Consider the following 57654-nt stretch of genomic DNA (forward strand, 5'->3'; position numbering starts at 1 on the left):
CCAATCCAGCTAATACCGCCTGAATAACCGCTACACCAATTACGCCCTGAACCACACTACGAACTGTTGCAATTGAAAGACCAACATACTCTTCACCCTTGTCACCCAACAGACGCGAAACAACTTTGTTCGCCATCGCCTTACAGCGTCCGGCATTGCTCATCACTACACCTGAAATCAAAATTGAAATGATGAACTGAACAACACTGCCACCTAGGCTACCTACCGCAGATAAACCACTAGATACAAAAGCTTTTACTTGTGGCGCATACGTTTCCAATGCACTTTCAAGGTTGGTCGCCGATAGGCTCCAGGCTTTATGCAGCGGCTCACCGACAACCGGAATTTCCGCTACTGATGCCTCAGGATGAGGGATCACCAAGGTGCCTTCTGTTACCGACGTTGCGACTTCTTGAGTCGTGCTGAACACTGCGCCAGAGAACCAGACTGTCGGTATTAGCAGGGCTGCAAGTGCCACGAGAGTCACCAACATACTCCCCTTGCCCTGAGAGAGCGAAAAGCGTTTCATCAACCCTTTGACCAAAGGCATCAGAGCGATGGCAATAATGGCCCCCCAGACTATGGGTAATAAAAAAGGCTGCAAAATTTGGTAGCAGAAGTACACCACCAGCAGCAACAACATCGCTTTGATGAATGTATCCATTGAGCTTTTGCCCGGGAGTGTTACTAGGAATTGTTGAGCATTCACAATCTACCTCACAAATGGCTTTTATTAACTGATGGGCTCTCGCCCTGACTTGGCTAAATAGTAACCACTTCGATGTCGGTAGACTTACCATTTCACGACAGGCGCAGTATTTTGCTCGCAAAGATAATTGTTCACTTATTCATCATTTAGATTTTTTACTCTAAATAGATCGCATACTCTTTCTCTTGCATTCCTTCGGGATGTTAGTACCCATTACGTGAAATTAGCGTCCGCCATTGGTACAAAGGTCTCTTTCCCTCCTACCATCACTAACCAACGAATTGAAGAGACCTTTTCTTTCCCACTTCCACTACTTTTCGCTACAAACTGTGGCAAGTTTAGCGATCGCCCGTTATCATCCCCTCTTTTGCGACACTTATGAATAAACATGCACATTAAAATGCTTTTAGTGGCAGCTTTATGCAGCGCACCCGTATTGGCTGATGATAATAGCTGGAAAGAGCTAACAACAAATGGCTGGTTAACCACCACAACACAATGGGAACAGGATGATCCTCAGAGTGCGCATATATCAAGAATGCGGGGCTTGGACTTTGCAACCCAATACACCATATCGGCAACCATTGCCCATTCGGAGTCCGGAAAGCAAAAGCTCTATTTCAATTTCTTTAGCCTCAACAGTGAATACATGTGTAAGCCAAGTACAGAGGCCAGCACAATTGTCGCCCAAGTCAACGGTTCCACAGTACGCTTCAAGCACTGGTGCATTCATGATGCGACTTACAAGGATTTTTACTTTTCATCTATGACTGCGAAATCAGCCAAAGAGGCAAAGTTTGTCCTTAATGCCCTTCGCCACGCACCTGCAACGGTCAACTTTAAAAACGACCGTTTCGAGCTAGATTTTCCTGCCATCGGCTTTGCCCAGGCATGGCAAGCTTCAAAGGGAAACACAAACGCTTGGAACCCTTCGGTGCAGGATGTGCTCTAGCCACTAAGCAGCCAACCCTATTTACGTTAGCTTGGTTAATCACTGATAGGCCAAGCTCTCTTGCCCTTCAAAGCTGCCACTCCACACAATCGGTGAATATAATTCGACACGCATGTCACAATTTCATTGCAAACCAAGATCTTGTGTCCAAACGCAGCAATTCATCCCCCAGAGACAAAAATCCACCTCATTCAATCCAGCGCTCAACTATGCAGGTAACTCACCGTTTGCAAAGGAAAATTCATTTCTAGCAGAATAAAACCACCCCCTCTAATCAAATGTTTAGGTTATGCAAATTACGCATATAAACGCAGGTGGTGCAGCCGTGATCCTGCTCGCAACGCCGTAATATTCAAAACCTATACCCTCTTAGCATCCCACGGGATAACAACAAAACAAGATACGATCAAATTCTATGAGGGAATATAATGAACACGAACAAATTACGCCCTGTAGCCCTTGTCATCATGACGTTAACAGCCCTTGCCGGCTGTAACGATGAAACCACCTACATTGAGCAACCTAAACAGATCGAAGATCCTGCTCGACAGTTGCGATCCGTGTTTGACGGCTATCAAGAGGCCATCGACACCCTCGACAGCACCAAGTTCGGCCAGATCACCGACCAGATGGCTAGCTCACGCCAAGCGGTAGACCGCATGTACTTGGACAAACTAGAAAATATTGACCGCAGTGCTTTATCTGATGAAGATAAAATCTACTACGACACCTTCCAATTCGACCGCAATATTGCTATCCGAGGCGCATCACTGCCCAACCCAAGGTTCGGTACCTTCGATATCCCAATCACCCACTTCAAGAATGACATCACTCGGAATGCCAAGAAAGCAGGCGCAGAACAAAAAACGTCTGAAGACTACCATAAGCACCTCCAAGTGATCCGGGAGTTCACCGCCTGGACCAACAATCTGCACTCGCAATACAATTTGGGTATGGTCGATAAAACCCAGCTACCAAAAGTGCTGATTACCCGACTTGTGAGTAGTACCAAAGAAGTCCTGGAGGTTGGCAATGACCCATATGGCTTGCTCAAGTTCGGGCTCAATGACATTGAGAAACACCAGAATCAATATGATGAAGATTTTGTCCGTGAATACACAAAAGCGGTTAATGATGCTCAAGGGGCAGTCACCGGATTGATAACGTTCCTTGAAACCGATTATTACGTTAATAATGCCAGAGAAGAAAGCGGGGACAAAACAGATACTAATATCGGCTGGGGCGACCTGCCTAACGGTCAAGCTTGGTACCAATGGCAATTAGACCGCAACAGTACCACTGGCAAGCCTGCGATGGAACTAAACCAACTTGGCGAAGATCTGGTGGCCGATGCCAAGGCCGAAATGATCCGCGTGGCCGAACTTGTGGTCAAAAAACGGAGTGCAACCCCAACCGCTGACTGGCGTGATAGCAATAGTGGTATAGTCAGTGAAAGGCAATTCAACCTGCTGGATCAAAACGGCAATATCAACCTCAATGAATTCTTCGACTACCTCAACACTGAACAATTTTTCTTTGGCCGTGATGGTAAAAATGTCTCCGGTACTGAATACGCCGAACTTTGCCAGGCAGCCTCCGACCAAAGCGCCTGCGAATCGGCCCTGGTCGATTACAACACCTTCAAGCATGACGCCAATGACGTTGTCGCCAAATACTTCAAGCCAATCAAGACCGATTACACCATTGTCCCTATCCCCGCGAATCGCGAAGGGTATGACGGGGTTGGCTCATACGGCAGCAACAAGTTCAACCTCAACACCCACCCAGATTACAGCTTGCAGAAATGGAATGTCTCAACGCTATTGCTCCATGAAGCTGCACCGGGGCACCACTTCCAGAATGCCTACTCAATTGAATACCCACCAGCAGACAAACCTGATTATATCAAGAACGTCTGGTACACCGCCTATGCCGAAGGCTGGGCCCTCTACACTGAGTGGCTAGGGCTAGAAATGGGGATTTATGGCGAACTCAACGACGAAGGTAAACCAACATTCCTCAATGCCACCGGCATGTGTAAACTCGATCTCGACTACACCACTTTCCAGGGGGGCATTTATACCGATGCTGAGGAGTGTAATGCCCTGCAGTATTTCGGCAGCCTCAACGAAGCCCAGCTTCGCAACATGCGCCTTGCAGTTGATACCGGAATCCATGCCAAAGGCTGGAGCATAGAAGAAGCTCAAAAATACATGCAGGCCAACTCCGCTCTGGGTGATGGTGATATTGAGTCAGAGAGCTACCGCTACGCGGCCTATGTCGGCCAAGCGGTATCGTACAAGTCCGGGTTCTTGGTGATCAGGGAAATGCTGGATAAAGCGCAGAGCGAGTTAGGCAGTCAATTCGACTGGGCTGCCTTCCATGACCAGTTATTGAAATACGGCGATCAACCAATGGAAGTGGTTGAAACCAGTATTGAAAACTGGATCAAAGCTCAGAAATAAAGATAAGGAGACGGTTGCCTGTCCGCTTGCGGGCGGGCAGCAGGTCAACAGGAGGAGCAAAAGAGAAAAGGAAAAAAATGGGTAAGTACCAAGTTAAAGCAAAAGGTTGGTTGGCCAAGTGGCTTACTCAAGGAACGGTGAACAATAACTATTTACCAGTAACTTACCCGAACGATTATTTGTAGTGATGTTAAACCTTACAGGTACGAAGCATGCAACCTGAATTTAACGGGGGCTACTATACCCCGCAGGACACACAAAAATGTGACATACATCAATCTAGCGTGCGTAAATTACGTACAGGGAAGGGAGTGTGTAACAAGATGCAAACAGCGGTAAATAAATACCATAAACCATCAGTTTGTTTATATTTTAACTCATTCACCTGCTGACCCACTCCGTTGTCAAACTGATGCTGCCCCATCTCTAAATTTTCGTCACTACTGCCTTAATTTCGCTTCATCCCATGCCATACTGGGCAGCAATGCCTCTTCGAACGGTTCAGGAAAGCACATGTTAAGGATCAACAGCAAAGAACGCCCCCATTGGCGAGAGCTTGCCAAAGAATATGGCTTCGGTTTTCACACTATGTACGGCGAACCTTACTGGGATGAAACCGGCTATTACCAGTTCACCCTGCAACAGATTGAGCGTGATTTGGAAGATCCCACCGAGGAAATCCACCAGATGTGCCTCGAGGTTGTTGACGAGGTCGTCGCTGATGAATACTGGTTGCAGCGCTTTCAAATTCCTGAAGCAATGTGGCAACCCATCCTAGATTCATGGCGCAGTAAAGAGCCCTCACTCTATTCGCGGCTCGACTTTGCCTACGACGGCACCGGCTTTGCCAAACTGTATGAAAACAATGCCGACACCCCTACCTCGCTCTACGAGACGGGATTTTGGCAATGGTTATGGCTTGAAGATATGGTCAACAGCGGGGCAATCCGCCGCGATGCCGATCAGTTCAACCTATTGCAGGAACTGCTGATCGAGCGCTTCAAGACGCTTTCTCGTCAGCAACCGGGCCAGACCCTTCACTTCTCTTGCTGCAAAGATACCGTTGAAGACCGGGGCACAGTGCAATACATGGAAGACTGCGCCAAGGAAGCCGGGCTGTCGACATCGTTTGTGTTTGTTGAAGATATCGGCATTAACGGCAAGAAAGAATTTACGGATATGAGTGATAAGCCCATCCGCTGGATGTTCAAGCTCTATCCATGGGAATTCATGCTGCGAGAAGAGTACGCCAAATACCTGCCGGCTAATGCCATCAACTGGCTGGAGCCAATGTGGAAATCAGTACTGAGCAACAAAGCCCTACTGCCGATGCTATGGCACAAATTCAAAGGGCACCCGAACCTACTCCCCGCCTATTTTGCCGATGATCCAGGCCTTAGTGAGCTTAAGGATTACGTCATCAAGCCAATATTTGCCCGTGAAGGGGCCAATATCACCATTGTGGAGAACGGCAGGCAAACCTTACGCGTCGATGGACCTTATGGTGATGAAGGCGTGATCTACCAGGCTTACCACCCTCTGCCTAAATTCAACAATGCCTATACCCTGATCGGCAGTTGGCTGGTCGACGATCAAGCCGGTGGGATATCCATTCGCGAAGACCGCTCGCGGATCACCCAAGATATGTCGCGCTATTTACCTCACATCATTTTGTAAGCTCTCACTCTTTCAAAATAAAATAGCCAAGGAAGAAGGCTTCCTTGGCTATGACTTCAGTGACACATCAGTGATGAATTAGCACCCTGTTGCGGATGTTGTATCGCATCGGGAAAACAAGCGCTGCTTGTAAACCCTGAGGTTATCGATCACTATCCTCTCTTCACCGATAAGCTTACTTCTCTGGCGGGCCTTAAACTGGATATTGAACTGTTCGTTACCAGGGCGCTTGCGCATCACAAAAGCAATTTCATCGTTTGAATTGCTTTCTATCGTCGCAACATAAGGCCGGGCTGATTTCTTTTCGGTTGATGGTTTAGGGTAAACATCGACATCGATATCAAACTCGGTGGCCGTTTCGCCATCGAGTTGGTCTTCGCTAAGTAGCGTGTTTTCCAATACATCAAACTTGAAAATATAGCGGGTGCCGTCTGGATCAGCACTGACATCGATATTACTGCCCGTTTCAACCGTCTGCCAGGAGGTTGTCCCATTGAGCACGAATTCCAGTGCATGGTTGGTATAGCTGCGCCCCTCTTCGTCTTCAGCATTCATGGCGATCACACGCGCCTTGTTCGTATTCATGCCTCCAGCCCAAATACCGTCGCTACTGCTTTCGAAGTCACCGTTATCCAGTTCTTCAAGAGTCCCTATCAGTTGCAGCGAGGTATTATCGAACATAAAGGACTCAACGGTCTCCGGGCTACCACTTACCACATATTCAATATGCAAGTAAGCAGCCCCTTGTGGCTTATAAGAGTACAATGAAACAAGCTGACCAATATCTCCTGCACCGATAGCGTTGCTGGCCGTTACCTCTCCTAGCGGAGCATTTCGGTCCCCCTCTGCTGACCAATATGTGCGAATAAAGGCGGTTGCTTCAATCGCTTTGATTGGCTTGATGTAAGCCGAGATCTTGTACTGGCTATTTGCAAGCGAAACAGGTTGCGACACCGCTTGGGTTAATACGGACTCTCCTGCCGATGAAGTGCGGAGCCGCACCCCCTGCCCTGAAACGCCTTTTACCGTTCTGGTCTTACCGTCACCAAAGTACTGCCAACCCGCCACATCATTTTCAAAATCAGGGTTGGTAAATCGTGGCGATAGATTTTCTCCGTATTGATCCAGTTGCTTAGGACTGACAACATCATCCAATTCAATCCAGTCACCCTGTGGGTCTACAATCTTGAAAGTCGCAAAATGCTCCCTGCCAGGCACAGTAAACGGCGAGCGCTGGAAGCCAAAAGATTGTTCTGATTTGTCTGCCCTTACACCTATCACATGACGAGGCGTCAAGGCCGAGAACAACACAACTTGATTGCCTTCTGCGTCATCATCTAGCTCGTAATGCGCTCTAAAGAAGGTATTACGTAGCTTATCTGCAGTACCTGGACGAAGCGTTTCAGCCAGTCCCACCGCCCCGAACCAAAAGTCGGCAATACCAATGGACGGCATCTCGTAATCAGGCTTCACCATCGACCAACGCGTTAGCATCTTGATCGGACTCTCGGGATCTGAGCTGTTTAACATGTCTTGGCGCAAACCATCGCGATAAGCAAAATAGCCACCGACCACGGCGCCTTGCTTGCCATGCTGGCCAAAACCTAAAACGGCGGGAAAGTGGATGATATCGCCGGGGTGATCCGAGGGGCCATCATTCCAGTAATTGCCATTTTTATTCTCCCTATCAAAGGGGTTATTACCTGCAGAGAATGCAGCAAAGTACGGTGAGCCAAGATCATCGGTTACCGCCTGGGAGAGGGCATAATAGTTATTATTCTGAGCTTTCCAACCCGCATCATCAGCATGGTGTTTCAGTACTAGCGTCCCTCCCATAACCACGAAGGCGGCATGGGATGACTTGATCACCGGCTCACCCGCCAAATAATGGTCGTAATTGAAGTTATCCCGCTCATAAACATACTGACCGTAGTTATAGCTTGCCATAGGGTCTTGGGCCGCACCCAAGTCCCCATATATCCAGCTTTCGTTTGCCATACCATTGGCATTCCTAACCGGGCCGAAGTCATCAACTTCCCAAGTCACGCCCTGACGGGCACGGATAGTATCGGCTGATCGAACAAAGATTTGCTCCAAATACTTTTTCGCATCCGCAATTTTCGTACTTTGTGGATACAGCTCAGCCGCTTTTATCACCGCCGGCAGGAACTTCATGCTGGTATAAACTTGCGGCTGGGGACCCGGGCTTTGATCTTTGGCAAACGGGGTACCATCACTGTTGTAATTACGGACAAAATGACCATCTACAGTTTTTATGCCTCCCATCCCATCTTGGATAAGTCCCGCATGACGCTCAATCAGTAATTCCAATAACGGTTGAATTTGCTGATCAGCCAGCGTCTCATCCACCACACCTTCCGGTGATAGCATATTGGCCTCATTCGCGGCCATCAGTAAGTAGATTGCCCAGCCAACGGTATCGGCGATTGGCGTCTCGTTCGCTTCTAGGTCAGCCTGTTGTAATTTTCGGTGCAAGAACCCTTCAGGAGAAAGTGTCGAACGGTTTGTACCATCAATTTCACTGCCGTTATAGGCGGTCAGACTCTTAATCGCCGCCACGTATTGGGCAAGTTCATCACGCAACCACTGCTGGTAGCTCAACCGATCCACATCGCCGCTATCCGTAAGGGTATAAGCATTTCCATAATAGGCACCGGACTCACCGCCTGAATACATTAGCTTGCCATCAGGCGTAGCGGTCAGGTCGACGAGTCTGCCATCATAAGACCACAACTCAGTCGCGGCATTGGTCAGGTCTCCACCTTGTTGAACAAGGTGTTGCGGAACAAAGAAAACTTGGGAACTTTGCTGGGAATCTTTGGTGATATACAGGCCAGCTAGTTCTTTTCGGCCAAACACGCGGCTATAACCAATTCTGGACAGGTTCCTCCGGTTATACACTTTCGTTAGTTGTTCCCCATCAGCAGGCAACTTAAACACCCCATTTTGGGTCAGAACGTATAAGTCTCCGCCAACCATATCCAACGCAATATCTTTAACAGTGTTTGGAGTTGAAATTAAATCGATTTCCGGCTCGCCCCCACCGTGATAAACCGTATTTCGACTGGCGTCATAGCGATATACTCCCATATCACTGCCGACATAAAGCTTGGACTTGAAATAGGCCATACCAAAATGGTGAGGGGAATTACTGGCTCCTGAGCGCAACTGCACCCGGTCAAATACAGACAATATGCCGGTGTTGGTATTAAAAGCTAATATTGCATCTTCTCCGCTGCCTTGACTGCAAAGCGCCAGATAGAGAAAGCGGCCTGAAGGAGTGAATGTCATTCCACATAATTGGCCTGCAGATGAAAGGCCTGCTTGCTCAATGTCACTGGCTGTGATCGTGTGAAGAGGATTGGCAGAAATGTCTCGGATCTCTATGGTTGCCGAACGACTGTCAGCAGCGGCATAGTAGCCGGCCACTTTCGCCGCTGCGACCATATCCGTTTGGCCCAGTTTAGAAAACCAGGCTTCTGAAATCAGTTCTTGTTGCGAAAAAGATTCCAGGCTTGATTTGGCTTGCGCCTGTGGCGGACCCAGCTGTTCATTATTATTAAGGCTATTGCTAATCGATTCATCCTGACACCCCCCAAGTACAGCAAGCATGACTAGATGGCTAAGCAGCTTCATTCTTTTATTTATTTTCATACATCCTCTACAGCGTAAATAGGTCATCATTCATCAAATGATGATTACACTTAAAATAGTTTGATTTATTCCATGTATGGCAAACACCAGATTGAATACCTGGTGTTTGCTTACTTATATAATCAGTGGGTTAGTTATTATTTAGGACAAGCTTCTGGGTTGTTATAAATACTTGGATCCGGTGCTTTTACCCCCCAGGTTGGGACTGGGTTTTTACACTGGAAAGCGGCCAAGGCATTTTTCAACTCTTGTAGTTTTTCAGGGTTCGCATCCGATACATCATAAAACGCTTTTTGTGTCTCGCCGGTGCTATCAATGTATTCATCAAATTCGGCAAAATTTACCGCCGAATCAGACTCACAACTGACTTCCCCGCAATCTCTTAGTCGGAACAACTGGAATTGTTTTTTTCTCGTTTTCAGAAGCTTGAACTCACCATCAAAAACAGCGGCCTTGTTGACCCGATCCCAAAATAGATAACGGTCTTCAAGCTTTTCAACTTGATGGGTTAGTCGTGGAAGCAAGTTGACGCCATGTAGGTCATACGCCGCTTTATCGCTGGTATCAACCCCTGCTGCATTGAGGATAGTTGGCAAGATATCAATGGTAATGATCGGCTCATCAACAATTTGCGGCGAAATCTTTCCAGGCCATGAGATAGCAAATGGCACCCGGGTTCCCCCTTCATATAGCTCGCCTTTATGGCCAGAGAGCGGCTTATTAGACGAAAAGTTACTCTTCGGCTTACCACCATTATCTGACACAAAGACAATAATTGTATTTTCTAAGATACCTTTTCGTTTTAGCTTCTTGTAAATTTTAGCGACGCTATTATCTAAGCTTTTAGCCATTGCCAGTGCCGTTTTCCGGCTGGCTTTTTCTTCTTCAGTAACATACTCAGGGCCAACGAAATTAATTTCAGCCTCATCAACGTTGGTTGCTTTCAGCGGTGTATGAACAGCATTAAAAGCAAGGTAGAGTAAAAATGGTTGCTGTTCATTAGCATGCTCACTAATAAAATCTACCGCCTTTTCGCCGAACTTATCCGTCAGGTATACATTTTCAAAATCCGGTTCAATTTGCAGTCCGGCGACTGTCTCTAGCGCAGCATAATACTCAGTCCTATACGTTTCAGGATCGTAACTACTGTCCAGATCTGCTTTATGATTATCAAAAGCAGTAATTAATTGCTTCTCTGTTCTTTCTTTATCACAGACGTTTGGATCATTGGCATTTGGCGTCTCGCAGGCCAGTTCTTCAAGTAACTGAAAATGCTCTGTCACGAGTATCTCAGCAGATACCTTTTCTTCATCTGAGGGCACGGGGTGATTTTCATCAAAAGATTGCCACATTGTAGAGTGAGGTGTGGTAAAGGTATTGAACTGATTTTTGTCTCCGATTTCATAGGCAACAGCACCATTATTGAAACCGAAGAAGTAATCAAACCCTCGGTTGTGAGGCCAAAACTTCCAATCTTCGCCATCATGATCTTTACCGATAAAGGCAGTGGTATAGCCGGCGTTTTGGAAATAATTACCAATCGTCGGTATCTCTGTTGGTATACCCGGCTCTACGCCCTCCTCGTGATCAACGGGTTCATTGTCATCGGCATCATCTGGAGCAGGGTTACTATAAAAACCAAAGGTTTGCTGGTAGCGACCAGTTAGCATTCCTGCTCGGGATGGGCCACAGACAGGTGCAGTTACGTAACCATGGTTAAAGACAGCACCACTGCTCGCAATTTTAGTAATGAATTTGGTGGTCTGGTTACTGACGGTATCTTCACTGTTCCACTCCCCTTGGTAGAATCCAGCGTCGGCATGACCTAAATCATCAGCAACGATGATCACTACATTAGGCTGCCCCTGATTTGTTGTGACACCGGTTGAGCTCGCGGTAGCCGGATTTGCCACCCCCAACGCGGTTATCAATGAAGACGCAAGCAAGCACTTCTTGAAACTGGGTATCGTCATGTTTACCTCATTATTGTTGTGTAGTTTCTTCCAAACCTGCCCCTAAATTCCGTCATAGAGCCAGACTCAATCAAAACGTTTCAGCGTTACTATTAAATAAATCAATAAAATTAACGCGTACAACAATTATTCATAACAACAAGAAACCTTCCAAGGTAAACGATTAATTTAAATGAATTAAAGCAAAAATCTGCGAGTATCATCCCAAAAACACACCATGGGTATACTTATCGATAATTTTGCAAAACACGCCAGTCTAATCGAATGAATCCTGACATTTTTGGCCAGAGGTCGCAAAAAACAATAGAAACGTTTTTGTCATGCAGTGACGTGATGTTTGTTCCGTAATTTTGAAAACAGCAATATGTATCACAATTGCTCCAGCATACCCCTTTCGGGGATCTATACTGAACACTTAATATCTTGAATACCTTTGCATTACTTTGTTACATATTCAGCGCAACGACAGCAAGATAGCGTATAACAGCGGGGCAAAGGACAAGATTACATCTGCATCGGCTCCCTATGGATAAAAACGATAAGCAACATTCGGCATTTATTGCCCTGACTCTCACCCTTACTGTGAATAGCTTCTCTGGTGATGCCCAAGCCAGTGACCAGCAGCGCTTTGCCGATTATGGCCCACTGAAAACCTATGCCCAGTCGCCCATGCAATCGAATGCGTTAACACCGTTGGTCAGAACGGGGTTTAGTCATGCTCCTGACACTGTCGAGCTATACGCTACAGGAACGATTGCCAGTGTCTGGGCCCATACCGATGACTACAGCGCCGATTATTACCAAAATGACCTTTCAATTGGTGGCTTTTGGCAGTTAAACAACCAATGGGCTTTGGAGCTTGATTACACTTGGCGTTTCGCCGCCAACAACCGGTTAGATACCCTGACCAAGGCTTTCCACGACTGGTTCGGGATCGGCCAAAATGGCCGTGATGAAGTGGATGACCACTCCTTTGATATCTCGGTACCGCAGTACGGTGTGGAGATCCATGACTTCGAGGGTGAAACCATCAGCAATGCTTTCTCTCTCTATTCCAGCTACCAAATCGTAGAGAACAAGCACCATGGCTTATCCGTTGGCGGCTCACTGTATTTCAACTATGTCGGTAGCGGACCTTTCAAAACCAGCAACTTCGAACAAGCCCTGCAACTTAATTACAGCTACCGAACCGCAAAGCACAGTATTTACACTTTGCTTGGCGTTTCCTACCGCCATAATGACGAAGTGCTGGCCCAGATCAAATACAACAGGTTCGCTTTTGCCACTGGCGTGAGTTACCAGTACCAAATCACACCCAAGCACCGCTTCCTTACCGAAGTGCATGTGTACGAAGGAGCCAGCGACGCAACTTCGGATTTGGGCGAACCGTCCACCGAGTTTTTGTTAGGCTACCGTTATCACACCAAGCGCGGCGCGTTGGAGTTGTCGATGATCGAAAATGTGTTCAACATGGATAACAGTACCGACATTGCCTTTACTGTCGGCTACCGTCATCGCATGTAGCCAGCACTATCAATTTACATTGTAAATATATCCGACAAGCTGTTCGTTATTTACTCTATTAGCATTAGGATACAAAAAATAAAAAACACTGTATTGAAGAACATAGCTTTTCCACCTACCATAGCGGCCATCTTTCTTGGCCAGTGAAAACAGACCTGTGAAAAATATCGCCCTGCTAATCTGTACCGCCTTACTTTCTGCCTGTTCATACAATGCAGCACCCGTTGTTGGTTCCCATGACAAAACCCAGCTCGAGTATGAACAAGACTTGGCAGAGTGCCGCCAGAAAACGCAAGAAGTAGATAAAGGTGAAGCCGTTCGAACCAGTGCTACCAATATGGCACTGATCGGTACTGCCGCAGGTGCGCTTGGCGGCTTGCTGACGGATGATGTCGGTATGGGCGAGAGCATGGTGTGGGGCCTTGCGCTTGGTGCCGGTACCGGGGCGGCAGTTGGCTCGGTCAAAGCGACCCAGACCCAGTCTTTGGTATTGCGCCGCTGCATGGAGCTCAAGGGCTATGAAATCCTTGATGCCGAAGTAGATGATTTAGCCAAGGTCGAGCTTGAATCCGAACCAGAGGCAAGCATCGAACAACAACTCGCTTCAAACTAATTCAGGTTCGATTTAACACACGGATCTCGTTCTAATACATGGTTAACTTCCCTGCATCGGACTAGCGCGGCTCTGTGCTAGTCGCTGTGCTCGGGGATTGCTTTTTCACCCTCAGCTCAAACTGCTCGACCAAAAAGTCCACCAGCACCCGCAACCTTTTGGGCATCAATTTTCGCTGGGGATAGACCAAGCTAACAGGTACCAACGGCATATCCCATTGCGGTAACAGTTGAATCAGCGTGCCTGAGGCAAAGTGTTCACGGCAAATAAACTCGGGTAGCACGGCTATACCTAGCCCATCCAAGCACGCCGATAGAGAAGCGGTGATGGTGTTGACCTTCAACCGGTAAGGCAAATCAATACTGACCTCCCCCCCTTCATGCATCAGGTGCCAATTAGGCATTTTCACTGCCTTGTTGTGGATCTTGATTTGATGATGCGGCGACTTGAGATCTTCAGGACTAGTGATCATGCCGTATTGCTCAAGGTATTCCGGACTGGCGGCTAGTACCCGGCGGGATTCAGTGAGTTTTCTAGACACCAGGCTGGAATCACCTAGCTCACCTACTTGGGCATAAAGGTCGATCCCTTCACCAATGATATCCACTTCCCGGTTGGTCATTTCAACATGTAGCGAGACATGCGGATATTGTTTCAAAAAGGCATTGAGAAAGCCGCCCATCACTTGATGGCCCAATTCCACTGGCATCACCACATATAGCCTGCCACGGATCAAATCCTGATTAGCACTGACTTCTAGTTCGGCTTGACCCATGATTTCGAGCATCTGTACACAAGACTGATAAAAGGCTTCCCCTTCCGGCGTCAGGATCAAACTTCGGGTCGAACGCGTGATCAAGCGCACACCTAAGTGTTCTTCCAACTCGGCAACTTTTCGGCTGACCGTCGACTTGGTCATATCCAGGGCGTCAGCAGCTTGGGTAAAACTACCACAATCAACAACTTGTGAAAAAATCGCTACCGAATTCAAGTCCATCACAGCCCAGCCTTTCAACCATTAGTAAGATTTGTGCAACAGTGTTTCCCTTTTTTCTTATCTTATCAACCAATCGAGATCATTTACAATTTGAAACACTTTCCGAAGACCAATTCTTATAAGACATAGAGGGTAAAATGGCCGATCATCCCCAAGCGCCTGCAGCAGCCGATTGTAACCAATCACCAACCGCACCTGCGGCACTTCCCAAGCGAAACAAGAAAAAAGCACCGCTAATCGCTACCTTGATCATGCTTTCGCTTGGCGCACTCGGCGGCGGCTACTGGTTTGGCTATGGCCAGTACTTCGAGTCAACTGACAACGCCTACCTACAAGGCGATATCACCAATATCAGCCCCAAAGTCGGCGGCTACATCACCGAGTCTTTTGTTTCCGATAACCAGCAAGTCAAAGCAGGGGATCTACTTGCTAAAATTGATGACCGTGACTTCGAAGCAGCATGGGATCAAGCCAAGGCGAATTTAGCCGTTAGCCAAGCCGCTATCGACAACCTCCATGCCCAAGAGCAATTGCAAAAGACCCAGATCCGTCAGGTCGAAAGCCAAATTGCCTCAGCAAAGGCCGAGTATGACCGCGCCAAGCAACAAGTCGCCCGCACCCGCAGCCTGCTCAAACGTAACTACTCTTCGCAGGATGAACTCGATAGCATGACCTCGCACCAGAAGGTGACGGCTGCCCAACTCGAAGAAGCTAACGCTAGCTTTCAAGGTGCCAAAGATCAGCTTGTGGTGATCGCCAGCCAAATCAAACAGGCCGAAGCCGCAGTCACCGAAGCGCAGGCGCAACTAGAACAGGCCGAACTCAACCTTGCCTACACCAATATCTATGCGCCTGTTGACGGTATAGTGGGTAAACGCAGCCTTCGTGTTGGCTTATATGTCCAACCGGGTATGCCATTGATGAGCTTAGTGCCAACCTCCAATGTATGGATTGAAGCCAACTTCAAAGAAACCCAGCTAAGCGGGATCCACAAGGGCCAAAACGTCACAGTAGAACTGGATGCTTTCCCCAACCAGCCATTACAAGGCGTAGTCGATAGCTTCTCACCAGCAACGGGAGCGAAATTCGCCCTTTTACCGCCTGAAAACGCGACCGGCAACTTCACCAAGATTGTCCAGCGGGTACCAGTGAAAATTACCATTCCTGATCCGAAGGCCCTCAAAGGCCGCCTGATCCCCGGCCTATCGGTGGTAGCGACGGTTGATACACGGGGCTAAGTCATGGGTGCAGTTATCACAACCAACCAACAGCAGCAGACTCCAGCTGTTGAAAGCGAGGCGCTCCATGTGCCCCGCCGCCACTGGATCGCCTTGTTCGGCGGCCTAATTGGCGCGTTCATGGCGATCTTGGATATTCAGATCACCAACTCGTCTCTCAAAGATATTCAGGGGGCACTGTCTGCCACACTGGATGAGAGTTCGTGGATCTCCACCTCCTATTTGGTGGCAGAGATGATCGCGATACCACTCAGCGGCTGGCTGTCGAAAGCACTCGGCAAACGCCGCTACCTGACTTGGACCACGGCGATTTTCACCTTGTCATCCTTCTTATGTTCGCTTTCTTGGAACATGAGTTCGATGATTGTCTTCCGTGCCATGCAGGGCTTTAGTGGCGGTGCCCTGATCCCCTTGGCTTTCTCGCTGGTTATTCAGCTATTGCCAATTCAGAAGCGTGCAGTCGGGATGGCACTGTTCGGTGTTACGGCCACGTTTGCCCCGTCCATCGGACCGACGTTCGGTGGCTGGCTGACCGAAAACCTGTCTTGGCATTACATTTTCTATATCAACATCCCGCCGGCGATTTTGGTCATTTCCATGATCCGCTACGGCCTCGATGACGAACCGTTAAACCTCGGCACCTTGCTCAAAGCCGACTGGTTCGGGATTGTCACCATGGCACTCGGGTTGGGTTGTCTGGAAGTGGTATTGGAAGAGGGTAACCGTGAAGAGTGGTTCAGCTCGAGCTTTATTGTCACCCTAGCGATTATCTCGGGTGTCAGCCTGGTGTACTTCATCATCAATGAACTGCAACACGACAGACCGCTGGTCAACCTGCGGCTATTGCGCGAAAGGCAGTTTGCCATGTCATGCCTGGCCTATCTGATCCTCGGTATGGCACTGCTGGGCTCTATCTATGTCCTGCCGCTGTACCTGACCCAGATCCAGCGCTACAACGCGATGGAGATCGGTGAAGTGCTGATGTGGATGGGCTTCCCGCAACTATTGCTGTTCCCCATCGTGCCCAAGCTGGTCCAGTTCATCAAACCTAAGTACTTGGTGACATTTGGCTTTACCATGTTTGGCCTGAGCTGCTACGTCAACACCCATATGACGGTGGATTTCGGCGGCCAGCAACTTATCCTCTCTATGGTGCTTCGTGCTATCGGGAGTCCGTTTATCATGGTGCCATTGTCACTGGTGGCAATGAAGCACATCAGCAAAGCAGACACACCGGATGCATCGACCCTGACCAATGTCATGCGTAACCTCGGCGGGGCATTCAGTATCGCGATTATCGCCACATTGCTCGACAACAAAACCCGGGAGCACCTCGGGCACATCAAAGAATCGCTGCCGAGTGTCAGCACCAATGGCTGGCAGCAGTTGCTGCAACAGAGTGATTTCTTCATCAAGGCAGGTAGCGATGCCAGCACCGCGATGCAGCAGGCCCAGGCTACCCTGCTAACGACCATGCAGCGCGACGCCGCCATCATGGCCTACAACGATGTGTTCCTGATGATGACCGCCTTCCTGGCTTTCGCTGCGGTGCTGATTATGTGCATGGATGATTAAGAAGAACTCCAGCTTTGCAAGCGATCAGATGGTCAGACAACCTATCGGGAATGATTTCAAAACCTACCCGCCATGGACGGCGGGTTGGAGTTACATGGATGTACTCGCACGTTTTTGAAATTATTTCCGGTTGGTTGGCAAAACAGCAGGTGGACTAACAATTTTACGCCTATCTACGTCAGCAACTGCTCACCCAATTTATCCACCACCTCGAGTATATGTAGCTGGCTCTCGCGACTGTACAGCGAGATCCCATCTATCTGCTCTTCCAGATTCACATTGAGATGGCTAATTTGGCTCAAGGTCGAGCCTCGCAGGCTAATCGAGAAAACCTTCATACCTTTGCGCTTAGCGTTGTGGGCCATGTCCACCACCGCGTTGGTTTCCCCCGACTTGCTGATCAATACCAAGATACCCGCGTTAGCCATGGTGAGCTGGTGAATATCGGTGATCACCAAATGGGGAATATTGGCGAGGGACAAGAAACGCGACAAGTAATTTACACTGACAATAGATGCACCGCGGGAGTAGAGGTAGACCACATTGGTGGCCTTGAGGCCGGATGCCAGCTTGGCAATGACGGCTTGATCTTGCCCTTCGTCTTCTGCTGACGAACGCTGGCGGGCCAAGTCTGCCGCTAGCTTGTAGCGCAACTCGGTATAGCTAGCATAGCCCATCTTCTTGCACACCCGGTTGACCGAAGTGGTGGTGGTCAACGCCTTGGCTGCTATCTCCTTGGCCGAGATCTCGCCCAATTGCTTGGCGTGGCTAATAATAAATTCATAGATAATGCGTTCGGTCCCACGGAAGGTATTCATGTAATTGATGTCATCACGTCATTGGATGGGCGTATTTAATCGCGAACAACGGATGAAAATCCGTGAGTAAGCTCTCAAAAGTATCGTCATACGCACCTTGTACCAAGAAACCATAACGCTTGCCGATCGCCGCTTTTTATACTGTCCACAGTTTAGAACAATGGATATGAAACCATGGCGAAGAAAAAACTGGTCGCAGTAACGGCTTGCCCTACAGGTATCGCCCATACGTTTATGGCGGCAAAGAAGATTCAGAGCTGGGCTGAGAAGCAAGGCTATGAAGTCAAAGTAGAAACACAGGGCAGTGACGGGGTCAAAAACAAACTGACCGCCCACGACATTGCCAGTGCCGATGCTGTTGTACTGGCTGTCGACGTACCGATTATGGATATGGACCGCTTTGACAATGCCAACCCGCTGCAGGTGCGAACTCAAGAATTGATCAAGCACGTCGATGTCCTGCTGCCGGAAGCCATGAAAAGGGAGAAAGACAAATCTGATTCCGGCACCGTCCTGCCAATCCAGGAAAAACGCTCTGCCTACCAGGTGTTCATCGGCCACATCATGACCGGCATCAGCTACATGCTGCCGGTCGTCGTGCTCGGTGGTCTATTGATGGCCGTCGCCAAGATCACCGGTGAGTTCGTTGATATCTCCGGTACCCCGGTCGAAACTTTAGACCGCCTTGGTTTCATGACCATCAAGTTCATGTACCCAATCTTCGCCGCCTATCTCGCCTACTCCATTGCCGGCAAGCCCGCGCTGGTTCCAGCCTTTATCGGCGGGGTGATGAGCGACGAGGTCTACAAACGCTTCTTCGGTATCGAAGTATGGGCGCCTTCGGGCTTCTTCGGTGCCATTGCCATCGGTTTCTTGATTGGTTATCTGGTCCGCTACCTCAACGACACCATCAAGGTGAAGTCCGAACTGACAACCTTGAAAACCATGCTGCTGGTACCGCTGATCAGCGGTGTCGTGATGGTGCTGACCATGGAGTACGTGATCAACCCGTTCTTCGGTGCAGTCAACATGGCGATGGTCAAGCTGTTCACCGAGGCTGGTGACGCAGGCCGTGGCATTTACTCGATGGTGATTGCTGCCGGTACCGCCTTTGACCTAGGTGGCCCTATTAACAAAGCGGCTGGCTCGGTTGCCCTTGGCCTTAACGGCATGGGGGAAAACTTCGACCTGATTGCCCGCGAGCTCGGTATCGTGATTCCACCTATCGGTGTCGGTATTGCGGCCCTGCTTGATGGCAAGTTCCGCCCACGCGTATTTAGCCGCGAAGAGCAAACCGTCGGCAAGACCTCGTTGATGCTCGGCCTAATCGGTATCTCGGAAGGGGCTATCCCGTTCATTCTGAAAAACCCGAAAATGATCCCGATTATGATCCTCGGCTCGATTATCGGCACCCAACTGGCCGTCGTACTGAATGTATGGCAAAGCCTGCCACTACCAGCGGTATGGGGTTGGTTCCTGTCCTCTGACCCGGTGAGCTACACCATCTCGGTCATTGCCGGATCAAGCTTTATCGCCATTGCCTTGTTGCTTTGCACCAAACCACAGCCCAAAGGCGCTCACTAGCCACAGAGCTAGTTAATAAAACCGTTACAGCAGGCTTCCTATACGGCGAGCTGCAAGAAATATAGGGGTGGTGAACTCTACCCCTTTCATACCGAATTAAACCAAAGAAGAGAAGTCAGCATGGCTAAAGTGCATGTTATTCCCCACACCCACTGGGACCGTGAGTGGTACTTCACCCAGCAAGACAGCGATGTGCTTGCTACCTACAATTTCACCAAGGTGATCGAGACACTGGAAAGCCAGTCGAGCTACAGCTGCTACCACCTTGATGGACAATCAGCCATTGTTGAAGACTACCTAAAAGTAATGCCGCACATGCGCGAGCGCATGGCAAAATTGGTCAGCGACAAACGTCTGTTTATCGGCCCTTGGTACACCCAAACCGATACCTTCAACGTTGCTGGCGAATCGATTATCCGTAACCTTAAATACGGCATGCATGTCGCAGAGCAACTAGGCCACAGCATGACGGTTGGCTACCTGCCAGATACCTTCGGCCACAATGCCCAGATGCCCACCCTGTTCAAGGGCTGCGGAATTGACAATATCATCTTCTGGCGCGGTATCGACTACGACCAACAGGTCGAACGTTCAAACTTCTTCTGGCAATCACCGGGCGGCGACGACATCATCGCCTACAACCTGGTGCACGGCTATGGCGCGGCGAAAAATATCGTGGCCGAGCCTACCCACCTCGACAACAAGATTTTCCCTATGGTCGAGAAAATCAAAGCCCTTGCCGGCTTGGACGAGGTGCTGATCCCATCCGGTGGCGATCAGGTCAATATCGATCCTAACTTGCCGGACACGCTAGCTAAGGCGACCGAGCGCAGCACGGCCGGTGACACCTATGTGATTTCGTCGATGGAAGACTACGTCGATTACCTGCGCCACAACAGCAGCGATTTCGACACCTACAGGGGTGAATTCAAGATCCCACGCTATACCCGAATCCATAAAACTATCGGCTCGGTGCGCTACGACATCAAGAAACTCAATTTCGACATCGAGCAGTTCCTGCTGAAGAAACTCGAACTGGTCATGGCGATTGCCAAAGCGCACGGTATCACCGTCCATACCGAACTGGTCGATATCGCCTGGAAGAAAATCATCGAATGCCATGCCCACGACAGTATGGGTGGCTGTAACAGCGATGCCACCAATGCCGATATCATGCACCGCCTCAAGCAAGCGGAGGAGATCTGCCACGGACTATATAACCTAATCGTCAAGGACATCGCCAGCCAGGTGTGCGATGAAGGCGAGGTTATGGTGTTCAACAACCGTATCAAACCGTATTCCGGCATCGTCGATATCGTGGTGTTCAGCACCTTTGCCGATATTACACTGGATCAAAACGGCCAAACGGTAGTCACTGAGCTAGTCAAACGCGACACGCTCGATGGTGGCAAGGTTATCGAAGTTACCAAGGACGGCGAGAAAGAAGTCCCAGTCCCGCCATATTACCGTTTCGAACTCAAAGCCAAGCTCAATGCTATCCCGGCCCTCGGTTACCAGACCCTGCAAGTTAGCGAAGCGAGTGCGATGAGCAAAGCCAACATCGATACCTCAACCCAGATCGAAAACGACCGCCTAAGCCTTGGCTTGGATAACGGCGAGCTAACCCTAACAGACAAACAAACCGGTCGTACCATCACTAACCTCATCCAGTTTGAAAACCAGGCCGATGATGGTGACTCCTATGATTTCTCACCGCTGGAAGGCGATACACCGCTTTACTCCCAACCGCTGTCACTACTTGGCAGCCAGCGCGGTGAACTGATGCAGCAAATGACCCTGCAAAGCCGGATTTTGGTACCGAACGACTTGGAAGACCGTCGCCAAGGCGATGCCAACAGCGAAATCGTATTCAAGTTGACCTTCACTCTGCACCACGGTGAGCGTAACCTGCAAGTCGAGATTGACACCATCAACCATGTCAAAGACCACCGGGTAAGAGTCCTAATCAATAGCGACATTGATACCGATAGCTCTATCAGTACCTTGCCGTTCGCGACTATCGAGCGCCCGGTTGCCCCAGTGCTATTTGACGCTGAAGAAAACTGGCGCGATCGCTATCGCGAATGTCCTGTCGATATCGAAACCACTGAGGGTGCTGTTGCCATCACCAATGGAGCTGCCAACCAAGACAACACTCCACAAAATAAAGCCCTTATCATCAACGGTCGCGGGATCAAGGAATATCAAATCCTCAAAAATGCCAACAGCCAGCACGATAAAATTGCCCTGACCCTGTTCAAGGCTGTTGGTTACCTAGGCAAGGATGATCTGCTGTGGCGTCCGGGGCGAGCATCGGGGATCAACAATACCGTGGTATATACGCCAGATGCCCAGTTGCAGCAATCCATGCGCTTCAGTTTTGCCATTGCTATGACAGAGACGGCATCACACCAGACGATCCGCGAACTGGAGACCGACTACCTCAACCAGCCGTTTTGCTACCAGAGCCAACGTCTCAACAGCTTTGAGAACCGCCTCGAGCGCTTCCAGGTCCGCTTTGATACCAAGCCAATGGCCAAACAATTTAGTCTGCTGAAAATTGAAGAAGAGCTCGAACTGTCGAGCGTGTCGCACTCTTTCTACGATGACACAGCATTGGTAGTGCGCCTATTCAACCCAACAGAACAAGCCATCAGCTTGGATATGTCGCAATTTGACCGTTTTGCCGATGTCGCCATCGTCAACTACCGCGAACAGCTGCTTGCCGATGCCGAGCCTGTTGTTGCCCCGAACAATACCATCGACCTGCGTGTGATCTGCGCGGTTGCTCCAACCTCAGACAAGGAAAATTGCTAATGTTTGCCCAAACTATTACCCAGAAAGTGGCCGATATTTACGGCCAAGAGCAAGCGCCGCAGATCACCGAACAGATCCTTGCGCTTATCGACAAATGGCAGGGTAGAGCCCCTGCCTACCCGGCCTGGGTGGACCAGACCACCAGCTACCTGATCACCTATGGCGACAGCATCAGTGAGAGCGGCAAGCCGACTTTAGCAACCATGAAAGCGTTCGCCGACAAATACCTGAAAGGGGCAATCAGCAATATCCATATCCTGCCGATGTTCCCGTACACCTCGGACGACGGTTTCAGTGTGGTTGACTACCGCAAGGTTGATCCCAACCTTGGCGATTGGGACGAGCTCAATGCCCTTGCCGAAAACTTTAACCTGATGTACGACTGTGTGATCAACCATATCTCCAAGAGCAGTGATTGGTTCCAGGGCTATCTAGCCGGCGATGAGCGCTACCAAGACTACTTCGTCGAATCTGACCCAAGCCTAGATTACAGCAGTGTCACCCGCCCCCGTGCCCTACCGCTACTGACGCCGTTTACCAAGGCCAACGGCGAGACTGCACACGTCTGGACGACCTTCTCGGACGACCAGATCGACATCAACTTTGCCAACCCGCAAATCTTGCTGGAAAGTATCGATATCTTGCTGATGTATGCAGCCAACGGCGGTCGCTCTATCCGCCTCGATGCAATTGGCTTTATTTGGAAAGTACTCGGCACCAGTTGTATCCACCTACCTCAGGCCCATGACATCATCAAGCTGTGGCGCCTGGTACTGGATATCGCTGCCAACGGCACGCTGCTGATCACTGAAACCAATGTGCCCCATCCGGAAAACGTTGCTTACTTCGGCGACGGTGACGAGGCCCACATGGTCTATCAGTTTCCGCTGCCACCACTGACCCTACATGCCTTCCTGTCGGAGGACAGCACAGTGTTGAGCCAGTGGGCCGAAGGGCTAACACGTGAGGCGATGGAAAACCTCAGCGCAGGGCGCCAGACCACCTATTTCAACTTCCTTGCCAGCCATGACGGTATTGGGGTACGCCCTACCGAAGGGATCCTGACCGATACCGACCGCCAATTCATGTGCAGTGAAGTGGAACGCAAGGGCGGCAGGGTCAACTACAAGCACAATGGCGATGGCACCCAGTCGCCGTACGAGCTCAATATCAACTACCTCAGTGCGATCACCGAGCCTAGCGACACAGACCATGACAAAGCGCGCAAATTCCTAGCTGCACAGTCACTGCTGCTGTCGTTTATCGGTGTACCGGCTATCTACTACCACAGCTTCCTCGGCAGCGAGAATGACATTGAGGGCATGGAAACATCCGGCATCAACCGCCGAATCAACCGTGAAAAGTTCAGCCTCGGCGAGCTGGAAGAAGAGCTCAATACCCAAGGTTCATTGCGCCAGCAGGTATACGGTGAAATGATCAAGTTGCTCAACCTTCGCCAGCAACACAGTGCGTTTTCACCGCTTTCCAAGCAAACCGTGTTAAACCTAGGCAAGGGCGTGTTTGGTTTGATCCGTGGTGAAGGCGAAGAGCGCGTTACTTATGTTCTCAACCTGACAAGCCAACCCCAGCAAGTAAAACTGGCGCAGGGCGGGACCGATTTGATCAGCGGCGAAGCCTTCACTGCAGAGCCATCACTGGCACCGTACCAGTTTATCTGGTTGACACCTAACGCCAATCAGCCGCATGAACAATAAGGAGCAAGACCATGAAACTGGCCCAATTAACCTCACCTGATTTGATCATGCTCGATGCCGTATTCGATGACAGAATTACCGCTATCGAAACCCTGACCGATAAAATCGATCAGGCCGGCAAGCTAACTGACCGCCAGATGTTCCTTGATGCGGTGCTAAAACGCGAAGAGGAAGGCCCAACCGCACTTGGCGAATACCTCGCCGTGCCGCACGGTAAATCCGAAGCCGTCACCGAGCCGGTGTTTGCCTGCGCCTTTGTCAAAGACGAGCTGCAGTGGCAGGGCCTCGATGGCGACGAGCCGGTCAATATGATTTTCCTGCTGGCCATCCCGCCCGCAGAAGCCGGCTCCACCCACATGGAGGTGCTCACCACCCTAACCTCGTCGCTGGTTGACGATGATTTCAGGGACCAGCTATTGGCTGCACGCACCCAAGCTGAGGTGATGGCACTATTTGGCGCAGATGAACTAAATAGTGAAGATAACGCTGAGCAGGCAACCACCACCCCAGATGCTGAACCGATCGCTGCGGCAGCAATGCAGGAACAACCGCAGGAAGAGCCCCATAGCAGCAAAGCATACCCGTTGGTGCTGCTGGTTGGCTGCGCCATTGTATTCCTGTTATTTGCGATGATGTAAGTTCATCAGTCCAATCCCCCAACCAAAGCTCCAACCTATAAACAGGCTCTTCCTAGAGCCTGTTATCTTTCAAATCATTACAATCAAATTATCAGCGCAGCCCTCTCGCCTATTGCCGCTTTTCCTATCGCCCTATAAGCTTTACGGAGAAACCGTGAAAAGGACTAGCACCATGGAAACGCTCACCATCGCCCAGCTGGGTAACCCAGTATTGCGCGAGCACGCCACACCACTGTCGGCCGCCCAGTATCAGGAGTTCGCTCCTTTCTTCAATGCACTTCAACTAAAGATGTTGGAGAGTAATGGCGTAGGAATTGCCGCGCCGCAGGTCAGCGAGTCTATCCGTGCGTTCATCGTGGCATCCCGCCCCAACCCACGCTATCCCGATGCGCCGATGATGGAGCCGACCCTGATGCTCAATCCGGAAATTACCTGGGCCAGCGAAAACCTGGAAAAAGACTGGGAAGGCTGCCTGAGCATTCCGGGGATCCGCGCGCTGGTCAACCGCCATTCTCACATCGAGGTACGTTATGACACCTTGGAAGGCAAGGAAGTCAAAACCCAAATGGAAGGTTTCATTGCCCGGATTTTCCAGCATGAACTAGACCATCTCAACGGCTTGGTATTCCTCGACAGGGCTGAAAAGGCCGATTACTACACCGAGGCCGAGTACCTCAAATTAACAGCAAAAAGCTAATGCCCACCGCAACCTAGTTGCGCAAAAAAATACCCGAGTTACAGCTACTGCAACTCGGGTACTTATGTTGGTGCTAACAGATTAGCTTAGTTAAAAGCTGCCAAATGCATCATCTGCCCTGTCTTCCAGCCCACCGAACGGACCGGAAGAACTACCGTCATCCTCATGCTGCAAACGGCTTTCATCGATAATGTGCAAGCGGTAGCGGCCGGGGGCCTTTACTGAACTCCCATCGCTCAGCGTTTTCAGATAAGCAACCAAGTCAGCCTCGTCCTGTGGCGATAACCCCAAACCACCGACAACAAACGGAGGTGGGCGATTGACACTGAACTCAGGCTCTGGCCAACAATCATTTAGCATCGCCTGTTCGGCAGTTGTGATATGGGAAGCACAGGTCGGTTTAACCCTTGCCGTATTGTAAAAGTGGACCAATTGTTCAAGGCTCTTGAACCAGCCGTTATGGGTATAAGCTTTCACAAAACCAGAATGTGGTCGCTTATCAACATTACGTAATGTTGGCACTTTGTGCTTACCTAAGTTTGTCCCGAATGGTAAGCCTAGCTTAGTCGCAATTAACTCTACACCAATATCCGGTTCAGGGTTATTCGGAATATCATGATTTCTCGGCACACCAATATTAAAGAACTGATCATTGGTATAGCGCTCAAATGGCCCGACACCTCCCGCATTGACAGGATCACTCTGATGACAAAAAACACAGTTGCCTGATGGAGCACCATTCACGTTATAGAAAATATCATGGCCTCTGTTTTCTTGAGCGGTGAAATCATCCAACGGAAATTGACCATCTGCATCGTTTCTAAGAGCGATATCCCGTTTGGAATCAAAAGGGTTATTGTCTTTAGACATCTGCCAAGCAGAGAGGGCAATCGCAAAGCGGGCAAACGTTCTGTTTATCTGCCGCTTTCCGCACTTAATCTCTGTCCCCCAAGCATATTCATAAAGTTGCCCACCCCATATCGTATCGTCCCTAACCTGCTTACAAACATCCTGTTTGGTTTCGAGGGCCTGCTCTACCGGATTAATAAATGGACTGGCATGGGCCTGATCGGACAATGGGCCGATGTATTTCCGATACATACCTTCATATTCGCTGCCGACACCGGAGAACGGGTCAATATTATGGAAAGCTTCGATTAAGTTACCTTCCGCTCGCCCATTCCAGAATGCACCGCCACAGGCCACGTCCCCCAGAAACGGCACAGAACATACTTTGAAGTTGCCAAGACCAACAATATCTCCCGCATCCGTTCGGAACTGTACGTACTGGTTTGTAGGTGGCTTCAAATTCCCTACGCCCACACCATCTGAGCCCGTTACCGCTACATCGCTTTCATTAATCGATGAGTCCCCTGTGGTTCCACCCGCATTACCAGCATGGCAAGTCGCGCATGACATATTTTGGTTTAGTGAGATATCCTCAAAGAAAAGCCGTTTGCCCAACTCTTCGAGGTACGTGAGTTCATTTGCTTGTACATTACTTGATAAAACACCGGCACTCATGATGCCTATGAGAAGCGGGATAGACTTTTTGTCTATTCCCTTTGTATTTGTGGTTAACCTAGCCAATTTATTACTCATCAATAAGCTCCAACTACTTATATTTTTATAATTAAAAGCAACTGACTTTCATAAAAAGCCAGTTTTTATTTAATTCAAAAAGTACAGCTTAAAGTTTGGATATCAATAAGCTTACCTATCTCCTTAAACAAACATACTTCTTCACCCACAAAAATTGTAAGCAAAGTTCTGCTATTTTTATTTCTCAAGAACAATAAAAAAATAAATAAATTTGATGGTTAGCAACAACTTCGGTGAGATGTATCACTTTCTCATGGGAATATTATCTTTTATTAGAATTGATGAAATATAAGTAAATCTGTACAAATGAGTGTGATAACAATTACCACTAATACTTTATAGTTAATATCTATTATAACAGTGATATGGATATTGGTTATTATTTCATTCGTGTAGGAATAAAGCCTATATTCATGGCTATACTAAAAGGTATTACTAATCCAGTGACAATCAGGGATGTACTGTAAAAACAAGGAGATGTGCCATGCAATACCCTATCCATACTTTCCGTAATGCACTCGTGACTATTATTGAAACGCAGTCTCATCGTTATTGCCATCTTCCCCGCTGGCAAGAACTCAATGCCTTCCCTTATGGCTCCTGTGATTTAGCCAACAACATGCTAGCAATGTATTTAAGAGAGCAAGGCTACAACCCCAAGGTGATATGGTGTCGGAATAACTTAACCGATTACCCTGAAATTCTCAGCCATGTGTGGCTTGAAGTCGATGATAAATTTATTGATATCACCATTAACCAGTTTCCCCGCCTTATCCGAGAACGAGTCCATATTGTGAATAAATATGATATCGGTATTCTGAATGAAATCTATTTACATTGTCGAGAGAATGACCAGTTCGAAGAAAGAGAAGTCGATTTACGAAACCATGCAGGATGTGCAGATGAGATATATCAGGCTGTCGCAGAACTTGCACGAAAACTCTCATACATTCACAAAAGAAATGTATAAAAAAGATTTATCACACAATTGTGGAAGCAAGACATCACTTTGTGATCTCACGCGCATAGGAAAAAGCATAATTATTACTGGATCACAATTTTAATATCTGGAATGCAATATATTGCTGCCCACCTTGTGATACATATTAAACAAAAACAATGAAAAAGAACCTTATTGCCCTAGCCCTAAGCGGCCTATTAAGCCTTTCCTCGACGTCTATCCTGGCTGCTGATACTACCTCACAGCAAAGTGTCCAAGCCACTACTGAATACAGCCAGTTTATTACCAAGCGTCAGGTTGTAGACCAACTGCTTGCCGATGCCGTTACCGCGTTTAAATCTCCAGCCCGTATTTCCCATGCTGGGTTTACCGCCAAAATGCCAAGTAACATGGAGGTTGTCACCAACCGCCTGCTTGAAGCCTACCAGCTAGAACCCTACCGTACAGATTTGCTGATCTCCGCGGCTAATGCCCAGATCTACAACAAAAACGTTGATCGCGCGATTGAGTTGTTCGAACAGGTTCTGACTGTTGCACCTCAGGATGTCGATGCTCATGCCTACCTTGCGGTATGGCAACAATTCAAAGGCAACACCGAGGCATCTCTTGAGCATATGAACACGCTCAAAACACTCAATGCCGGACGTGCCGCCGACATCCAACGTATCTTCGATACCGTGAACCGCATTGTGGCAACACCACTGAAAGAAAAACAAGATAAAGCCTACGAAGGCAACACGGCGATTGTTACCCTAGGTTATGCCCTAAACCCAGACGGCAGCATGCACGATATTCTGGTCCAGCGCCTTGAAATGACATTGGCAATGGCCAAGGCCCAACCGGATTCGTTGATTGTGCTGACCGGTGGCGTGCCTCGTAACCACAAAACCGAAGGCAAGCTGATGGCTGACTGGCTGGTTGAAAAAGGCATTGCCCGCGACCGCATTATCGAAGACAACTACGCCCGCAGCACAGTAGAGAACGCGCTTTACAGTAGCTACGCCTTAGCCCGCCATGATATCGACCACGCGACAATCATCAGCTCGGCAAGCCACGTCCGTCGAGGTCAGTCTCTGTTCGAGATCGCTTCTTGGCAAACAGGTCCGACAGACATTACGTTCGACACCGTTTCAGCTGCCGACAAACCTTTGGAAGGGCTCAAAGTGCCATCTGAAGGCGAACTGCTAGGCATCTACCGCGATGCATTGCGTACCTATGGTATGTGGAGCTACCGTTCTTACCCACTTGAGCAGCGCTAAGCCAGAGGGTAAAGCAAAAAAAAATTCTTCAACCAAGGCAGCCATATGGCTGCCTTTTCTGTTCAATCATCGGAAACATGATCAAGGTGGTTATCCTTTCAACAACACCATCATTTCACCATCCGCTCCAGCGCCTGCATATAAAAGCCCAGAGGTCCAGCCATCATATCGACCTTGAGTTCATCGCCAGCCTGGCAGCTCATCGCCAAGGCATAGCCGTGAAGGTAGTCCGCCAACATCGACAAGGCATTGTTTCGCAGCTCGTCATCCAATGGCAGCCCAGCTGTCGCCAAATCAAAACGCTCAGTGAAAACCGCAGCCGGACCGTGGGAGGTCATGCCGAGCAAAGTCTCCAGCAATCCTGGGTATTGCGCCAAAAGATTGAGGTAACTGTGGCACAGCTTGGCTAACTCCTGTTGCCAGTTACCATTGGGAACTGGGCTGTATAGCTTCTTAACCAGTGAAACCGTTACTGCTTCCAGCAAAGCCTGCTTGTTGGCGAAATAGTAATAAATCGCCATAGGATCGACGTCAAGACTGGCAGCCAACTTACGAATACTGGGGATCTTTCCCTCTTTTGCCATCAAGGCGTTAGCGCATTCAATGATCCGCTCTTTGCTCAGCGCCACCGACGCTGCTGCGGGCCTTCCCCGTTTTTTACCCTTGACAGTCATTCTCTGATCTCTTTAAACTTCGCATTATTCTACATTGTAGAATATTATAACTTAAACCCTGACGGCCTTCCACGCCAAGTCCAATTACAACCTCATGTTAGGAGCTCACCATGGCAAATATTGTCTACATCGCAACCAGTCTTGATGGCTACATCGCCGATAAGAACGGTAATTTGGATTGGCTACACAGTATCCCTAACCCTGAGGGTAACGATTTTGGTTTTGCTGATTTCATGGACCGAGTGGATGCACTGGTGATGGGGCGTAATACCTTCGAGACGGTATGTGGTTTTGACTGTGAATGGCCATACAGCAAACCGGTATTTGTCATCAGCAACAGCCTAAAGACAATTCCCAATGACTACAAAGACAAGGCGTTTTTGGTCAACGGCGAACTAAAGAACATTCTTACCGAGCTCAACAGCAAAGGCTTCAACGAGCTGTATATCGATGGCGGAAAAACAGTGCAGAGCTTTATGGCTGAGGGGTTGATTGATGAAATGATTATAACCACTATCCCGGTAATTCTAGGCGGTGGAACACCTTTATTTGGCGAAACAGCATCACCAGTGAACTTTGTACTTAAACACAGTGAGGTGCTACTGGATGCCATAGTTAAAAATCATTACTCTCGAGTTTAGTGTTTTATTTTTTCTTTTTCAAAGCACAGAGTAATATTTTAAGCTCACCGACAGTTAAAGCAGGTATCGTTACCTTAGTGTTTACAGAGACGCTACCTGTTATTTCATCGGCAAGTTGATTAATTTCTTTATCAGTCATATTTATCACCTTTGTAATAAAGCCGGCTATTACAAGTCCGGCTTTATACATTGATAGTATTAGTAAACAACATGCTCAGCGGCTAACATCCCGTAGTTAAAATCACTTTTTTGCTCTTCCTCACTTATTTCAACTCCAGCATCCATTGGAAAATCAACCTGATGGCGCGCCGCTATAAGTTGGGTTTTCTGTTTTTCAGCCTGGTGTGCCAATCCCTTGAAACAACGGTTGCAGGCTAGTTGGAAATTGATCCCTTTCTGTTTACTGAAGAAGTCCGGGCTTGAAGCCTCAACCGTAATCTCTTTAGTTTTTCGGTCCAAAGCCACATGTACCTTGAGGTCATTAGCAAGCTGGAACTTATTCATTAGCTTACCCGATTGATAAACAATGGATGCTTTCATTGAATCAGTAATGGAAATGTTGTTGTTGGTAATATGCACATCATTTTCCTCAAAGATTATTTTTCTTGGGCAGTAAATTTAACTTCCATCCCTTTATACTTAATGGAGGTTACAGAATATGATGATTTTAATTCCTTCATCATAATATTATCCCGACATGAAGACATATAAATAGTCGTCTTTATTCTTTGTCTAAAATTATTATTCTTCGGCATGTCTTAATCTCTATTTATTTGGCTTAACTTCAATGTATCACCGTGGATTACCGCGTATATAGCTAAGTTTGGCATCATACGTTTCAATTTTGGTGGGAACTTTATTATTTATGATAGCGCCAGAAAACAAAGAAAAATAATGTTATTAAGCAACTTGTTTATTTACCCATTAAATATAAAATCAAAAAAAGCAGCCTAAATTGCTGCTTTTTCTTATTTATTTTCTAATTGTCTTTATCGGAATTACATCCTAACGACCACTTTGCCCAGTGTGCGCTGTTCGCGAATCGCTTTAAGCTCATCCCCGACTTGATCAAGTGTGATGACTTTCAGCTGGGGAACCAGCACCTCACCTTCTTCCAGCAGTGTCGAGAATGCCTCACCGGCCCGGACTAAATCTCGCTGTGCCTTTTCACCATTGCGGTGACCAGAGCCCAGGCTCAGCTGGTGAAAGCTCAACCCTTTCATAAAGGCATCCGGGTAAGCATCCGGACGTACTGTCGACACCAGTTCGACCATTTCCCCTTCATAGCCCAAGCAGCTAGCGGCAATGATATCGTTGTCGCCACCGACACAGTCCAACGCTATAGGTACACCAATCCCCTCAGTGATGGCCATCACCTGCTCGATAATGTCTTGGCTGCGGTAATCGATAATATGGGTCGCCCCCAAAGAATGGACATAGTTGTGCTTCGCCTGTGAAGCGGTAGTGATAATCGTGCCGATACCCATGGATTTAGCGAGCTGGATGGCAAAACCACCCACGCCTCCTGCCCCGCCCAAAATCAAAATAGCATCATGATCTTTGGCATGCAGTTTATCGACCAAGGCACGGTACGCTGTCCAACCAGCACACGGGCTTGCAGCAGCTACCTCGGCAGAGACCTCGGGATGGGCAACCAAAGTACGGCAATCTTGCACCGCATACTCGGCAAACGCACCATGCGGGCGGAACATATCGCCATGATAGAGCACCTTGTCACCAACCTGCCACTGGGTAACTTCCTCACCAACAGCAACAATTTCCCCAGAGACATCTAGCCCAGGAACCCAATTGTCGTTCATGCCCGGTGCGGCCGACTGCCAAAGGTGTATCTTCGAATCGACCGGGTTCAAGCCGGCGGCGAAAACTTTCACCACTACATCAAAGCCTGTTGCCTCGGGCTGAGGGAGTTCTGCCATAACAAATTGATCATCGTCGGCATGATAGGTCAGTGCTTTCATCATTATCCTTTGTCCACTGCTGGTTTCATTGCTAATAGCTTTAGCGCAGAGCGCTATTTCATGCAATGTCCCGAAGCAATATCAACAAAATAATCTGCTTTATGGACTGACCCTGTACTACCCGACCCAGCTAGAAAATGACAGGACGATTGGCCAATTCGTAGATTGGTTCAGCGATTATGCCAAGCAATATATGGACTAAGACTAAGCCCTGACTTTGAATTCAAAGTTATAGAAATCGCTGCGGCAGATGGCCGAGCCATATTCCAGCACCCGGCCCTTGCTATCCTGGCTTTTGAGGATAATTTTCATCAGTGGGGAGCCCGGCGGGATCTCCAGCATCCTTTCTTCTTCGGGGCTTGGGGTATAAATGCTGAGTGAATAATCCTGATCGTAAGGTTTAATCCCCTGCTCGCGCCAATGGGCATACAATGAGCCCTCGAGTAAATCAGGCCGGGGCAAGAAACACTCAGGGATATACATGGTTTCGATAGAGACCGGCATTCCGTCTACCAACCGGACCCGCTTGATCTTCGAAATCATAGCCCCTTCAGCAAGGTCTAATTCGCTGGCGATGGACGACGGGGCTGCCACCAACTCTCTGGTCAACCAACGGTTGGATACCTCGCCTTTACGCTGAAGCTGAGATGAAAAGCCTCCGCCGGACAGATTGTAATGGACTGGTAAATTCACCAAGGTCCCTTTTCCGTGCTTTTTCACTACCACGCCCTGCTCATGCAGCAAGGCCAAGGCCTTAACGACAGTCACCCGGGAAACCCCAAGCGCCATGGACATCTTACGCTCGGAAGGTAATGCAGTGCCATGGGTAAGCAATTTATCTGCTATCGCTTTTTCAATGGCCTGTTGAAGCTGCAGATACAAAGGGGTTGAGACGCTGGCATCCAATGCCTCTTTCATCTGCGCAAGAAGTTGCTGTTCCAAACCATACCGCCTAAATCAAAATGCTGACATAACTAAAATCATTAGGATAGTACCAAAGTGTGAGGCCTAAATCACATTGGTGACCAAAAGGAATTCAACTGGACTTAAAGTGGACTTATCATACTATGCAAAGTCTATTCATTACCGCGATATTCCGGAGAAAACACCATGAGCCACACAGGTCAACCACCAATGGCATCGACTGAAAACCGCATTTTAGGCTGCCTATACGGTCAGGCTATCGGCGACGCAATGGGTATGCCGTCTGAACTGTGGACCAAAAATAAGGTTGTCGACTATTTTGGCTGGATTGATGACTTCCTGCCGGGTCCTGAAGAAAACATCGCCGCCAATGAGTTCAGCGCTGGTGAGTTTACCGATGATACCAGCCAGTGCGTTGCCTTAATGGACGCGGTTATCGAGGCCAACGGCAAACTAGAGCCACTGTTGATTGCCAAGCACATCATGATATGGGCAAAAAGAATTAATGCCTTTGAAAAAAACATCCTTGGCCCGACATCAAAAGCGGCACTTACAGCGATAGATCAAGGCCGCTCTGTTGAAGATATTGAAGCCAACGGTGTAACCAATGGCTCCGCTATGCGTGTTTCCCCGGTCGGTTGCCTGTTACCAACCGACGACAAACAAGCGTTTATCGAGGGCATCCGTCTTTCGTGCCTTCCGACCCACAAATCCGATGTTGCCATTGCCGGCGCAGCCGTCGTGGGTTGGGCGATCAGCAGGGCAATAGAAGGGGCGCCATGGCACCTAATCAAAGACGAAATCATTAGCCTTGCCAACGATACCCAGCGCCAGCATGAGTCCACTTTCAGTCCACTTCTCGGAAAAAGAATCAAGTACGCCCTGTATGTGGTTGAAAGCCAACATGAACCTAAACAAGCCCTCAATGACCTTTATGAAATGGTTGGCTCGGGAATGGATATCATCGAGTCGATCCCTAGCGCTATCGCTCTTGTCGAGCTGGCCGGTACCCAGCCGATGCGCTGTGCCGAGCTTGCAGCTAACTTAGGCGGTGACACCGACACTATCGGCGCCATGGCGACAGCCATTTGCGGCGCACTCAATGGTATCGATGCCTTCGCCCCACAGCATATCGCATTGATTAACAGTGCTAACCAGATTGATTTTGCGCCATATGCCAACGCCCTGGCCACTTTCCGCCACGGCCAATAAACCGATTGGAACCATCAAGACTTCACACTAAGGACTGCAGCATGAGTAACAAAGATGTACTAACCGGGCAAGCCCCAAGCAACGCCCCCAGCCAAGATGCCAGTATCGAAGAGCTTGGCATTGCCAAGGTGCCAACCAGTCAGCAGACCAAAAAGCCTGCTGAGCTGTTCTTTGTCTGGTGTGCCGCTAACATCGGTATCCTAGGCGTGGTCTATGGCGCAATTATCGTGTCTTTCGGCCTCTCTTTTTTCCAATCACTGTTGGCGGCTATTGTTGGTGTTGCCTCATTTTCATTGGTCGGCATGTCCAGCATTGCGGGTAAAATTGGCCGTACCACGACTCTGACCCTTTCCCGTTCTAGCTTTGGTAAAAAAGGCAACATTGCCCCTACCTCATTTTGCTGGATCAACCTCATGGGCTGGGAAGCGGTCAACATTATTACCGGTACCCTAACCCTGGTTGCCCTGTTTGCTGCCTTGGGTTTTGCCGAAACCACCATGACAACCGTTATTTCTTTGATCCTTTTTGGTGGACTGACAGTGCTGGTAAGCATGCTGGGGCAGAACACGGTATTGATGATGCAAAAGTGGATCACCCGTACTTTCGGGGCAATGACCTTGTTTGTGGTCCTCTACCTGATGGCAACAGCTGATTGGGAAACCATCATGGCCCTACCTTCCGGTAGTTGGATCACCGGCTTCCTGCCAGCTGTTTCTATCATCGCTGCAGGTACCGGGATCAGCTGGGCCATCGCCGGCGCAGACTACAGCCGTGACCAAAGCCCATCATCAAGCCACCGTGGTATTTTCAACTCCGTGGTTGGCGGCGCTGCACTTCCGCTCATCATGCTGATGCTGACAGGTATCTTGCTGACCGCCCAAATTCCGGATCTGGCGTCACACGAAAACCCAATTTCAGCCATTGGTCGCCTGCTGCCATCATGGATGGCGGTCCCTTATCTGGCCGCAGCCGTTGCAGGTATTGTTACCATTGCGGTTCTGAGCCTCTACTCTGCAAGCCTCAACCTGCTAAGCATGGGGATCAAACTCAAGCAGCGCACTGCCGTTGCTCTGGATGCAGTTCTGGTGCTAGGTGTCGCCCTGTACGTGCTGTTTGTTTCCGGTGACTTCCTAGGACCGTTTATTTCCTTCCTGATTTTCTGTGGCGTTTTCCTAGCCGCTTGGGCAGCTATCTTCATGACCGACTTCTTCACCAAGCATCGCCACTCAGGCTACAGCGACGAGGAATTGTTCGGCGATACCGGTACCAATAAACCGACTCTGGCATGCTGGGTGGTAGGTTCACTGGCCGGCTTGATGGTGTCCAATACCGGTTTCATCGACGGCCCGTTTGCTGTCGGTATTTTTGCCGATTCCAGCCTTGGCTTGTTCGTCTCCTTCTTGGTCAGTATGGTGTTGTACCGCATCATCCTCAAGAAGAACGCATAAGGTAGCGCTATGATTGATATTCAAGCACTTTCGCAACAGCGTCCGATCATCGTGGTCGGTGCCGCCTTCGGCGACGTCATGCTTGGCCTTGATTGCCTACCTAGTAGCGGCGGTGATGTTGTCGCCCAAGAGCAAGATAGGCAAATTGGCGGCTGTGCCTTTAATGTTGCCAGAGCCTTGAGTCGGTTGGCACTAATACCAATCAATGCAATCCCGGTTGGCAATGGTTCGTGGGGGCAGTTGGTCGAAACCGAAATGGATAAAGAGGGCCTGCCTGTCATGCTGCGCCACCCGACCCATGACAATGGGTGGTGTATCGCTATGGTCGAACCCAACAAGGAAAGGACCTTTATTACCGTCGACGGTTGCGAGCAATTCTGGAGTGAAGAACTGTTAGCCCAGATCCCGACGCCAGATAACGCCATCGTCTATGTCTCCGGGTATGAACTTGTCAGTCCACAGAGCGAGCCATTGCGCCAGTGGCTGCTGGGTCTAAGTGACGATAAAACATTGTTTGTCGACTTTGGCCCTCGTTTGGCTGATATTGATCCAGCATTTGTCGAAAAGCTATTGGCCAAGCGCCCGGTACTGACACTCAACCGTGATGAGTTGGCCCTTTTGCAAGGCGTACAAACCTCAACGGATGACGCTGTCAGCAACGCACAATCTTTTGCCAAGCACCACAACCTTGCCGTGATTTGCCGTTTTGACAAAGATGGGGCGCATGTCTGCGAACCGGAATTAGACCCAGTCTACATACCGGCTTTTCAGGTCGATGTTGCCGATACGATTGCAGCTGGTGACAGCCATTGTGCAGGGGTCATTGCAGCCCTCGCCTCTGGTTTGGCGCTAGGCAGCGCAACCCAACTTGGCAACATGGTCGCCGCCATTGTGGTCAGCAAGCCAGGCTCCGATGGCGCTCCTAACCGGGAGGAGCTCGCTGCTTTCCAAACCAGCCAAAATGCTGATAGCCAATAGGTAAGCAAACACCGAACAAGTGATTAACCTACAAAAAATAAGCCAGCAAAAATTGCTGGCTTATTTTTTTGTCCATTGGCTAGCCCCTAGCACGCTCTCGGTATGTCTTCGGTGTTTGCCCGGTCCAATTGGCAAGCTAGCGGACCATCACTCCCTTCACCTCACCCGTTTTTATCAAGTGCTGCTCAAGCTCCTCTAATGAAGAGAATCTACCGCTCGCCACGGCAAAACGAGGATCATCAATATTGTCCGGTACAGCAAACGTCGTCATACCCGCCGCTAAGCCAGCAATCATGCCTGTCACGCTGTCTTCAATCACCACACACTGGTTAGCAGCAACATCCAATTTTTGAGCTGCTGTCAGATACACGGATGGATGGGGCTTGCCATGTTCTTCATTGTCGGCACTGCACACCACCGAAAAATACTGACTAATACTCAAGCTATTAAGCACCGCATCAATTATCGGCATGCTTGATGAGGTGGCTAACGCAATTCTCACCCCGGCGCCCTGCAGCGTTTGTAGCAAGGAAACAACCCCTCGTTTAGGCTCTCCATGCTGGCGAATAAGTGCAACAACGGCTTGCATGATACTAAGCTGCAGTTCTTCCGATGGTATATTCAGATTAAAGTGCTGACACCAAATCTTAGCTATGTCATCTAATCGGCGCCCCATAGTCAGGCGAATACAATCGTCAAACGTAGCAGTCATGCCATAGCCCGCCAATACGTCCACCTGAGCCTGTCGCCAATAAGGTTCAGAGTCGATGAGTACTCCATCCATATCAAAGATAACCGCATCTTTTTGCATCATACTTACCTCTTAGCCATTGATAGGTGCATCCTAAAGCGACATTAAACGGCAATAAAGAGAAGAGTTCATAGCCGCAGCCTTCCCCCTTTCCAGCTACGCCATAGCGTTACTTTTTTGGCTTTGGTGTAGATGTTCCCCACATGACTGCCGGATTGTCAGTCTAGGCGAGAGGATGATCTGCTTGGCGGGCTCTTCACTGCCATTGATCCGCAATAGCAAGGCTTCCGCGGCGGTCCTGCCAAGCTCCTTGGCACAGGCCGAAACGGTGGTGAGAGGGGGAACGGTCTCGGCAGACTCGGGCAAGTCATCAAAGCCGATCACAGCTATATCTTCCCCGACGCGCAATCCCCTTTCCGCCAATGCCCGCATTGCCCCGTAGGCAATGGTATCGGTGTAGCAGACCAGGGCGGTTACATCCGGCCTCTCGTTCAACAGGTGCAGCGTCTCCACATATCCTTGCTGCCGGCTGTTGTTCTCGCAGCTTCGTACCAACTGGTAGTCAGGCTCAAGCCCCTGCTCCATCAACCGGCCCATATAACCACTGACCCGGTGTGATGCCGTTTTCGACCCGATAAGGTTGCCGACAAACCCAATCTTGCTATGGCCGAGTCCCAGCAGGTAATCGGTCGCTATCTGCGCCCCCTTGAAGTTATCGATACCGACAAAGTCATATTCATCGAGATCCGGCGATCGCACCGCAAACACCACAGGGACATTACGCCGCTTGAGGGCATGGAGGTAGTCGGTATCCAGCCGTTTGGCAGGGCAAACCACTAACCCCGAGGTGTTCTGGCTCATCAGCGACTCAATAAAGCGCTGCTGCTTGTCGGCATCGGACTCGCAGTTGGCAAGGAACAACAGGTAGCCGTCGCTGTCGAGTTTATGGCTGATCCCCGCTGTCAGCTGGTTGTAGATCGGGTTGGTGATGTCATGAAGCACCAGCCCGACTAGGTTGCTTTTCTTGCTGCTCAAATTCGCCGCCGACTGGTTGTACACATACCCCAGCTCTTCAATGGCAGAAAAAATCCGCTCCCGGGTGTGCTCTGATATCCGCCCCTTGCCCCGCAGGGTCAGCGACACGGTCGTCGCACTGACCCCACAGAGTTTGGCGACATCATGGATGGTGGGTTTAGCCATGGTTAACTCCTGATTTATCGCTAAACCATTTATCCCAGAAAAAACCCCGATTTCTCGTGAACAACCTCACACAATCCCAGATACAGCGCTGGATTGTTGTGGTTTTTGAGTGGTTTAACGGATTTACCAGTTAGGCCATTTTCTTTGTATGGGTTTAAGGTAGGACGCAGATAACGACGCTGGGAACGGGTAAGCCTCTCCCGCCAGAACAACATCGAACCTCTACCAAATACAACAACGAAACGGTGCCCTATGAACCTGAAAAATCTGGATTCGGTACAGCGGTTTGCCAAGGCCATGCTCTTTGCCGTGACCTTCATCCTACCGTTTGCCGCCATCATGATATCGCTCGGAACCATCGGCATGAGTCCCATGCTGCTGGGCGGGATCCCTTATGTCGGTGACCTTTTTGCCTTTGTCGGCAAATACCTCAATGTCGGCGGCTGGGTGATCCTTGCCAACCTGCCTTTCTTCTTCGCCCTGTGTGTCGCCTCGTCACTGACCGGCAACAAACAAGCCGGACCGGTGATCATTGCCGGCCTGTTCTTCCTGATGGTACACAAACTAATTGGTGAGATGAGTGTCTGGTACTTCGGCAGTATCAAAGGCTTTACTGATATTCAGGCACCAATGGACTTGTTATCACCGATTGCCAACCCGGAATACGTCAATATCTTCCAGGATGTGCTGGGGATGCCAACCTTCCGTATCGGTATTGTCGGTGCCATCATTGTCGGTATCCTGTCGGCCCGTATCTGGGAGAAATACAAGACTTTCGACAAATTGCCGATGGCACTGGACTTTTTCAACGGCCAACGTTTTTGCGTGTTCGTCACCTTTATCTACGCCTTTATCATGGCGGCAGTGCTGATGGTCGTGTGGCCGATTGTCGGTGACGGTCTGGATGCCTTCAGTATTTGGGCGGCACAAAACGGTGATTATGCAGCGCCCTTCTCCAAAGCCTTCCTGGAAACCGCACTGCGCCCGATTGGCCTGCACCATGTGACCAACGCTGTCTGGGAGTACACCCCAATCGGTGGCGAGTTCTACTCCGAGCTTAAAGACATGACCATCATCGGCCTGCACCAGGTTGGTCCGGCGCGCCTTGATGAAATTGTCCAGCTGTTTAACCTTGGCCGCATTTCGGACGCCCAGGCTATCCTGGCCGACCCGATGATGAACAAGATGATGTTCTACCAAGACTTCCATGGCTTGTTCACCCTACCGGGCGCGGCACTGGGTATGTACCTTGCGATCCCGAAAGAGCGCCGTACCGCCAAAATCAAATCTATCTACCTAAGTACGACCCTGGCCGTAGTTTTCACCGGCTTCTCAGAGCCACTGGAGTTCATGTTCGTATTCGCCTCACCGGTACTGTACGGGGTAAATGTGGCCTTCCAGTCAATCATTTCGATGATGCCGGACTTCTTCAAGCACATGTTCGATGACCCGGCGATGATGACTTGGTACTTCCGTGGCCTGCCGAACCTGCTGACCAACTACCTGGTACAAGTCGGCTTTATCCTGGGCCGCTGGTATGAACTGGTGATTCTGTTCGGTACTGGAGTGATTTGGTTCCTTATCTACGGTGTGACCTTCAACTTCATCATCCGCAAGATGGACGTCACTATCCTGGGCCGCGAGAAAGAAGACGAAGCCGAAGAAGCCAATGACTCTTTCGTTACCCGCATGGCCAGCCAGAGCAACAAACGTGTCGAAGCCATGGTTCATGTCCTTGGCGGCCTCGATAACATCGACACCATTGATAACTGCATGACCCGCCTGCGCCTGTCGGTCCACGACAAGTCGAAGGTCGATATGAGCAAGAAGACCTGGCAAAAGCTCGGCGCACTGGATGTGGTCGATGCCGGTGGCAACAATATCCAAGCCATCTACGGCGCATCGGTGAGTAACATCAAGATCCAGCTCGAAGACTATGTCGACGAAGCCAGGAGCCAAACATCAAACGTAGCGAACCCACTCGCATTCGAATAACCCAATTAACAAACAAATATAAGCCCGCCCTTCCCGCCGGGAAGGGACGGACACCGCTTTACTGAGGAAAAATAAGATGTCTGATAAAAAAATCGCTAACGTTGTAATGCAAACACACTGGGACAACGAATGGTACTTCACAGACCGTGAGGCACAGGTCCAACTGACCTACAACGTGCGTGAAATCCTATCCATGCTGGAACGCGGCGAGATGAAATATTTCCTGTTCGACGGCCAGACTGCAGCTATCCAGGATTACCTCGATGTCTGCCCGGAAGACCGCAGCCGCATCGTCAAGCTGGTTGAGGAAGGCAAACTGTTTATCGGTCCTTGGCATACCCAAGCCGAGACATTTGCGGTTTCAGGCGAATCGATGATCAACAACCTGATCTACGGGATTGAATATGCCGACCAGCTTGGTGGCTCATCCTACGTATCATACCTGCCGGACAGCTTTGGCCACCCGACAGATTTCCCTAAAATCTTCAACGGCCTGAATATCGAAAACCTATCGATCCGCCGCGGCATGGGTGACAAGCACAATGTCCCAACCGAATTCTGGTGGGAAAGCAACGACGGCTCTAAGATCATGACCAACGTGCTGATCGACGGCTACCACTGGGCAGTAGACCCTTACTTCGAAGGTGACTTGCTGACACGTAACATCCGCCCTGAGTGCACCACCAACGACATGACCTCACTGGAGCTTGCGGCCCACAAAGCGCCAACCAAGAACTTCCTGCTGCCATTGGGCGAAGATCAGACTCCGGCATTTGCCAACTTCTACGAGCTGCTGGACAAATACAACAAAGAGTCTGACCTGTACGAGTTTGTCGAAACCACTTACGACGAGTTCTTTGCCAAGGTACGCGAAGAAGCCGGCGACTCACTGCCGACATATAAAGGCGAGCTACTATGCCCGCAATATTCGCGTATCCACAAGTCCATCAACTCGGTTCGCTACGACGTGAAGCAAATTCATGACAAAGTAGAGCGCCTGATGACTTATACCGTCCAACCGCTAATGGCGATGGCGGACAAAGTTGGCCTGCCATACGAGCGCGGCCTGCTAAAAGAGGTTTGGAACCTGCTTTCCCGAGCCCAGACCCACAGTGTTTGCACCAACACAGACGAAACCAACGAACGTATCTATGTTCGTCTGAAAGAAGCCTATGATCTGGCGCTGACCGCACAAGCCTTCATCGCCCGTAAGCTGGCGGTATCGTCCAAGTACGGTGATAACAGCACGCCTATGGTGGTGGCAAATACCCTACCGACGAAGCGTACACTCACCGACCGTTTCAAGATTTACACCAAGAATGAACACTTCGCGCTGCTCAATGATGGTCAGGAGCTACCATACTCTATCGTTGGCAAAACCCGTCCATACGGCGGCGTTATCCGCGGCGATGAAAACCTGCATGATGAAGAGAAATACTACTTTGTCACCGAAGTGGAAATGACACTTGAAATGAATGGTTTCTCTTATAAAACCATCGAAGTTGATGACTCAAAGGCAGGTTCTGATGTCACCGTGGCCATCAACGAAACCGCCAATGTTATTGAAAACGATGATTACGAAATCACCCTTAGAGGTGGTGAGCTAACGATTGTCAACCGCAAGACAGGGGTAACGTACACCGATGCCATTCGCTTTAGCAATGATTCGGATGCCGGTGACAACTACGACCACAGCCCAATGGAGAATGATTGGGAACTGGATCTTGACCTCAACAACTCGCTGGTCACTATCGAGAAAACGCCAGCGACCCAGACCCTGACGGCCAAAGGCAAGTGGTTGGTACCGGCAAACATGGAAGAGCGCGCGGCACGTATCACAAGCAGCGAGCTTGCGTATGAGCTGTCTCTGTCGCTATGCAATACCTCTGATGTTATTGGCGTTCACATTGAAGTGGATAACAAAGCCCTTAACCACCGCCTACGCATGGTAGTCGATTCCCAGGTCGCCAGTGAGTTCTCTTACGCCGGGACCCAGTTCTCTGAAATCGCCCGTGAAGTGAACCCGCCAGAGCTTAAAACCTGGAAACAAGATGGCTGGTTGGAAGAGCCAACAACCACTGAACCGCTATTGAACACAGTGGCACTGAAAGAAGATGGCAAGTACACCGCAATCTTTACCCAAGGCTGTAAGGAGTACCAGATCGTTGGCGAGAAGTTCGACAAGATTGCCATCACGCTATTTCGCGCATGTGGCCACTTTGGTCTGCCGGATCTATCACGCCGCCCAGGTCGTGCCTCTGGTACACCGAACAAGATCACCGCGACGCCAGATAGCCAACTGCAGAAGCGCCTGACGTTTGACCTTGGTATCGTGACGGGCTCAGATTACAAGTCAAACCTTGTCCGCCAACAGTACGTTGAGTTTGCGACCGATACGGTGTTCTACCACGAGCAGAACCTATGCCGCGCCGGTGAATACAACATCAGCTTCTTTGCCACTAACCCTCTTCGTGAGCAAGTACCTGCTAACTTCAGCCTACTTGAAGTAGAAGCAACCGATGCGGTGTTCTCTACCCTGACCAAGGCGAAAGATAACAATGGTTACCTGCTGCGTATGTATAACTGCGAAGAGCAAGCAATCGAAGCAGGCCAAATCAACACGGTTCATGGTTACCAGCCTCGCGAGTTAACTAACCTGCTGGAGCAAAGCCAGGGCGAAGTCACGCCAACCCTTCGCCAGGGTGAGCTTCGAACTGTCCGTATTGCCTAACCTCCCCGAAATAGTGGCCGGCCTATGCCGGCCACTGCCTGAGTATTCGCTATGTTGATTGATGATCCAATTTTTTACCTCGTTGCCGTGCCAGCCATCCTGGTCTACGGTATCGGCAAAGGGGGCCTGGGCGGTGCCGTCGGCGACGTTGTCGTCCCCTTCATGGCACTCGCAATTTCCCCTTCTTTGGCTGCCTCTATCCTGATGCCGATCTTGATCGTGATGGACATCTTTGCCCTGCGCCACCACCGCCGTAATGTCGACTGGCAGCAAATCAAAGCGATGCTGCCGGGTGGGGTTGCCGGAGTGGTCATTGCAGCCCTGTTCCTGAAACAACTGCCGGAGTACGGGCTGCAAATCCTAATCGGGGCTATTTCGGTGGGCTTTGTCATGCTCTATGTCTTCAAACGCAGCGCGACCGAGCACCAATGCGGCCGCTTTGGCGCCAGTGTCTGGTGTGGGCTGGGCGGCTTTACCAGTACCGCTATCCATGCCGGCGGCGGGCCAGTAAGTATTTACTTACTTCCGCAGAAGCTGGATAAACTCAAGCTTATCGGCACTATCGTCTGGTTCTTTGCCATTATCAATTTCCTCAAGCTGGGTGCATATACCTATCTGGGTGGAATGAGCATTGATAACTTGATAACCGCTGCAGTGCTAATGCCGCTGGCACCTATCGGGGTCCGTATCGGTGTCTACCTGCTGCACCGGGTCAGCCAAGATTTGATTTACCGCCTGTGTTACTTGTTCTTGTTTATTTCCGGGTTCAAGCTGCTGCTTGATGGCATCAGCCAAGCGGTGGGAGGATAAGACCGCCAACCCCCTATTGACCTTCGCCGTGCTGATTTCACTACCCCAGCCCGGAAAATCCCGATATGATTGAGGGATTAAGCCCAAAGGTAATACAATATGACCAAAAAGAACTTTGCATTGGCAGCAACCGAGCTGCTCAACCGCCGCGTAGCCGGCACCAAAGCGGCACGCCTTGACGAGCAGCAGCGTCCGGCCAACGTCGATGATGCGCTGGAGATCCATGCAGCAATGATTGACCAGCACAGTGACAAGGTCGGTGGGTGGAAGTGCCTACTACCACTTTCAGACGACAAGTTTGTAGTGGCACCTATCTTTGCCGACACGATTCAAACTGGTGCCGATCTGCAAGGTAACAGTTGTGCACTTTTCGCCGACAACAATGTCGTTCGCATCGAGCCGGAAATTGCCTTTGTCCTGAACAAGGATCTCCCTGCGAATCCTGAAGGTTACAGCGAAGCACAAATCAATGATGCAATTGGCCCATGTCATATGGCACTGGAGTTGATGCAGGCACGCTTTGCCGACGACAGCGGCGCCGAGTTCTTCGAGAAACTGGCAGACTGCCTGGTCAACCAAGGGATGTTTATTGGCCCGGAAATCGATCGTGAAAAAGCGTTCGCAGCAGCCAAGATAGATATCAGCGTGAGCCAAGGTGAGCAAGTACAAACGTTCGCGGGCGAACACCCGAACTCACTTGCGCAAAACCCAGTGTACTGGTTGATCAACTACATGACCCGCCGTGGCATGCATTTCGCGGCAGGTGAAGCCATTATCACCGGTTCATACTGCGGTATTGTTGAAGTCGAGTTTGATAAGCCAACGACCATCAAATACGACGGCATTGGTGAGTACCAAGTAACTTTCCAAGAGAAAGCCTAAAACGTAAAAGCGGGAGCACTAGGCTCCCGCATACTATGAAGGGTATTGGCTGATTTGATAGTAGGTATTAACTTACCTGAAGCTCAGCCGCTTGTGACTTTACCAAACGGTATTTCTTCAGGGTTACCGTAATCAAGCAAGTTACAACAGCACCGACGATCATACACATTACAGCGATAACCGGCTTGTTCATCGCACCTAGCAGCGCCACAATCGGGCCACCGTGGGCAACGGTGTTGGTAATGCCGAACAGGAACGCCATTACACAAGCCACCATACTACCAATGACATTGGCTGGGATAACAGTCAGTGGGTCACGGACGGCAAACGGGATAGCCCCCTCACCGATACCAACAAAGCCCATTGCCCCAGCGGCTTTACCCGCTTCGATTTCGGTCGGGTCAAACAGCCCCATCTTGCGGCCAATAACAGTAGACATCCACATCGCCAACGGCGGAACCGGGAAGGCACAGGCCAAGGCGCCCATAAATTGGGTCTGGCCGCTGGCAATCATGCCGACACCGAACAGGAAGGCCACCTTGTTGACCGGGCCACCCATATCAAAACCGGACATGGCACCGAGGATCATTCCAAGGATAATGATATTGCCACCGCTCATGTTCACCAGCATTGCATTCATCGAGTCGATCATCCCCGCCACCGGCGCGCCGATAAGGGTAATGAAAATCACCGCGATGAAGAATGTACCGGATAATGGCGCAATGATAATTGGAACCAGCGGCTGCATCACTTTCGGGTAATTCAAGCTGGTGACCCAGCGAATGAAATAACCCACCAGCAAGCCGGCAATAATGGCACCAATAAAGCCAGTCCCGACTTCCGAACCGTAGAACGAACCGTTGTTGGCAATCCAGCCACCAATGAGGCCCGGAGCCAAGGCAGGACGGTCACCCACGGCATAGGCAATGTAGCCGGCCAGAATTGGGATCATCAGGGTGAATGCTACGACACCGACATCCAATACCGGCTGCCAGAAACTGCCTTCGGGGATCTGCATGCCCTGTTCGGTTGGCACACCACCAATCGCCAGGGACAGGGCAATCAGCAAACCACCGGTTACCACGAACGGGATCATGTAGGACACGCCGTTCATCAGATAGGTGTAAAGCGCCGAGGTCGCCTTGGTTTTCTGCGCCGGGGCCTGATCACCCTCACCGCCCGCCTGGGCTTGGTAAGCTGGTGCCTGCAGCGCATTCTCAATCATCTGCTTACCGCGTTTGATCGGCTCTTTGACACCGCTCTTGATTAGTTTTTTACCGGCAAACCGGTTCATGTCTACCTGCTTGTCACAGGCCACGATGATGGCATCGGCACGGGCAATCTCTTCGGCACTCGGGCTGTTCTTGACCCCTATCGAACCATTGGTTTCGACCTTGATTTCATAACCCAGCTCAGCTGCTGCTTTTTCCAATGATTCAGCGGCAAGGTAGGTATGGGCAACCCCGGCAGGACAACCAGTGACACCAATCAAAAAACCTTTATTGGCAACTTCAGCTGCTGACTCTTGCGCAACATCCGCCGGTTTCTCTTCAAGCAGCAAAACCAGCGCTTCCTTAGCGGTTTTGGCTGCCAGCAAAGCATCGACAAACCCGTCTTCGATCAACTTGCTAGATAACTCGGCCAATACCTCGATATGGTGGTCAGCACCGCCATCAGGGGAAGCAATCATGAAAAACAGCTTGGATGGCAAACCGTCTTCCGAACCGTAATCAATGCCTTCGCGGCAGATACCAATCGCAACAGCAGGCTCAACTACCGCCTTACTTTTGGCATGGGGGATCGCAATACCGTCTTCAAACCCTGTGCTGCCCTGGGCTTCACGGGCTTGAAGATCAGCAACAAACTGGGCCTTGTCGCTAATTTTTCCCTCGCGTAACAGGAACTCGGATAAGGTATCAAACACGTCGTCTTTGCTTGTGACCTTCAAATCGAGGCACATCAAATTCTCATTAATAAGAGATGTAATCATGGCAAACTCTCTTTTGTTGTAATGAGCGGCCCTGCCAGCAGGGCCACTTAACTGTAGGAACAGATAAATTCAGGGTTAGTTGCGCACGTAAGCCTTGATGGTGGCAATTTCCTGGCCTTCGCTTTCGCCGTACGGGCGGATAACGAACTCGTCAACCGATGCTGGAATGACGAAGGTTTCCGCGTAGTGCACCACATAAGGTTCGAAGGCACCGGTCGGACTCTCGACAATCGCCTCACGGCCTTCAATCAGGTTGAGGACATTGACGTTACCGCCGGTATAGTGGGTCACAGCCTTGCTGAACCAGTGGCGGCGGGTTTCGATAAACTCTCGCTCATGCAAACCGGTTCGCTCTTCGCGCCAGCCATCGCCCTCGGCAATGAAATCAACACGGTTGACCAAGTTCTCTTCAGTCCAATCGGTATCGCGGTCCCACTGGATCACTTCCTTACCATGCTCAAGGTGAACCGGGCGTGGCAAACCATCCATTCCCAGGCGATCCCAATCCCACAGCTTAAAGGTAAAGATATACGGCGTTGCACTGATTTCCAGTACCATCGCATTGCTGCCGGAGCAGTGGATTGTCCCTGCCGGGATCAAGAAGTGGTCGTGTTTCTTGGCTGGGAACTTATTGATAAAGCGTTCGTCATCAAACGATTTTTCACCGCGCTGCGCAGCCTGTAGATCGGCCATCATCGCATCCGGGTCGACATCGTTCTTCACGCCGAGGTAAACCGTTGCATCATCACCGGCATCAAGCATGTAGTAGCTCTCGTCCTGGGTGTAGTGCATGCCAAATTCCTGCTGGATGTACTCGGTCAGCGGGTGGACCTGCAAGCTGAGGTTCTGTCCTTGCATGGTATCTAAGAAGTCGAAGCGGATCGGGAACTCAGCACCGAAACGGGCATGGACCTCTTCACCCAGCAGGGCACGGGGCTGCAGCATCACCAAATCCTGTGACGGGATTTCGACGCGGATACCATCCACCATCAAATAAAGGCTGTTCTCTTCCGGCACACAGTCAAAACACCACGCGTAATTTGGTTTGTCCGGATCAAGGTCGCACACTTCCTTCATCCACTGGCCACCCCATACGCCTGGGTCAAAGAAAGGCACAAGACGGAAAGGTTGGTTTGTGGCCTGCTCAAGGCCGGCGCGGAACGCATCACCACTGATCAGCTTCGGAGTATCGGCTACATTGGTATCAAGCAGGAAATCAGTACGCTTTAACAGCGGCGTCTTGTAGCGGTCGAAGACACGCCACTCGATGAAGAATGCACGCTTGTATCGGCGCAGGACATCTTCGTCATTGTTCTCGACACCCCAGTTGCCAATTTCGCCACGGCGGTAGCGCTGCTGGATTTCCCAACGGGCCAGATCTGCATAGACATGGACATCGCCATCGTGGATCAACGAGGCACCCGGGCCATAAACCACCACCAGCTTCGATTGGCTCTCATGAACATTGCGCTTGAGGGCATAAACCTGCTCATCATCAAAGAACTCAACCAGTTTGTGAGGGGCAATCACACCGAACACCCTGTCATCGGTGATATGGCGCTCGATCATGGCGAAGATTTTCTCTTCCGGGTATTTCGCCTGCTCAGAGCACAACAGCAAAGCCTGGGGGAATGCCGCTGTCAGAGCCTGTTCCAAATCGTTTAGGTTAACGCCAGGGTAACAGTCGACAACCAGTACGGTTTTGTCTTGGCCCAAAGCGTGGATCTTGCTGTCGACCGCATCAAACAGGTTATCCCAGCCCTGCCAGCTCTGGCCGGCAAAACCTGCCACATCGATATGGGGGAATTTATCGTAGTTTGCTTTTTGGTTGTTCAAGTAGCTCATGATTGCACCTCATCAATTCGTTGAGGTGAAGATATATCGATTAACCACTATCCAGCAATTTGGTTAATGTGTTTAACCACTCAGTTATGGTTTAAACGATTAACCTTAGCTTTTTGACGTGATTAATGTCACAAAAAGGTCGCTTTTCAATCATTATTATTAGATTAAACGATTAACCTTAGGTTTAAATCCAATATGGCTACCATTGTTGATGTTGCCAAGCACTGTGGTGTCTCCACCGCTACCGTGTCTATGGTACTGAGAGATAAAGGAAGAATTTCCGACAAGACCCGCCAGCGTGTGCTGCAGGCGATTGATGAGCTGGGCTATGTCTACAACCAAACCGCCGCCAACCTGCGTAACCAGCACAGTAACCAGATCGGCCTGCTGCTCAATGATATTACCAACCCGTTCTACAGCGAGATGACAGCCGGACTCAGCCAGGAGATGGAAGACAACGACCTGATGCTGTTTTTGGCCAACAGCGAAGATGCCGTTGCGCGGCAGAAGAAATTTATCGAGTCCCTGCTGAGCCAGAAAGCCGGCGGGCTGGTGCTGTGCCCGGCCAAAGGGACAGATCAGCAGTTCCTTGCCACCCTCAAACGGCGCCAACTGCCGGTGATCCTGGCAGTAAGGGATATTGAAGGCACCGACTATGACTATGTCGGTACCGATAACTTTTACGGTGGGCAACTGGTCACCCAGCACCTGCTTGATCTCGGCCACCGCAACATCGCCTTTATCGGCGGTGACAAAGCGTCGAAAAACCGGGCCAGCCGGATGGGCGGCTACATGAGCAAGCTGATCGAGCATAACATCACCCCGCAACTGGGCTGGATGGCCACCTGCCCGGCAACCCGCAATGGCGGCGCTGCGGCAATGGCAACCCTGCTCAAGCATCATCCGGAAGTTACTGCGGTAGTGTGCTACCACGATATTGTCGCCTTCGGGGCGATCCGTACCTTGCGCCAGCATCAACTCGAACCAGGCAAGGATATTGCCATTACCGGTTTTGACGATGTCCCGGAAGCTGCCGATACCTATCCGGCCCTGACCACTATTTCTGTCTCGGCGAGGGAGATTGGCCGCCGTGCCGGTGAAGCGCTGCTAGAACGTATCCGTGGCAATACCGAACCCCAAAAGCGGATCATCATTCCGCCGAAGCTGATGATCCGCCAGTCCTGCGGCAGCGCTGATCCCAAAGACAATAGCTAGAGCACGATTTCCGGAACGATGATCAAGCGATGATCCCAAGACAGCCTTGATCATCGTTCCACTGTTTTCGATCAAATCCAATCAAGAGAGTCCTATTCCATGAACACCATTCGCCCTGATAATAGCCACCTTGGTAGCATTCAGGATGTGCCTGTTATCCATGTCCGCCATCCCAAAGCAACTGCCGATATCTCACTGTTTGGTGGCCAGGTGCTGCGCTTCCAACCGACCCACTCCCACCAAAGGTTATGGCTGGGTGAAAGGGCAATATTCAACCACCGCACAGCTATACGCGGTGGTATCCCGCTATGTTGGCCATGGTTTGGCAACCACAAGCCAGGCCCCGACCCACTTTCGCAACCCGCCCATGGGTTTGCCCGCCAATCGCTTTGGGATCTGGATCACAGCGAAAGCGATGAGCAGGAGGCCCGGCTGCGGTTGTCACTCAGCGCCAACGAGCATACGTTATCGCTTTGGCCACACCACTTTGAGCTGCAGCTAGACATCATAATCGGCGAATCCCTGACATTGGTGCTGACCAGCAAAAACACCGGCGCCAAACCTTGGTCGTTCACCGGTGCTTTCCATAGCTACTTTGCCACTGACGATATCCGCCAAAGCGAGCTAACAGGCCTAGGCCGGCCATATCTCGACAGTGTTGATAACGGTAGTCCCTGCAATGGAAATGGCACACTGGCCTTTGCCAAGGCGCTGGATCATGTTTATACCGCCCCAGAAACAAACTGTGTCCTTTCATTGCCACAAGGTACAACGCAGATAGCTGCAACCGGCCATGACAGCTTAGTGACCTGGTCGCCTTGGCGGGAGGGAGCTGTGGCAATGGCAGATTTGGCAGACGATGACTACCTCAGAGTGTTCTGCGTTGAACCGGCAGTATTCCAGCAACCCGTTTGTTTACAGCCGGGCGAGGAGCATGTGCTGAGAATGACCATCAGCTAATTAGGCAACAAGAAAAAAAAGGCTCCGAATCAGGAGCCGTATATAAGAAAATTGTATAAGCAAAAGACATTGTTAGTAACGACTCGTTGTAGCACCATCATCATTAATTAGCTGCATATTTGAAAAATAATTTATAACCCTATTCACAACAAAAAGTGCAAAGATAAAAATAAGCAGAACGAAAAACCTATTAGCACTAGTTGATAGGACATCGGTCATTATAATTCTCATATCATCATTAACCAAACCATTTAATTTATTATGAATTAAAGATACCGAATTATATTTTAACATTAAAAAAGAACAAATTAACACATAGACAAGAAAGAATGTAACCTTTATCCCTTTTAAAAGAAACTTATCACCCTTATTCTGATAAGCATATCCTAAAAGGGTAAATGTTATTGTTAAAAACACCCCCCATATCAAATCAATATCACTTGATAACCTTTCTGACATTTTAATAAGCAAATCAACAGATGAATTCACCTGACCCGAACTACTTATTACTACGTCACTTAAGCAATTTCCATTTTCACCCATCATAAGTCCTTTATATAAAATCTCAAACATCTTTATATTTTAATATTCAATGCTTATTTTATCCCACCCAACAATATCAACCATATCTTTCAACTTTGAAGGACGATATGAACTATCATTTAAGTATCTTTCCTTTACTGATATATGTATTCTTAAATCTACATCATCAGTAAATAGCTCTCGGTCTAGTTTCTTCTTAACCCGATATACATGCTTCCTAGATTTATGTAGTTTTGCTTTTACATTGAATTTAAGATTATCTCTTATATGCGACTCAAGAATGAGACCTGCTGATTCGGCTTCTCTAAGCATCCATTCCAATGGTGCATCTGACGCCATATACCCTAATTTATCAGGAGGATATGAACCTCCCACATCACGATGCACTCCAGAAAACCAAACTTGCTTAATATCTATCTTATTTTTTTGCTGCCAAATTGTTGGAGTAAAATCTATCCGCTTCTCATCAATAGCTAAAGCATGACGTGCAATACTTATATTATTTCCCATTTTTGTATCATAAAACTCATCATCACTATCGAACAAGCCCATCAAACTAAATGGAATACCTAACGAACCAACGGTATCCCAAACACCAATAAAATGGACATCTCTTTTTTTATGACTATATTTATCCCGAAAATCTTTAGCTATTATCCCGTCAGGATGTTTATCTTTATGCTCATTTTTATATAGTCCAAATGCCTCTGTAACAAGGTTTGCATGTTCTCTTCGTAATATCCCACAATTATTAATCAAACCACTTAAAGCCCTAACTGTATAAGCACCTCTACTAAAGCCGAATAAGTATATTCTATCTCCGTCTTTATAGTTTTGAACTATGTAGCGATAACAGTCCATTATATTTTTTTGAATTCCGCTTCCTGTAATTCCAGCTATCATATTGTTATAATACGAACCAATACCCCAGTCATAGAAAACATGTTGTTTTATATTTTCATCTAACGGTGAAATAGCCCTTGCTAATTTTAGCACATTAGTTGGGTATTCTTTTTTTATATCTTTTTCTGGTTTATTCCATGTACCATCTGCACAAATAATTAAGTTTGCCATATGAATTCCCTATCATTAAATAACAAAAAACACCAACCCTATTTGTTTATAAATTACACTCCATTAAATATTTTATCTTTTGATAAGATCAAGAATTAAGCCTTACCTTTGTTAACATTTTTCGAAGTATGACTTTAATAATGATTTCATGTAATTGAAATGTATATAAATTAAATTTCTGCTTCTAGTTTTTGAGTTATTTCAAATTTTATAACTATAGCCATACACAAAAACGGCTCCATCTCTGGAGCCGTTTTTAATTTATTTTCGAACAACTTAAGCGCTGAATTTTAGCTAAATCTCTATCAGAGATAGCTAAGTTACGCTTCGGTATGCAGGTACTCCGGGTAGTCGATGTAACCCTTGTCATTGCCTCCATAAAGGGTCAGACGGGCATCGGCATCGAACTCGGTAAGCGGCCAGTCATTTTTGAAGCGCTGTACCAGATCTGGGTTGGTCACATATGGCGTACCGAAAGCCACCAAGTCAGCATATTGCTTATCAAGCAGTTGCTGAGCCGTTTCCTTGGTCAGCTTGCCCGCTACCATAATTGGGTTCGGGTACACTTCCCGCACTTGCTGGCGGAAAGATTCCGGCGCTTCGACGTAGCGCGAAATATTTTCCGAGAAGTGGACATAAGCCAGGTTCATCGGTGCCAGTTTTGCCAATGCTTTAAGCGTCAGCTGAATAATCTCAGGATCTTCTTCGGCATAACCTTCAATCACGTGCGGTGACACACGGATAGCCACTTTGTCACTGCCGATTTCTTTGGCAACCGCTTCAACGGTTTCTAGCATGAAACGCATGCGGTTTTCCTGGCAACCTCCATACTGGTCTGTACGCTGGTTGCTTGCCATTCGCATGAACTGGTCAATCAGGTACCCGTGGGCAGCGTGGATCTCAACACCATCAAAGCCCGCTTCCATCGCATTTTTAGCCGCTTGGACAAAATCAGCAATAGTGTCTTGGATATCCTGCTCGCTCAAAGCGCGTGGCATACCGGTTTCCACCATGCCAAAGCCGCCTTCAGGCAATGGGCCAAACACCTGATCGGGATCTTTTACCGCCGATGCCGATACCGGTTGCTCACCGGCGATAGTTTCATGGCTGCGGCGGCCTACGTGCCAAAGCTGGATAAAGACTTTACTGCCTGCGCTGTGTACAGCCTCAGTGACTTTTTTCCAACCGTCGATGTGGGCTTGGGTATAGATGCCCGGCGTCATCGAATAACCACGGCCAACCGCAGAGATTGGCGCACCTTCAGTGATAATCAAACCGGCATTGGCACGCTGCTTGTAATAGGTTGCCATCATGTCGTTTGGCACATCACCCGGCTGCGAGGTACGTGAACGGGTCATTGGCGCCATAGCAATACGGTTTTCAAACGACTGCTGACCGTAATTAAATGATTCAAATAGCATTGTTTCTCTCCAGCTAAAACTTAAACACACTCTGGGCTGGTTTCAGCCTGGTAAGTTGGGTAATCGATCAAACCTTTTTCAGCCCCGCCAAACAGGGTCTCTGGATCATGCGCAGCCAGTGGGTAACCGTTTTCAATCCGGGCTGGAAGATCCGGGTTGGCCACAAACGGACGGCCAAAGCCAATCATGTCTGCCAAACCTTCGCCAATGGCTTGCTCGGCTTTGTCGCCATCGTAGCGGCCAGCGTAAATCAATACGCCTTGGTAGGCTTTACGCAGCGCCTGCTTGAATGATTTAGGCGTATCTGGCGCGTCATCCCAGTCCACTTCGGCAATGTGCAGGTACACAATATTGTGCTTGTTTAGCAGCGCTGCAGCGGCGGTATAGGTTTCTTGCGGGTTGGCATCAACGGTGCCGTTAAGCGTCGTCAAAGGCGCAAGGCGAACCCCCACACGCTCAGCTCCAATGGCTTCAACCATGGCGGCTACCACTTCATCCAAAAAGCGCAGGCGATTTTCCAGACTGCCACCATAGGCATCGGTGCGGTTATTGGCTTCTGAGTCGATAAATTGGTTGATCAGGTAACCGTTAGCGGCATGCAGCTCGATACCATCGAAGCCGGCTTCTACTGCATTAAGGGCAGCTTGGCGGTACTGCTCAACAACGTCCTTGATCTCTTCTACAGCCATCTCGCGCGGCTCAACCACATCGACAAAACCCGGTGCATCGGTACCGTTGTCGATAAATACCTTGACGTTTTCTGCCTTGATCGCCGATGAAGAAATAGGTTGCTCGCCACCAATATTGTCAGGGTGGGTCACACGGCCGACATGCCATAGCTGGGCAAAGATAGCGCCACCTTCGGCATGGACCGCATCGGTAACTTTTTTCCAGCCAGCGATTTGCTCCGGGGTATAGATACCCGGAGTCCAGGCATAGCCTTTGGCCATCGATGAAATCTGGGTCCCTTCGGAAACAATCAAGCCGGCACTGGCGCGCTGGGCGTAGTAAGTTGCCATCAAATCATTGGCCACATCGCCCGGTTGGCTGGCGCGTGAGCGTGTCATCGGAGGCATGACAATGCGATTTTTCAGGGTAAGGCGGCCGAGTGTCATCGGCTGGAATAGTGACTTGGTCATAACTGCTGCCCTCTCAATTAGGATGCGGGCAGTCTAGCAAGTCATCAGTTTTTCATTGATAGCAAGAATGACAAATAACTTTTGTAGAAAATGAAATAATCAACACGGCCTATTTAAGCTGTGCGATTGGCCACGAAGCGCTTCCTGAATTCGCCAGGGCTTAGCCCCATCACCTTGATAAACACCTTGCGGCATGCACTAACATCTTCATAACCGATCTGGCGGGCAATGGACTCGAAAGGTTCAGCGGTTGTTTCCAGCAGGTCGCAGGCCTTCTGTACCCGCAGGCGCTGGAGGTACTGGGTAGGTTTGAAACCGGTCGCTTTGACAAAACGGCGCAACAAGGTACGTTCGGTCAGGTTGGCCCTGCGCGCTAGGCCGGCAATACTCTGGGTCTGGCTGTAACGTTTATTTAGCTCGTGTTGCAGCGGGACAATAGCCGCGTCCCCATGCTGGTAACTAGGGGCGAACTGCTGGTAGTAGCGTTGCTCGCGAGCGCCGGTATCGACCACCAGCATTTTGCCCACCAACCGCATCAGTGCTGGCGAACCCAGTTGCGAGACAACCTCCAGCCCCAGATCCAGCCATGACATCATCCCTCCGGCGGTGATCACATCGCCCTGGTTGATAAGGATCTTATCCGTCGCCATTTGTAACTCCGGGAACTGCTGGTGCAATGCCTGCGCCAGTCCCCAATGGGTTGTTACCGGCTTACCTGCTAGCAGTCCGGTCCGGGCCAAGATAAATGCCCCGGCACAGGCCGATGCCAAAATACTGCCCTGTTGGTGCTGCTTACCCAGCCATTCAATTAATGCTTGTGGAGGCATAAGGTAATCATCGCCAAGTTGGCTCGGCGGCAATATCACAACTGCATAGCTTGCATCCTTGTTATCCGAGGGGGCCTGATCAGGCATGCTCGGCGTATCAAAGGCTATTAGCTCAGCCTTGAAGGTTACATCTATCCCCTGCTCTTTACTGGCATGGTTCGCCATGGCAAATAGTTCCTCCAAGCCATACACCGCCGAGCGCAGGCTGTTGGGATACTGGACAATGGCGATAGAAATAACATCATAATTCACGGGGAAAGGCTCTTTGTCAGTTTTAACCTTGTTTATGTCATTTTAGACACTGAGAAACACGCAGATCAATCCCTATACTGGCTCCATGTTCATTGTTTAACCCCTTGGTTTAAACCTCACACACGTAACAGGAGTCCGCTAATGTCTCAGAAAGCACTACTTGTAATCGACCTACAAAATGACTATTTCCCAAATGGTAAATTTCCGCTGTGGAATACCGAGCAAACCCTCGCCAATATCAAAACGGCCATTGCAAAAGCCAACCAGCAAAACATCCCGGTGATCCATATCCAGCACCTTGCTGATCCGGCGATGGGCCTTGCGCCATTTTTCAATCAAGGCACCCAAGGTGCTGAGATCCATCCAGAGATCATGGCAGCAGCCCCACAAGGTGAAGTGGTGATCAAACATTTTGCCGATAGCTTCGAGCAGACCAACCTTGAGCAAGTACTGAGCCGCCAAGGTGTCGATGAGTTGCTGGTCTGCGGCATGATGACCCAGAACTGCGTGACCCACACCGCTATCTCCAAAGCCGCAGAGAAGTACAAAGTCTCAATGCTGATGGATTGCTGCACCACGGTCGATGAGATGATCCACAATATTGCTCTACATGCGGTCTCGACCCGAGTTGAGCTGGTGACTAGTAGGCAGGTGTTGTAGCTCGGGGCTCGGGG

Annotated in this window: 45 protein-coding genes (1 of these 45 running past the window's edge); 25 read left to right on the top strand and 20 right to left on the bottom strand. The window is 49.6% G+C overall.

Annotation, left to right across the window (positions count from 1 at the left end; translation table 11 throughout):
* A protein-coding gene (locus C9J01_RS14300) for an AI-2E family transporter (RefSeq protein WP_107298830.1) crosses the window boundary here: on the bottom strand, positions 1–664 show its 5' portion. It extends 407 nt beyond the left edge of the window; the window shows 664 of its 1071 coding nt (coding positions 1–664); it begins with the start codon at positions 662–664; its stop codon lies beyond the left edge, outside the window.
* 433 nt (positions 665–1097) lie between these two features.
* On the opposite strand from C9J01_RS14300, the gene C9J01_RS14305 reads away from it, so the two are divergent.
* The 3 genes from C9J01_RS14305 (at position 1098) to C9J01_RS14315 (ending at position 5803) form a co-directional block, all read left to right on the top strand.
* On the top strand, positions 1098–1661 hold the full coding sequence (locus C9J01_RS14305; protein ID WP_107298831.1) for a hypothetical protein: 564 nt from the start codon (positions 1098–1100) through the stop codon (positions 1659–1661).
* Between the two features lie 428 nt (positions 1662–2089).
* Positions 2090–4126 (top strand): DUF885 domain-containing protein, encoded by a 2037-nt coding sequence (locus C9J01_RS14310; protein WP_107298832.1) that lies wholly within the window; start codon positions 2090–2092, stop codon positions 4124–4126.
* A gap of 513 nt (positions 4127–4639) precedes the next feature.
* A complete protein-coding gene (locus C9J01_RS14315; RefSeq protein WP_107298833.1) occupies positions 4640–5803 on the top strand; it encodes a glutathionylspermidine synthase family protein in 1164 nt (387 codons plus the stop codon).
* A gap of 78 nt (positions 5804–5881) precedes the next feature.
* Here C9J01_RS14315 and C9J01_RS14320 read toward each other — a convergent pair whose 3' ends face one another.
* Both C9J01_RS14320 and C9J01_RS14325 read right to left on the bottom strand, forming a co-directional pair.
* Positions 5882–9478, bottom strand: a complete 3597-nt coding sequence (locus tag C9J01_RS14320) for a YncE family protein (RefSeq protein ID WP_146157084.1) — start codon at positions 9476–9478, stop codon at positions 5882–5884.
* A 137-nt stretch (positions 9479–9615) separates the two neighbouring features.
* Positions 9616–11451, bottom strand: a complete 1836-nt coding sequence (locus C9J01_RS14325) for a sulfatase-like hydrolase/transferase (RefSeq protein WP_107298835.1) — start codon at positions 11449–11451, stop codon at positions 9616–9618.
* Positions 11452–11976: 525 nt separating this feature from the next.
* Here C9J01_RS14325 and C9J01_RS14330 point away from each other — a divergent pair.
* The gene (locus C9J01_RS14330; protein WP_107298836.1) at positions 11977–12975 is read left to right on the top strand and encodes a DUF3187 family protein; all 999 of its coding nucleotides are present in this window, start codon (positions 11977–11979) and stop codon (positions 12973–12975) included.
* Between the two features lie 157 nt (positions 12976–13132).
* Positions 13133–13588 (top strand): glycine zipper family protein, encoded by a 456-nt coding sequence (locus C9J01_RS14335; protein ID WP_201797827.1) that lies wholly within the window; start codon positions 13133–13135, stop codon positions 13586–13588.
* Between the two features lie 61 nt (positions 13589–13649).
* Here the strand turns inward: C9J01_RS14335 and C9J01_RS14340 are convergent, their stop codons facing one another.
* Complete coding sequence (locus tag C9J01_RS14340) at positions 13650–14585, bottom strand: LysR family transcriptional regulator (RefSeq protein ID WP_107298837.1); 936 nt, start codon at positions 14583–14585, stop codon at positions 13650–13652.
* Positions 14586–14836: 251 nt separating this feature from the next.
* Here C9J01_RS14340 and C9J01_RS14345 point away from each other — a divergent pair, with 251 nt between their 5' ends.
* Together C9J01_RS14345 and C9J01_RS14350 are read left to right on the top strand one after the other, a co-directional pair.
* Positions 14837–15823, top strand: a complete 987-nt coding sequence (locus C9J01_RS14345) for an HlyD family secretion protein (RefSeq protein WP_237156977.1) — start codon at positions 14837–14839, stop codon at positions 15821–15823.
* A gap of 3 nt (positions 15824–15826) precedes the next feature.
* Positions 15827–17398, top strand: a complete 1572-nt coding sequence (locus C9J01_RS14350; protein WP_237156972.1) for a DHA2 family efflux MFS transporter permease subunit — start codon at positions 15827–15829, stop codon at positions 17396–17398.
* 173 nt (positions 17399–17571) lie between these two features.
* Here the strand turns inward: C9J01_RS14350 and C9J01_RS14355 are convergent, their stop codons facing one another.
* Positions 17572–18216, bottom strand: a complete 645-nt coding sequence (locus C9J01_RS14355; RefSeq protein ID WP_107298839.1) for a MurR/RpiR family transcriptional regulator — start codon at positions 18214–18216, stop codon at positions 17572–17574.
* Between the two features lie 174 nt (positions 18217–18390).
* Here C9J01_RS14355 and C9J01_RS14360 point away from each other — a divergent pair, with 174 nt between their 5' ends.
* The 5 genes from C9J01_RS14360 to def all read left to right on the top strand — a co-directional run bounded on the left by C9J01_RS14360 (position 18391) and on the right by def (position 25667).
* Complete coding sequence (locus C9J01_RS14360; RefSeq protein ID WP_107298840.1) at positions 18391–19800, top strand: PTS fructose transporter subunit IIC; 1410 nt, start codon at positions 18391–18393, stop codon at positions 19798–19800.
* Positions 19801–19920: 120 nt separating this feature from the next.
* Positions 19921–22617, top strand: coding sequence for a glycoside hydrolase family 38 N-terminal domain-containing protein (locus C9J01_RS14365; protein ID WP_107298841.1), 2697 nt, complete (start codon positions 19921–19923; stop codon positions 22615–22617).
* The gene (locus C9J01_RS14370) at positions 22617–24332 is read left to right on the top strand and encodes an alpha-amylase family glycosyl hydrolase (protein ID WP_107298842.1); all 1716 of its coding nucleotides are present in this window, start codon (positions 22617–22619) and stop codon (positions 24330–24332) included. Before C9J01_RS14365 ends, C9J01_RS14370 begins: the two co-directional genes overlap by 1 nt.
* A gap of 11 nt (positions 24333–24343) precedes the next feature.
* Positions 24344–24970, top strand: coding sequence for a fructose PTS transporter subunit IIA (locus C9J01_RS14375; RefSeq protein WP_107298843.1), 627 nt, complete (start codon positions 24344–24346; stop codon positions 24968–24970).
* A 154-nt stretch (positions 24971–25124) separates the two neighbouring features.
* Positions 25125–25667, top strand: a complete 543-nt coding sequence (gene def, locus C9J01_RS14380) for a peptide deformylase (protein WP_237156973.1) — start codon at positions 25125–25127, stop codon at positions 25665–25667.
* Positions 25668–25757: 90 nt separating this feature from the next.
* On the opposite strand, the gene C9J01_RS14385 is transcribed toward def, so the two are convergent.
* Positions 25758–27269, bottom strand: coding sequence for a cytochrome-c peroxidase (locus tag C9J01_RS14385; RefSeq protein WP_107298845.1), 1512 nt, complete (start codon positions 27267–27269; stop codon positions 25758–25760).
* 484 nt (positions 27270–27753) lie between these two features.
* Here C9J01_RS14385 and C9J01_RS14390 point away from each other — a divergent pair, with 484 nt between their 5' ends.
* Positions 27754–28239 carry a hypothetical protein gene (locus C9J01_RS14390; protein ID WP_201797828.1) on the top strand — a complete coding sequence of 162 codons (486 nt, stop codon included), beginning with the start codon at positions 27754–27756 and terminating at the stop codon, positions 28237–28239.
* 149 nt (positions 28240–28388) lie between these two features.
* A complete protein-coding gene (locus tag C9J01_RS14395) occupies positions 28389–29489 on the top strand; it encodes a YdcF family protein (RefSeq protein ID WP_107298846.1) in 1101 nt (366 codons plus the stop codon).
* 110 nt (positions 29490–29599) lie between these two features.
* Here C9J01_RS14395 and C9J01_RS14400 read toward each other — a convergent pair whose 3' ends face one another.
* Positions 29600–30163 (bottom strand): TetR/AcrR family transcriptional regulator, encoded by a 564-nt coding sequence (locus tag C9J01_RS14400; RefSeq protein WP_107298847.1) that lies wholly within the window; start codon positions 30161–30163, stop codon positions 29600–29602.
* A gap of 110 nt (positions 30164–30273) precedes the next feature.
* On the opposite strand from C9J01_RS14400, the gene C9J01_RS14405 reads away from it, so the two are divergent.
* On the top strand, positions 30274–30804 hold the full coding sequence (locus C9J01_RS14405; RefSeq protein WP_107298848.1) for a dihydrofolate reductase family protein: 531 nt from the start codon (positions 30274–30276) through the stop codon (positions 30802–30804).
* A 4-nt stretch (positions 30805–30808) separates the two neighbouring features.
* Here C9J01_RS14405 and C9J01_RS29905 read toward each other — a convergent pair whose 3' ends face one another.
* The 4 genes from C9J01_RS29905 to C9J01_RS14420 all read right to left on the bottom strand — a co-directional run bounded on the left by C9J01_RS29905 (position 30809) and on the right by C9J01_RS14420 (position 33725).
* Positions 30809–30943 (bottom strand): CFAP20 family protein, encoded by a 135-nt coding sequence (locus tag C9J01_RS29905; protein ID WP_237156974.1) that lies wholly within the window; start codon positions 30941–30943, stop codon positions 30809–30811.
* Positions 30944–31002: 59 nt separating this feature from the next.
* Positions 31003–31383, bottom strand: a complete 381-nt coding sequence (locus tag C9J01_RS14410; RefSeq protein WP_107298849.1) for an HPF/RaiA family ribosome-associated protein — start codon at positions 31381–31383, stop codon at positions 31003–31005.
* 419 nt (positions 31384–31802) lie between these two features.
* Positions 31803–32783 carry a zinc-binding dehydrogenase gene (locus C9J01_RS14415; protein ID WP_107298850.1) on the bottom strand — a complete coding sequence of 327 codons (981 nt, stop codon included), beginning with the start codon at positions 32781–32783 and terminating at the stop codon, positions 31803–31805.
* Between the two features lie 204 nt (positions 32784–32987).
* The gene (locus tag C9J01_RS14420; protein WP_107298851.1) at positions 32988–33725 is read right to left on the bottom strand and encodes a GntR family transcriptional regulator; all 738 of its coding nucleotides are present in this window, start codon (positions 33723–33725) and stop codon (positions 32988–32990) included.
* Between the two features lie 168 nt (positions 33726–33893).
* Here C9J01_RS14420 and C9J01_RS14425 point away from each other — a divergent pair, with 168 nt between their 5' ends.
* The 3 genes from C9J01_RS14425 to C9J01_RS14435 are packed head-to-tail and all read left to right on the top strand — an operon-like array spanning position 33894 to position 37345.
* Positions 33894–34919 (top strand): ADP-ribosylglycohydrolase family protein, encoded by a 1026-nt coding sequence (locus tag C9J01_RS14425; RefSeq protein WP_107298852.1) that lies wholly within the window; start codon positions 33894–33896, stop codon positions 34917–34919.
* Between the two features lie 41 nt (positions 34920–34960).
* Positions 34961–36367: a purine-cytosine permease family protein gene (locus tag C9J01_RS14430; RefSeq protein WP_107298853.1), complete on the top strand. Its 1407-nt coding sequence runs from the start codon at positions 34961–34963 to the stop codon at positions 36365–36367.
* A 9-nt stretch (positions 36368–36376) separates the two neighbouring features.
* Complete coding sequence (locus tag C9J01_RS14435; protein WP_201797829.1) at positions 36377–37345, top strand: PfkB family carbohydrate kinase; 969 nt, start codon at positions 36377–36379, stop codon at positions 37343–37345.
* A gap of 136 nt (positions 37346–37481) precedes the next feature.
* Here C9J01_RS14435 and hxpB read toward each other — a convergent pair whose 3' ends face one another.
* Both hxpB and C9J01_RS14445 read right to left on the bottom strand, forming a co-directional pair.
* Positions 37482–38159, bottom strand: coding sequence for a hexitol phosphatase HxpB (hxpB, locus tag C9J01_RS14440; protein ID WP_237156975.1), 678 nt, complete (start codon positions 38157–38159; stop codon positions 37482–37484).
* Between the two features lie 93 nt (positions 38160–38252).
* Positions 38253–39296, bottom strand: coding sequence for a LacI family DNA-binding transcriptional regulator (locus C9J01_RS14445; RefSeq protein ID WP_107298854.1), 1044 nt, complete (start codon positions 39294–39296; stop codon positions 38253–38255).
* Between the two features lie 252 nt (positions 39297–39548).
* Here C9J01_RS14445 and C9J01_RS14450 point away from each other — a divergent pair, with 252 nt between their 5' ends.
* From C9J01_RS14450 to C9J01_RS14465, 4 genes are all read left to right on the top strand, one after another.
* Complete coding sequence (locus tag C9J01_RS14450) at positions 39549–41291, top strand: PTS transporter subunit EIIC (RefSeq protein WP_107298855.1); 1743 nt, start codon at positions 39549–39551, stop codon at positions 41289–41291.
* A 76-nt stretch (positions 41292–41367) separates the two neighbouring features.
* A complete protein-coding gene (locus C9J01_RS14455; RefSeq protein ID WP_107298856.1) occupies positions 41368–44022 on the top strand; it encodes a glycoside hydrolase family 38 N-terminal domain-containing protein in 2655 nt (884 codons plus the stop codon).
* Between the two features lie 54 nt (positions 44023–44076).
* On the top strand, positions 44077–44832 hold the full coding sequence (locus C9J01_RS14460; RefSeq protein ID WP_107298883.1) for a sulfite exporter TauE/SafE family protein: 756 nt from the start codon (positions 44077–44079) through the stop codon (positions 44830–44832).
* A gap of 99 nt (positions 44833–44931) precedes the next feature.
* A complete protein-coding gene (locus C9J01_RS14465) occupies positions 44932–45714 on the top strand; it encodes a hydratase (RefSeq protein ID WP_107298857.1) in 783 nt (260 codons plus the stop codon).
* A gap of 67 nt (positions 45715–45781) precedes the next feature.
* Here the strand turns inward: C9J01_RS14465 and C9J01_RS14470 are convergent, their stop codons facing one another.
* Together C9J01_RS14470 and C9J01_RS14475 are read right to left on the bottom strand one after the other, a co-directional pair.
* Entirely contained in the window at positions 45782–47704 is a 1923-nt protein-coding gene (locus tag C9J01_RS14470) for a PTS fructose transporter subunit IIABC (RefSeq protein WP_107298858.1), read from the bottom strand.
* A 75-nt stretch (positions 47705–47779) separates the two neighbouring features.
* The gene (locus C9J01_RS14475; protein ID WP_107298859.1) at positions 47780–49549 is read right to left on the bottom strand and encodes a class I mannose-6-phosphate isomerase; all 1770 of its coding nucleotides are present in this window, start codon (positions 49547–49549) and stop codon (positions 47780–47782) included.
* A gap of 195 nt (positions 49550–49744) precedes the next feature.
* Here C9J01_RS14475 and C9J01_RS14480 point away from each other — a divergent pair, with 195 nt between their 5' ends.
* Both C9J01_RS14480 and C9J01_RS14485 read left to right on the top strand, forming a co-directional pair.
* Positions 49745–50764: a LacI family DNA-binding transcriptional regulator gene (locus tag C9J01_RS14480; protein WP_107298860.1), complete on the top strand. Its 1020-nt coding sequence runs from the start codon at positions 49745–49747 to the stop codon at positions 50762–50764.
* A gap of 99 nt (positions 50765–50863) precedes the next feature.
* Positions 50864–51724 (top strand): D-hexose-6-phosphate mutarotase, encoded by an 861-nt coding sequence (locus tag C9J01_RS14485; RefSeq protein WP_107298861.1) that lies wholly within the window; start codon positions 50864–50866, stop codon positions 51722–51724.
* A 72-nt stretch (positions 51725–51796) separates the two neighbouring features.
* Here C9J01_RS14485 and C9J01_RS14490 read toward each other — a convergent pair whose 3' ends face one another.
* The 5 genes from C9J01_RS14490 to C9J01_RS14510 all read right to left on the bottom strand — a co-directional run bounded on the left by C9J01_RS14490 (position 51797) and on the right by C9J01_RS14510 (position 56980).
* Positions 51797–52297, bottom strand: coding sequence for a hypothetical protein (locus tag C9J01_RS14490; RefSeq protein ID WP_158264550.1), 501 nt, complete (start codon positions 52295–52297; stop codon positions 51797–51799).
* Between the two features lie 9 nt (positions 52298–52306).
* Positions 52307–53341 carry a DUF2235 domain-containing protein gene (locus tag C9J01_RS14495; RefSeq protein ID WP_107298863.1) on the bottom strand — a complete coding sequence of 345 codons (1035 nt, stop codon included), beginning with the start codon at positions 53339–53341 and terminating at the stop codon, positions 52307–52309.
* A 320-nt stretch (positions 53342–53661) separates the two neighbouring features.
* Entirely contained in the window at positions 53662–54762 is a 1101-nt protein-coding gene (locus C9J01_RS14500; protein ID WP_107298864.1) for an alkene reductase, read from the bottom strand.
* Between the two features lie 20 nt (positions 54763–54782).
* Complete coding sequence (locus C9J01_RS14505) at positions 54783–55901, bottom strand: alkene reductase (protein WP_107298865.1); 1119 nt, start codon at positions 55899–55901, stop codon at positions 54783–54785.
* 113 nt (positions 55902–56014) lie between these two features.
* Entirely contained in the window at positions 56015–56980 is a 966-nt protein-coding gene (locus C9J01_RS14510; protein WP_237156976.1) for a GlxA family transcriptional regulator, read from the bottom strand.
* A 141-nt stretch (positions 56981–57121) separates the two neighbouring features.
* Here C9J01_RS14510 and C9J01_RS14515 point away from each other — a divergent pair, with 141 nt between their 5' ends.
* The gene (locus tag C9J01_RS14515; RefSeq protein WP_107298866.1) at positions 57122–57640 is read left to right on the top strand and encodes a cysteine hydrolase family protein; all 519 of its coding nucleotides are present in this window, start codon (positions 57122–57124) and stop codon (positions 57638–57640) included.
* Positions 57641–57654 lie beyond the last annotated feature (14 nt).

It is taken from the genome of Photobacterium rosenbergii, from assembly GCF_003026455.1.
GTDB lineage: Bacteria > Pseudomonadota > Gammaproteobacteria > Enterobacterales > Vibrionaceae > Photobacterium > Photobacterium rosenbergii.

What these genes read in the sequence shown, in the direction of transcription:
- C9J01_RS14305 (WP_107298831.1), top strand. Translation starts at nt 1,098, where the DNA reads ATGCACATTAAAATGCTTTTAGTGGCAGCTTTATGCAGCGCACCCGTA.
- C9J01_RS14310 (WP_107298832.1), top strand. Translation starts at nt 2,090, where the DNA reads ATGAACACGAACAAATTACGCCCTGTAGCCCTTGTCATCATGACGTTA.
- C9J01_RS14315 (WP_107298833.1), top strand. Translation starts at nt 4,640, where the DNA reads ATGTTAAGGATCAACAGCAAAGAACGCCCCCATTGGCGAGAGCTTGCC.
- C9J01_RS14320 (WP_146157084.1), bottom strand. Translation starts at nt 9,478, where the DNA reads ATGAAAATAAATAAAAGAATGAAGCTGCTTAGCCATCTAGTCATGCTT.
- C9J01_RS14325 (WP_107298835.1), bottom strand. Translation starts at nt 11,451, where the DNA reads ATGACGATACCCAGTTTCAAGAAGTGCTTGCTTGCGTCTTCATTGATA.
- C9J01_RS14330 (WP_107298836.1), top strand. Translation starts at nt 11,977, where the DNA reads ATGGATAAAAACGATAAGCAACATTCGGCATTTATTGCCCTGACTCTC.
- C9J01_RS14340 (WP_107298837.1), bottom strand. Translation starts at nt 14,585, where the DNA reads ATGGACTTGAATTCGGTAGCGATTTTTTCACAAGTTGTTGATTGTGGT.
- C9J01_RS14345 (WP_237156977.1), top strand. Translation starts at nt 14,837, where the DNA reads ATGCTTTCGCTTGGCGCACTCGGCGGCGGCTACTGGTTTGGCTATGGC.
- C9J01_RS14350 (WP_237156972.1), top strand. Translation starts at nt 15,827, where the DNA reads ATGGGTGCAGTTATCACAACCAACCAACAGCAGCAGACTCCAGCTGTT.
- C9J01_RS14355 (WP_107298839.1), bottom strand. Translation starts at nt 18,216, where the DNA reads ATGAATACCTTCCGTGGGACCGAACGCATTATCTATGAATTTATTATT.
- C9J01_RS14360 (WP_107298840.1), top strand. Translation starts at nt 18,391, where the DNA reads ATGGCGAAGAAAAAACTGGTCGCAGTAACGGCTTGCCCTACAGGTATC.
- C9J01_RS14365 (WP_107298841.1), top strand. Translation starts at nt 19,921, where the DNA reads ATGGCTAAAGTGCATGTTATTCCCCACACCCACTGGGACCGTGAGTGG.
- C9J01_RS14370 (WP_107298842.1), top strand. Translation starts at nt 22,617, where the DNA reads ATGTTTGCCCAAACTATTACCCAGAAAGTGGCCGATATTTACGGCCAA.
- C9J01_RS14375 (WP_107298843.1), top strand. Translation starts at nt 24,344, where the DNA reads ATGAAACTGGCCCAATTAACCTCACCTGATTTGATCATGCTCGATGCC.
- C9J01_RS14385 (WP_107298845.1), bottom strand. Translation starts at nt 27,269, where the DNA reads ATGAGTAATAAATTGGCTAGGTTAACCACAAATACAAAGGGAATAGAC.
- C9J01_RS14390 (WP_201797828.1), top strand. Translation starts at nt 27,754, where the DNA reads ATGCAATACCCTATCCATACTTTCCGTAATGCACTCGTGACTATTATT.
- C9J01_RS14395 (WP_107298846.1), top strand. Translation starts at nt 28,389, where the DNA reads ATGAAAAAGAACCTTATTGCCCTAGCCCTAAGCGGCCTATTAAGCCTT.
- C9J01_RS14400 (WP_107298847.1), bottom strand. Translation starts at nt 30,163, where the DNA reads ATGACTGTCAAGGGTAAAAAACGGGGAAGGCCCGCAGCAGCGTCGGTG.
- C9J01_RS14405 (WP_107298848.1), top strand. Translation starts at nt 30,274, where the DNA reads ATGGCAAATATTGTCTACATCGCAACCAGTCTTGATGGCTACATCGCC.
- C9J01_RS29905 (WP_237156974.1), bottom strand. Translation starts at nt 30,943, where the DNA reads ATGACTGATAAAGAAATTAATCAACTTGCCGATGAAATAACAGGTAGC.
- C9J01_RS14415 (WP_107298850.1), bottom strand. Translation starts at nt 32,783, where the DNA reads ATGAAAGCACTGACCTATCATGCCGACGATGATCAATTTGTTATGGCA.
- C9J01_RS14425 (WP_107298852.1), top strand. Translation starts at nt 33,894, where the DNA reads ATGAGCCACACAGGTCAACCACCAATGGCATCGACTGAAAACCGCATT.
- C9J01_RS14430 (WP_107298853.1), top strand. Translation starts at nt 34,961, where the DNA reads ATGAGTAACAAAGATGTACTAACCGGGCAAGCCCCAAGCAACGCCCCC.
- C9J01_RS14435 (WP_201797829.1), top strand. Translation starts at nt 36,377, where the DNA reads ATGATTGATATTCAAGCACTTTCGCAACAGCGTCCGATCATCGTGGTC.
- hxpB (WP_237156975.1), bottom strand. Translation starts at nt 38,159, where the DNA reads ATGATGCAAAAAGATGCGGTTATCTTTGATATGGATGGAGTACTCATC.
- C9J01_RS14445 (WP_107298854.1), bottom strand. Translation starts at nt 39,296, where the DNA reads ATGGCTAAACCCACCATCCATGATGTCGCCAAACTCTGTGGGGTCAGT.
- C9J01_RS14450 (WP_107298855.1), top strand. Translation starts at nt 39,549, where the DNA reads ATGAACCTGAAAAATCTGGATTCGGTACAGCGGTTTGCCAAGGCCATG.
- C9J01_RS14455 (WP_107298856.1), top strand. Translation starts at nt 41,368, where the DNA reads ATGTCTGATAAAAAAATCGCTAACGTTGTAATGCAAACACACTGGGAC.
- C9J01_RS14465 (WP_107298857.1), top strand. Translation starts at nt 44,932, where the DNA reads ATGACCAAAAAGAACTTTGCATTGGCAGCAACCGAGCTGCTCAACCGC.
- C9J01_RS14470 (WP_107298858.1), bottom strand. Translation starts at nt 47,704, where the DNA reads ATGATTACATCTCTTATTAATGAGAATTTGATGTGCCTCGATTTGAAG.
- C9J01_RS14475 (WP_107298859.1), bottom strand. Translation starts at nt 49,549, where the DNA reads ATGAGCTACTTGAACAACCAAAAAGCAAACTACGATAAATTCCCCCAT.
- C9J01_RS14480 (WP_107298860.1), top strand. Translation starts at nt 49,745, where the DNA reads ATGGCTACCATTGTTGATGTTGCCAAGCACTGTGGTGTCTCCACCGCT.
- C9J01_RS14485 (WP_107298861.1), top strand. Translation starts at nt 50,864, where the DNA reads ATGAACACCATTCGCCCTGATAATAGCCACCTTGGTAGCATTCAGGAT.
- C9J01_RS14490 (WP_158264550.1), bottom strand. Translation starts at nt 52,297, where the DNA reads ATGTTTGAGATTTTATATAAAGGACTTATGATGGGTGAAAATGGAAAT.
- C9J01_RS14495 (WP_107298863.1), bottom strand. Translation starts at nt 53,341, where the DNA reads ATGGCAAACTTAATTATTTGTGCAGATGGTACATGGAATAAACCAGAA.
- C9J01_RS14500 (WP_107298864.1), bottom strand. Translation starts at nt 54,762, where the DNA reads ATGCTATTTGAATCATTTAATTACGGTCAGCAGTCGTTTGAAAACCGT.
- C9J01_RS14505 (WP_107298865.1), bottom strand. Translation starts at nt 55,901, where the DNA reads ATGACCAAGTCACTATTCCAGCCGATGACACTCGGCCGCCTTACCCTG.
- C9J01_RS14515 (WP_107298866.1), top strand. Translation starts at nt 57,122, where the DNA reads ATGTCTCAGAAAGCACTACTTGTAATCGACCTACAAAATGACTATTTC.